A 57,671-nucleotide genomic window follows, 5' to 3' on the forward strand; every position below is an offset into this window, starting at 1 on the left:
TTGAGGCAATTAGAGAATGGAAACCTGATCGAATTGTTTTATCTCCTGGACCTGGCAGACCAGAAAATGCAGGCAGCCTCATTGCGATTATTCAGGAATTGCATCAAGAATTTCCGATATTGGGGATATGTTTAGGTCATCAAGGCATCGGATATGCATTTGGTAGTGAAGTGGTAAGAGCAGACAACATTATGCATGGAAAAACTTCACTTTTAAAGACGACAAAAACTTCCGTTTTTAAAACGTTAGAAGAACCAGTAGAAGTAATGAGATATCATTCTCTTGTAATTAAAAAAGATACAATATCAAAGGACTTTGATGTATTGGCTTATTCGACAGATGATGAAGAAATTATGGCAATCAAACATAAAAATTTTCCTTTGTATGGGTTTCAATTTCATCCAGAATCAGTTGGTACAGAAACAGGAAAACAGCTGTTAGCTAATTTTATTCAAGAAACAAAAAAGGAGGCTATAAAATGAAGCAATATTTACAAAAGCTGATGCAAAATGAATCGTTAACAAAAGAAGAAATGATTGCTGCTGCGAGACAATTGTTTTCTGAACAAACAAGCGATAGTGAAATTGCTGCTTTTATTACAAGTTTAAAAATAAAAGGGGAAAGTGCAGATGAAATTGTTGGGATCGTGCAAGCAGTAAGAGAACAAACACTTCCTTTTCAAAATGCTATTACTGGATGCATCGATAATTGCGGAACAGGGGGAGATGGATCACAAAGTTTTAACATTAGCAGTACATCTGCTTTTGTATTGGCTGGAGCCGGTGTGCCTGTTGCTAAACACGGTAATCGCAGCATTTCGAGTAAAACAGGGAGTGCGGATGTACTTGAACATCTTGGCATCAAATTGAATATTACACCAGAACAGAATGAAGAACAGTTAAAAGAAGTGGGCATTACCTTTTTATTCGCTCAGCATGTTCAGCCGAAAATGGGAAGAATTATGAAAGTGCGCAGAGAATTGGGTATTCCGACAATCTTTAATTTAATTGGTCCTTTAACGAATCCCATAAATTTGGAATCGCAAGTATTAGGGATTTATCGTAAAGATTTTACCGAATTATTTGCCGAAGTGTTGAAAAAGTTAGGCAGAAAAAGAGCAGTTGTATTAAATGGTGCAGGAAGCATGGATGAAGCTTCCTTGCAAGGAGAAAATGAACTTGTTATTTTAAATGAAGGCAAAATAAATAAAGTCATTTTGCATCCAAACGAGGTGAATCTTCCAGTTTATGATAATAAGGAAATTCGTGGTGGAGATGCAAAGGAAAATGCGGATATATTATTACGCGTTTTAAAAGGAGAAAAAGGGGCTTATTTGGACACAGTACTATTAAATGCCGGGATTGGCATTTTTGCAGCAGGCAAAGCAGATACCATAAAAAAAGGGGTAGAACTTGCCAGAGAAAGTATAAAATCAGGAGCTGCTTTAGATAAATTGCAGAAATTAGCAGAAAAAAGCAAAGGGCTTCAGAAGGCAGGGATATAATGGAGACGATTCTAGATAAGATAATTGCGGAAAAACATACTGTGATAGAGGATCTGCATAAAAGAAAAAATGAGTTGGAAAGGAAAACAGCAAATAAACAAGTTTCTTTTTTAAAACGTTTGGCAAATGCCGACACACTTTCTATTATTGCAGAGTTTAAAAGAGCTTCCCCTTCAAAAGGAGATATCAATATTCATCTCGATCCGGTTGAACAGACAACAAACTATGAACAATACGGAGCTGACACTATTTCTGTTTTAACAGATACTCCTTTTTTCAAAGGAACGTATGAAGATTTGCAAGCAGTCCGCTCAGCGGTAAACGTGCCTGTGCTTTGCAAAGATTTTATTATTGATTCTATTCAAATTGATTTTGCAAAGCAGTATGGAGCAAATTTGATTTTATTAATTGTTGCAGCTTTAGATGATCAGAAATTAAAAAGTTTATATGATTATGCGATAAAAAAAGACCTGGAAGTGCTTGTCGAAGTGCATAATGAAGAAGAAGCAGAGAGAGCAATTGCTTTAGGCGCTAAATTGATTGGAGTAAATAATCGCAATTTGAAAACATTTGAGGTATCGTTGGGAACAACCGAGCGTCTTGCTCCAATGATTAAAAAAAGCGGCAGCTATTTAGTCAGCGAAAGCGGAATTGCTACGATGGATGATATTAAAAGGGTAGTAGCGGCAGGAGCAAACGCCATCTTGGTTGGAGAAACGTTTATGAAAAGTGCCGATTTAAAAGAAACATTAACACAAATGAAAGTAACATTGTAAGGTGTGGGAAAATGAATGCTAAAATTTGCGGCATCACTAATAAGCAAGCAGCATTGTGCGCAGTAGAACATGGTGCAAAAGCAATTGGGTTTGTATTTGCTGAAAGTAAACGAAAAATAAGTCCAGAGGGTGCGAAAGAAATTATTTCTATATTGCCTGAAACGGTATGGAAAGTCGGCGTATTTGTAAATGAGTCCAAAGAAAAAATTGATGAAATAGTCAAACAATCTGGCATTAACGTTATTCAACTTCACGGAGATGAGTCGAAAGAATTTGCTTCTCAGTTTGCGTTGCCGGTTATAAAAGCTTTTAGTATACAAACAGAAGAAGATTTACTAATGGCTGCTGATTTTTCCAGTGATTATGTTCTACTAGACAGTCCAAGAGAAAAGTATTATGGCGGAAATGGAAAATCCTTCGATTGGAATATCGTCAAAAATTTTGATTTTCGTGGAAAAAAAGTAATTCTTGCAGGAGGACTTCATCAAGATAATGTGGAAGATGCACTTGAAATGGTAAATCCATATATGGTTGATGTTAGTAGTGGGGTTGAAACAGACGGAAAAAAAGATTTGCAGAAAATACAAGCATTTTTAACGAAATTAACGGTACATAATGAGCAATAGGAGGAATAACAAATGACAACAAACTATTCATTTCCTGATCAAAAAGGCCACTATGGTGTTTATGGCGGAAGATACGTTCCTGAAACATTGATGCGTGCAGTAGTCGAATTGGAAAATGCTTATGTAGAAGCAACGAAGGATCCAGTATTTCAATCAGAATTAGATTATTTATTAAAAGACTATGTTGGCAGAGAAACTCCTTTATACTACGCAGAAAACTTAACAAAATATGCAAAAGGTGCGAAAATTTATTTAAAAAGAGAAGATTTAAACCATACAGGGGCTCATAAAATCAACAATTCATTAGGGCAGGCATTGCTTGCTAAAAAAATGGGCAAAAAGAAAGTAGTTGCTGAAACTGGAGCAGGTCAGCATGGAGTAGCGACGGCAACAGCTTGCGCACTGCTTAAATTAGAATGCACCATCTTTATGGGCGAAGAAGACATCCGCAGACAAAAACTCAATGTGTTTCGTATGGAAATGCTTGGTGCAAAGGTAGTTGGCGTAACGTCTGGTAGTGCAACATTAAAGGATGCCTGTAATGAAGCGCTGCGCTATTGGGTGACAAATGTAGAAGATACACATTATGTGTTAGGCTCTGTACTTGGACCACATCCATTTCCTATGATGGTTAGAGATTTCCAAAGTGTTATCGGAAAAGAATCAAAGCAGCAATATAGACTGAAAGAGGATAAACTTCCGGATGCAGTTGTTGCCTGTATTGGCGGTGGAAGCAATGCAATGGGGATGTTTTATCCATTTATAGAGGACGCGGATGTAAAAATGTATGGTGTTGAAGCTTCTGGACATGGACTTCATACAGAAAAACACGCGGCTTCTTTAACAAAAGGAAAACCAGGGGTGCTGCATGGCTGCTTTATGTATTTATTGCAGGATGAGGATGGACAAATTCAAGAAGCACATTCCATTTCAGCAGGTTTGGATTATCCTGGAGTCGGACCAGAGCATAGTTATTTAAATGATATCGGCAGAGTCCAGTATGAGTCTGTTACAGATGATGAAGCATTTGAAGCATTGCAATTATTATGCAAACTAGAAGGGATTATCCCAGCATTAGAAAGCGCGCATGCGATTGCCTATGTCCTTAAATTAGCGCCAACGATGAAAGAAGAAGAAGGTATTATCGTTTGTTTATCTGGAAGAGGAGATAAGGATGTTAACACAGTAATGGAAAAAATGGGAGTGGATAAATAATGTTAACAATTGCTGAGGCGTTTGCAGAAGTGAAAAAAAATGGAGATAAAGCATTTGTACCATATATTATGGCAGGTGATGGCGGACTAGAAAGCTTAGAAGAAAAAATCAAGTTTTTAGAAAAAGCAGGAGCAACAGCAATTGAAATCGGCATACCATTTTCTGATCCTGTTGCAGATGGACCAATTATTCAAGCTGCTGGAATCCGTGCACTTCAAGCGGGAACAACGTTAAAAAAAGTATTTGAAGCCATTGTCTCATTTAGAGCTTCTACCACTATTCCACTTGTGATTATGACATATATCAATCCTATTTTATCATTTGGAATTGAAGCTTTTTTTCAAAGCTGTAAAAAAGCAAGCATTCAAGCCATTATTGTACCAGATTTGCCAATTGAAGAAGAAGACATGCTATTAACATATGCTGACAACTACCAAGTTGAAATTATCCGCTTAGTAACGTTGACAAGTCCAATTGACCGGATTGAAACAATTGCGAAAAAAGGAAATGGCTTTTTATATGCTGTAACGGTGACAGGAATTACAGGTTCAAGAGCTTCCTTTCAAGAACACTTAGGCACACATTTATTAAACGTGAAAGAAGTTAGTCCAATTCCCGTATTAGCAGGTTTTGGTATTTCAACACCAGATCATGTGAAAAACATGACCCAATATTGTGATGGTGTAATCGTCGGAAGCAAAATAGTAGACTTATTTGAAAAAAATGATTTAGAAGGCATACAGGAATTAATCAATGCCAGCAAAAAATCAGCAGTTGAACAAAATAATTAACAGTATTTTTTTAAAAACAGCCTAGCTTTTAATCGAAAAAGAATGGATCCGTTACAAGGTCCATTCTTTTTCGTTGTTTCTGATCAAATAATGATTCTTCTTAATAACGAAAACGCATCAAGCAATAGCAAGATGTTCAAAGTTAATGAAGGTGTAAGCCTAATGTCATCAACTTAATATTTCGTAAATTGTAATATAATGAAGATTAGTGGTTTGGAAAGCGAGCGGTAAGCCTCGGAAAACCTAACGTATACTCCTGTTTTTATTCATTTTCTAATACAAGTAACATAAATGCTTATTTCACCACTTTCAATAGAGAAGGTCAACCTTTTTCCATTATTTCTAATGTTTTTTCCTTTGTATTACTAGAATAAATAGGCAGAAAAGTCAATATGAATTAAATGTAAAATCGAGCAGGGAAAAAATCGATATGTATGGAATTTAAATGATAGAACTTAAAAAAATGTTTTTATAAGATAGTGAGAATGAGGATTAATCATCAAGATGAAGTGTGGTGAAAAGATGTATATAAGAGAGTTAACGGCAAAAGATGCAAAATCATACTGGCAATTACGATTAAAAACATTAAGGCAAAATCCAAATTCGTTTTTAGTAACAATTGAGGAAGAAGAAAACAAAGCACAGCCTATAAAAAAAGCAATCATGCAATTAAAAGATCCAACTCGTTTAACATTTGGAGCATTTTACAATAATCAATTAATCGGTGCTATCACATTGCAAAAAGAAGTCTTCATAAAAATTAAACATAAAGGAAGTGTTTTATCTTTTTTTGTGGAAAAAGACTTTAGAGGAAATGGGATAGGAAGAGGTTTATTGCAAAAAATCATCTCCACCGCGAATGAATACCAAATTGAGCAGCTTTTATTAAGCGTTGTTTCAACGAATGAGAGAGCGATTCAATTGTACCAATCAATAGGTTTTACCTCAATTGGCACAGAAAAAAGGGCATTGAAGGTAGATAATCAATATTTTGATGAACAGCATATGGTTCTATTTTTAAACGAAGTCGTAAAGGAGAGGGTAGAGAGTGAAACAAAGAACAGTAGGAATTTTATTATTTGAAGAGGTAGAAGTATTAGACTTTGCTGGTCCTTTTGAAGTATTGTCAATTGCGAGTTTTAAAGAAGATCATGAACGAAAACCCTTTAAAGTGACAACCGTTTCAGAAACGGGTGAAATCATTACAGCCAGAAATGGATTGCAAGTAAAGCCTACATACTCTTTTAACAATGCACCAAATTTTGATATTTTAATTGTGCCAGGTGGTCCTGGTGCTAGACAAACAGAAATACATAATGAAAAACTTATTGATTGGATAAACCAGCAAAACCGCTCAACGGAGTATACCACATCTGTATGCACTGGTGCGTTATTATTAGGAAAAGCAGGACTATTAGATGGAAAAAAAGCGACAACGCATTGGGCTTCCTATGAAAGACTGGAAAAAGAGTTTCCACAAGTGGACGTAATAAAACAAGTGAAATTTGTTGATGAAGGGAGAATTATTACATCTGGAGGAATTTCAGCAGGCATTATAATGGCATTTCACCTTGTAGAAAAATTAGTAGGCGAAGAGGAGAAAAAACAAACGGCAAAAAGAATGGAGTATGATTTAATCTAATCCTCGCTATTCTTAGTTAGTTAATAAGAAAACGCTTGTCACTAGCCGAAAAGACAAGCGTTTATTTCAACATAAACATAGATTTTTTGCTTTGAAATTATTTTATTGTTTTAATTAATGATAAATAAGTTCTTTTTCTATTGATTTTATTGCAGTTAATTTCTTAAGGAATAAATCGACAGCGCGTGGTCTGAAATCCGTTTTAGGAATAACATAAGAAAAGTTACGAATGATCGAATCATTTTTTATCCGCAATGGATGAATTGTATTTATTTGTATTTCCTTTTGAATAGAAAACATCGAGATAATAGAGATTCCTAAGCCAGACTCTACAGATTCTTTGATAATTTGTGTGCTGCCAAATGAACGTAGTACAGGAGGGGAAAATGCATATTTTTCAAAAAATTCATCAATCGTTTGTCTTGTTCCAGAACCCTCCTCTCGTAATATCCATGTTTCCTTATATAAATCCTCTAAGTCCACTTCCTGGTATTGAGATAAAGGATGATGCTTATCAACAATAATAACCATCTCGTCTTTCGCAAAGGGAGTAAAAAGTAAATTTGGATGTTCTTCAACTGTTCCATCTACTATACCGATATGAAGTTCTCCCCGCAATAATTGTGATATAACTTTACTGGAATTACCTATGGTTATCTTTGGATCAATAAGTCGGTTATCTTTTATAAATTCTGCAATATATCTAGGCAATAAGTATTCACCAAAGGTATAACTGGATCCAATCATAAAGGGACCACTGACAGCATCGGTCGTATCTTCGATTAATCTTTCTACCTTTTCGTATTGTGTTAAAATTTTTTTAGCATGCTGATACAAAATTTCACCTGCATTCGTTAATCGTACATATTTGTTCGTTCGGTCAAAAAATTTCACTTCATATTTTTTCTCTAATGCTTTGATAGAAAGAGTAACGGCAGATTGGGTAATATGGAGTACTTCAGCAGCCCTTGTAAAGTTTTGCTTCTCAGCAACTGTAACAAATGTTAACAAATGATAGTCCAATGAAACCACGCTCCCTTTTTTTAACGAACACGATATAAGTACACAAATAAATGTAAAATAATATACTAAGCTACTAAGTAACTACTATTTCTACGATATAAATAATTTCAATATCCGAATTAAAAAATCCTTTTGATAATTTGAAAAATTCAAATATTTATTTCACAATAGTATGTTGACTTTTTATACTCAACATGATTTCTTGTCGAAACCAAGTGAAATTAACTATTATTTCGTGTTTGCAAATATTTTGTCTTGAATAATAATTCACTGCCATCTATAATTAATAATGATTCTCAAGTAGTGGTTGGTATTAAAAACTACTAAGAAAGGAGTTGCATGTAATATTTTGATCTTCAGCAATAAAATATAAAGGAAAAACATATGCAATAAAGACGGTGAGAGGGAAGCGATATAAACTACGAATAAACAAAAAACAAGAACGTTTGTTTATTACCATAAAAATAGGCGTAGCTCCAACCTCTTTCCACAAAAAGGAGATAGTAGATGATTAAGCGTTTTTTTACATATTATTTACCACATAAAAAATTATTTATTTTGGATTTTAGCAGCGCAGTTATTGTCGCGATATTAGAGCTTGCTTTTCCATTAGCAGTTTCTTGGTTTATTGATGATTTACTTCCAGAAGGAAATTGGAGTTCTATTGTATCTGTCAGTGTTGGATTGTTTACTCTCTACTTAGTGAGTACATATCTTCAATATATTGTGAATTATTGGGGACATAAATTAGGAATTAATATTGAAACAGACATGCGTTCTCAACTATTTAATCATGTGCAAAAACAATCCTTTAAGTTTTTTGACAATACAAAAACAGGTCATATTATGAGTCGTATTACCAATGATTTATTTGATATTGGTGAATTAGCCCATCATGGACCAGAGGATTTATTTATTGCGATTATGACCTTTGTTGGTGCTTTTTGGATTATGGTTACAATTAATATAAAGCTTGCCCTTATTATTATTTTTATCGTTCCGATTCTAGTATGGCTTATTACGTATTGTAATCGAAGTATGCATAATGCTTGGAAAGATATGTATGGTGATATAGCGGATGTAAATGCACGAGTGGAAGATAGTGTATCCGGTGTACGAGTTGTGCAGTCCTTTACAAACGAAAACTATGAAATATCTCGTTTTTCCATCAATAACAAAAGGTTTAGAAAAGCAAAAGTCGGTGCTTATAAAGTAATGTCTTTAACATCTTCTTCTGTGTATATGCTGATGCGCTTTTTTACTTTAGTTGTATTGGTGTACGGAGCTTGGTTAACCTTTCATAATGATTTATCAAATGGACAATTAGTAATGTTTATTCTATATGTTAATATACTTCAAAAACCAATTGACAAAATAAGTACATTATTGGAGTTGTATCCAAAAGGAATGGCTGGGTTTAAACGGTTTATTGAATTATTAGACACCGAACCCGAAATTAAAGATAATGAAAATGCTTTGAATGTTGCATCCTTAAAAGGGAATATTGAATGGAAAGATGTTGTATTCAGCTATGATCAAAAACATCCTGTTTTAAATAATATAAATTTATCCATAAAAGCTGGAGAGACGATTGCATTTGTTGGTCCATCAGGTGCAGGAAAAACAACAATATGCTCGCTTATACCCCGATTTTATGACGTGAATAAAGGCAGCATCATGATAGACGGGATAGATATTCGTAATATGACAACATCCTCATTAAGATCACAAATTGGTATTGTTCAACAAGATGTCTTTTTATTTACAGGAACATTAAAAGAAAATATAGCGTACGGAAAATTGAATGCGACAGAAGAAGAAATTCAAGAAGCGGTCAAATATGCTCATTTAGAAGACTTAATTCGTAAACTTCCAGATGGATATGAAACACAAATTGGAGAAAGAGGCTTGAAGTTGTCAGGTGGTCAAAAACAAAGAATTGCGATTGCACGAATGTTCTTAAAAAATCCGCCAATTCTAATCTTGGACGAAGCCACATCAGCACTTGATACAGAGACAGAATTAATTATTCAAAACTCGTTAAATAAGTTAGCGCAAAATCGAACAACACTTGTGATTGCACATAGACTAGCAACAATCAGAAATGCAGATCGAATAGTAGTTGTTACGGAAAATGGAATCGAAGAGGAAGGTCGCCATGATGAACTAATAGAGAAAGATGGCGTTTTTGCAAACCTTCATCGCGTGCAATACCAGCAATAACAATAGTATTTATACCTTTTTAAAACCCGAAGCGAAAACACTAACCCGTTTTCGCTTTTTTAACATGACCAGGTTAAATTTCATTATTTTAATAGAATTAAAAAAAAAGCACGGAATAACCGTAGAAAAATATACAATAACCAAGCAGACTAGTTAGTTTTAATAGATAAAAGAACATAAAAAGCAAAGTGAATTCCGGCTACGGACTAATTGAGAGAGCCAAAGCTTTTTTCAGAGTAGACACCCCTGCAAACAATTTTGCACCATGACACATGAAAAGAAGTAGTTTCCTATTTTGTTTTATGACTTAAGTTTGAAGCAGGGAGAAGTCAGAATACACGAAGACTCCCGTGGGAAAGCGAGAAAGACGAGGCCCTGCAGGAGTGAGCGACGAAGCGGCTCGACGCTCGCCCACAGGAAAGCGAAGAGTATTCTGACTGCGGACTATTCGAGAAAGCTCAAATCCATTTTCAGGGTAGTCAAAAAAAGTTTGAATTTAATAAACAAGATAAGGTATAGTAGGGATAAATTACTGAATTTTTTAACATTTAATCTAAAGATAAACACTTTTAAGGAGAATTAACATATGCGTTCACTTATTTTAGGTGTACTAGCTGCATTTTTTTTCGCTTTTACATTTGTTTTAAACCAAGCGATGGAAATTGGCGGAGGCAGCTGGATATGGAGTGCATCACTTCGATACTTTTTTATGCTGCCACTACTAATCCTGCTCGTATTATTTAAGAGTAACATTCAGCCAGTTTGGAAGGAATTAAAAAGAAATCCACTTTCTTGGCTGATATGGAGTTCCATTGGATTTGGAATATTTTATGCATTTATTTGTTTTGCATCTGCATATGGACCTGGTTGGCTTGTTGCCGGCACTTGGCAGTTGACCATTATATCAGGAACCTTGCTGGCACCGTTTTTTTATGAAAAAGTAATCACAGCATCCGGGAATACGATACTCGTACGAAAAAAAATTCCATTTAAAAGCTTATCCTTCTCTACTTTAATTGTCGCAGGCATTGTATTGATGCAAGTAGAATACGCAATGGAATTATCTATAAGAAGTACTTTATTATGCTTTATTCCCATCGTTATCGCCTCATTTGCATATCCTTTAGGAAACAGAAAAATGATGGAAGTTTGCAACGGTCGGCTGGATGCGTATCAACGCGTATTAGGAATGACGATTGCAAGTCTACCATTCTGGATCGTGTTATCTTTTTACGGAGTTTTTACAGTTGGATTTCCTGCACAACAGCAAATTATCCATTCAAGTATTGTCGCTGTTTTTTCAGGAGTTTTCGCAACCGTTTTATTTTTCGCGGCAACAGATTTAGTAAGAAATGACATGCAAAAATTAGGAGCAGTAGAAGCTACGCAATCTTTTGAAGTGCTTTTCGCATTGCTTGGTGAAATTCTCTTTCTTCATGCAGATTTTCCATCCATAATTTCTTTAGCAGGCATGTCTTTCATTGTAGTAGGAATGATTTTTCACAGTATATTTGCAAAAAAACCAGCTGCAATAAAAAATTCTGTAAGTACATAATCGAAAAATCATAACCTGTATTAAACATTTTAAAAATTATGGGAATGCAAGAAAGACGAGAGCCCGCAGGAGCAAAAATCCGAGGAGGCTCGGCGCCAGCCCCATGGAAAGCGAAGTGTATTCTGACTGCGGAGTAATTGAGAGAGTAAAACCTCCTTTCAGGACAAATATTTAAAACCATTATTAAGAATAGGTAAATTAAACGGAATTTTTTACATATTTTAAATCAAAAGGTATACTATGAGAGTGAAAAGCAGAATAATGAAGATATGAATAAAAGGGAATATACCGAAGATGATCCACTATTCTTTTAAAAAAAATAAATAGTAGGAGGACCAATCGAATGAATGAAAATAAAAAGTTTCCAGAAATTAAATTAATCGCACTCGATATGGACGGAACCTTATTAAATGAAAAAGGAGAAATACCAAAAGAAAATCGAAAAGCAATCAAGGAAGCACAAGCGAACGGAATACATGTGGTACTAAGTACTGGCAGGTCAATTGCTACATGCAAAGACCACGCAGAGAGTTTACTTTTGAAAACGTATTTAGTTACAGTGAACGGCAGCGAAATATGGGATTGGCAAGGGAACTTGATCGAAAGGAACCTTGTGGAAGCGGAGAATATTCAGTGGATGTGGGATCTTTCGAAAAAGCATAAAGCAAAGACTTGGGCGATAAGCTGTAATCAAATTTGGAATGGTGACATGCCAGAAGATATCTCTACATTAGAGTGGCTGAAATTTGGATTTCATATGGAAGATAACAAAATACGAGCAAGTATTATGAAAGAATTACAAGACAAGGGTATATTTGAGATCAGTAATTCTTCTCCTGTTAACATAGAAGTGAATGCGCTCGGTATCAATAAAGCCAGAGGATTAAAGACGGTTTGCGAGAGATTAAATGTTACAATGGATCAAGTAATGGCTGTTGGTGACAGCCTCAATGACATAAGCATGATTAAAGAAGCAGGACTTGGCGTTGCTATGGGCAATGCTCAAGAAATCGTGAAACAAACAGCAGATGTAGTTACTTCAACAAATGAAGAAAATGGTGTCGCAAATGCAATTAGAACATGGGCATTAAAAAGCGAATATGTTGGAGAAAATTAAAGAAAACAGCATTTTTTAAAAAAAAGGGTTCTTTCATCAGAGGAAAGGACCCAAATTAGTATGTTGAACGGTAAAAAAACTAATTGAAACAATGAAGAAACCTGTTATAATAAAAAATAATATAAAAATTGATCGTAGAAAAAGGACTAGTATGCGGAATCTTACGTAATAGAGAGTGAAGTTTATAAGCTGAAAGACTTCATAACGGAACAGACGCAGAACCTGCCTTTAGAGTCCTATGTAAAGCATAGGCGTTATCTGACGTTATCAGACAAAGTGGAATAATTAGTTTATTAATTATTCAATTAAGGTGGTACCACGGAAAAGCCCTTTTCGTCCTTTGTTTTAGGATGAAAAGGGCTTTTTTATGTTTAAAGGTAAGAAAGTATAAAGTTTTCAAACTAGATTAGTGTCTAGCTCCAGCGCCTAGCCCCTGTGAAAGATAACCTCCTGCCTCTAAAAGTAAAGAACACTTTTTGAGTCAGGAGAACATTTTTCTTCGGGGCTAAGCAAGGGCGCTTGCGCTTTTCTTATATTGATTGAAGGAGGGGCCGTATTAATGGATAGAAAAAGGATTGTTGTGAAAATCGGTAGCAGTTCGTTGACGAATACAAAAGGAGAAATTGATCAGCAGAAGCTTTTTGATCATGTTGCTAGTATTGCAGCACTTAAAAGAGATGGACATGAGGTTATACTAGTTTCAAGTGGTGCTGTTGCAGCTGGTTTTACTAAATTAGGATATCCAGCAAGACCTGTCACATTAAAAGGAAAACAGGCAGCAGCTGCAGTTGGTCAAAGTCTGTTAATTCAAAGCTATATGGAGCAGCTTACCCAGTATCATATTACCCCTGCACAAATATTATTAACAAGAAATGATTTTTCCAAAAGGGAACGCTATCGCAATGCCTATTCTACGCTGATGGAATTACTTGAAAGAGGTATTTTACCAATTATTAATGAAAATGATACCGTATCTGTAGAAGAATTGACATTTGGTGATAATGATATGCTGTCAGCGCTTGTTAGTGGTCTTGTTCATGCAGAGCAATTAATTATTTTGACAGATATAAATGGACTGTATGACAGTAATCCTAAAGATAATCCAAATGCAATAAGATACGATAAGATTACTGAAATTACAGAACAATTTATGAAAGGAGCGGAGGGAACAGGTTCCAATGTAGGGACTGGAGGCATGAAGTCAAAATTAGTGGCAGCTGATACGGCGCTTTCTTTAGGTGTAAAGGTGTTTATTGGAAAAGGAAATGGACAAGATAAACTCCTTTCTATTTTGAAAGGAAATGGTGATGGTACTTATATTGGTTCAGATGATCTAACTGCCCTTAACAATAATAGACAATGGATTGCCTTACATTCCACTGTTTCTGGTAGTCTTTATGTCGATAAAGGTGCAGAAAAAGCATTGATGGAAAAGGGAAGCAGCTTGCTTCCGGCAGGTGTTCACAAAATCGAAGGTATTTTTGAAAAAGGCAATGTTGTAGAAGTAATCGGTAAGTCTGGAATAATTGGCAAAGGGGAAGTACTTTATTCTTCTATTGAACTACAACAAATTATCGGGAAAAAAAGCTTGGATTATATAGAATTGGATAGTTTTTCATCAAAAGAGGTAATTCATCGAAATAAATGGGTGAAAATATAAAAGAGGGGGAAATTAAAATGAGCGAAATTAAACAAAAGGGAAAAGCAGCAAAACTTGCAAGTTTACAAATGACAAGATTTTCTACGGAAGAAAAAAATGAAGCATTGCAGTTCATTAGTGAACAGTTAGTCACTGACCAAGAATATATAATTCGAGAAAACAAACGAGATTTAGAAAATGGACAGAAAATAGGTCTTTCAGCGTCTGTGCTAGACCGTATTATGTTGAATAAAAAAAGAATTGAAGATATGGCTCAAGCTATATTGCAACTGATGACACTAGAGGATCCTGTAGGGAATATATTAGAAGAAATAAACAAAGATAACGGCCTGAAAATAGTGAAAAAAACGGTCCCAATCGGAGTAATGGGGATGATATATGAAGCAAGACCAAATGTGACTGTTGATGCGGCTACTTTATCCATTAAAACAGGTAATGCCGTCTTATTACGCGGCAGTTCAACCGCTGCTTTTTCTAATCAAGCTATTGTTAAATCGATTCATACAGCATTGGAAAAATCGATTCTTCCGATAAATGCGGTTCAATTAATTGAAGATACAAGCAGAGATACAGCTAAAGAATTGTTTCACTTAAAAGAGTATTTAGATGTGTTGATTCCACGTGGTGGGAAGAATCTAATTGACACGGTTGTAAAGGAAGCAACAGTTCCAGTAATTGAAACAGGAGCAGGGAATTGTCATATCTATATTGATGATACAGCTACAAGCGAGATGAGTATTTCTATCTGTATAAATGGAAAAACACAGCGTCCTTCCGTCTGCAATGCTATTGAAACCATTTTGATTCATGAAAATTCGTTTCAAAAGTTCGGCAGTCAGCTACTTCAAGCCCTTACAGATAAAGACGTGGAAATATATGGAGATGAATTAGTCTGTTCTCTTTGGGAAAATGCTAAACAAGCCAAAGAAGAAGATTGGTATACGGAATATTCAGCACTAAAAGTTAGTGTGAAAGTCGTAAATAATGTGGAAGAAGCGATCAATCATATTAATCAATATGGAACAAAGCATTCAGAAGCAATTATTACAAATAATGAAGAGCATGCGGCTCATTTCTTAACACAAGTGGATGCAGCGGCTGTTTATCATAACGCAAGTACAAGATTTACTGATGGATTTGAATTTGGATATGGAGCAGAAATTGGCATCAGTACTCAGAAGTTACATGCAAGAGGTCCAATGGGATTAAAAGCATTAACATCAAGTAAATATATCATTTTTGGTAATGGTCAAGTGAGACAATAACACAACCTTCTCTCGTAAATGTGTTTGCAACTCACTACATCTAAGACTGGAGTATGGATATGGAATTTTACGCAGTATTATTGCCTATATTTTTTATTTTTGGAGTAGGGTATATAGGACAGAAAGTTTTACATATAGATACAAAAGCAATTTCAACAATGAGTGTCTATTTAATGAGTCCTATTTTAGCTTTTAGTGTGTTTTATGAAAACGAAATGAACAATGAATATCTAATGATGACAATTTTTGCCCTTGCCTTAGTATTTGGAATAATCGCCATTATATATGTTGTTGGAAGGATAAGAGGGTATAGCAGCAAAAAAGTCTGCGGATTGATTTTAGCATCTGCTTTTATGAATAATGGAAATTACGGAACTCCTCTTGTACTATTTGCATTTGGAGTTCCGGCCTTGCATTATGCAGTTATATTAATGGTTATTCAGCAAATGATTATGGCGACTGTAGGGATTTATTATGCTGCAAAAGGGGCTTCGGAAAATGCTTCAGGCAAAGAAACTTTAAAAAAAGTAGTAAGAGTTCCCATTATGTATGGAGCGATTTTAGGGATCATCTTTCATTTTATTCAAATTCCAATAAGTGATACGATGATGGAAGCAATAAAGTTAGTAGGAAATGCAGCAATTCCTACTGTTATGCTTGTGCTTGGCATGGAACTAGCAAAAATATCGGTAAAGAATATTCAAATAAAACCTCTCACATTCGCTTTATTGCTGCGTTTAGTTATATCGCCATTGATTGCTTGGCTGATGACAGTGATTCTTCCAGTAGATGGTTTAGTCCAACAGTTAATGATTGTCCTAGCTGCAATGCCCGCTGCGGCAAATACAACGATGTATGCACTGCAATATGGAACGGAGCCGGATTTTGTCTCTTCTGCTACTTTATTTAGTACGTTGGCAAGTTTAATAACACTGCCAATTATTTTATCTCTTGTATAAAGAAGGTTGTCTTGGTAGTACAACTCCAATCTATAGTTAAGCGAAATAGTTAGGAGTTGAAGCTATTTTGGACAGCCTCTAACAGGGAGTGCATGTTATTTTATTAGTGAATGGCAGATTTAAATCTTCCTCCATGTGCTTCTTGTGTATCCATTATGGTAATAAAGGCATTTGCATCAATTTCTTGGACAATGCTTTTAAATTTAGCTACTTCTAAACGAGTAAAAACAACATAAAGCACTTCTTTATCTTGATCCAAATAGCCGCCTTTTCCTTTTAGTTTCGTAACTCCTCTTCCAAGTCGATCAGAAAGCGCTTCTGCAATTTCTTCGTATTCATCAGAAATGACCATCGCAGCTTTCGTATCATCAAACCCTTGAATAACAGCATCAAGTGCTTTACTGGCAATATAATAGGTTAAAATCGAGTACATCGCTTGTTCCCATTTCAGAACAAACCCTGCCCATGCAAAAACAAAAATATTGACGAACATCACAAATTCACCAACTGAAAAAGGAATTTTTTTTGATAATAAAATCCCTAGTATTTCCGTTCCATCCAATGCTCCTGAGTTTCGAATAACTAAACCAACCCCACCACCTAAAAGCAATCCTCCAAAAACAGTAGCAAGCAAAGGTTGTGAAGTTAAAGCTGGAACATGATGAAGACTGGATTCCACAATTCCTAATACTATAATAGCAAAAAGGGAGGAAATGCAGAAATTTTTACCAATATATTTATAACCTGCAAACAGAAACGGGAGGTTAATAATGAACACTAGTATCCCAAAACTAAAATCGGTCATATAATTAATAATTAAGGAAACCCCAATAATTCCACCATCAATAATTGTGTTTGGCACTAAAAATAATTCAATTGCAACAGCAGCAAGGCTCGCACCAGCCATCAGCATAATATAGCGAATAATGAAATGTGTTTTAGATTCTTTTTTATGTAATTTTCCCATTTGTTTACACCTTTCCTTACTAAATTCAAGGTATATAAATAATTTGATTTTAATTATGATTCCTCTTTTAATAAAAATTATACGAATTCAAGTGGATAACTAGTAATAGTCGAATGTTACGATGCGCTTTTCACTTTTTCTTGCCATTTATCTGCAAACAAATTACAATAGGAGTACAGTACATTAATATTCTAGGTAGGTGAAAAAATGTTTAATCGGGAGCTGGTAAAAGGCAGCACATCGTTAATTTTACTTCAATTATTAGCGGAAAAAGAAATGTATGGATATGAACTCGTAAAAGAAATGGAAAGCAGAAGTGATTATTCTCTGCAAGTAAAAGAGGGGACTTTATATCCGGCATTGCATAAATTAGAAAAACAAGAATATGTAGAATCGTTTTGGCAGGAATCAGAAAAAGGGCCAGCAAGAAAATATTATCGCATTACAGAGACAGGAAAAGAAATATTGCTGCAAAAAACTAGTGAATGGAAAAATTTTGTGCAGACAATTGATAAAGTAATTGGGAGAAAAGGAATATGATTGCTTCGAAACAGGAGTACTTAGTTCTGCTTCACAAGAGGTTAAAACATAATGATAACCAAGATGAGATAGTGTTAGAGTATGATCTTCATTTATCCGAGCTTTTAGAAGATATATATATGGAAAAACAGTTAGAAGAAAAAGAAGCAATGGCCATTGTTTTGGAGAGGTTTGGGGAGCCGGAAGAAATCGCTCAGCTGTATGCGGAAGAACAAACGGTTACAGCAAACAAAACAAAATGGATCTTTTTTTTCGGAAACTTGGTCTTTTTTACAGGGGGAATTTGTTTAACGATCTTTTATCATTATCTTTCTTTTCCTCTAATAAGAAAATTATGGGCTTTTCTTGTAAGTATTCCTTTTTACCTAATTGTTCTGTATCTCTTTTTTTGGCTGCTGTTAGGATATGAGGTAGGCAAAGAATTTGGTCTTGGGGGAAAAAAGCTTTTGAAAAAAACATTTTACATATCATTGGCACCAAATTTGCTCTTAATGATGTTGGTTATTTTTCGAATTGTCCCATCTACTGTTTTTGATCCATTATTAACACCTGATTTTATTTTGATTTGTATTGTTGCTACCTTTTTCTTATATCCTATTTCTATATTAGGATTTCGCTTTGGAACAACAAGATCTATTTAAGTTGTTCTGTCTGTCTACTATGTAGAATTTCTATGCTGCGGTTTCTCGCTCTGCCAGTTTTGAAAAAACACTTTATCTTTTTCTATAAAATAATAACTACTTATTGTTAACTATGTAGAATAACTATGTAAAGAGGGATAATAAATGAGTAAAAAAAATATCATCTATTTATTTGTATGTTTGATTTTAGCAGTTCTTACAGAAGTGAGCTTGTTTAAGGGGCCAATTGGAATCTCCTTTAGTATTTTTATCGTGTCCTTTTATGGGGTATATTTTTATTTAATAAAAAGAAAACAAACAACCCACAAACTTTTAGCCATGTATTTGTTTATTTGTATTTGGGTTTTAGCTTTGAGTTATTTGTTTATTGCTAATCCTGTGTTTTATGGCTTGAATCTTTTCGTTGTGATCTGTTTATTGTTTATTCACACATCTTTATTAACGAGTCCTGCGTTTATTGATTGGAGTTCTAGTTTATTTCTTGTTTATTTGGGAAAAAAAATAAAACAGTTCAATATATTTGCAAAGAAAATAATCGTATTTTTATTAAGGAAAATCATAAAAAATCCGAACAGTCAAACATATAAAAAAATAAAAAAAGTAATGATAGGATTAATTATTACAGGCCCAATTTTTACAATATTATTGATTTTGTTGACCGCATCAGATGAAAAGTTCGGTTCCTTTATAGTCACAATCATTCAACATATACTATCCATAAACATAACAGAAATCTGGACACCCCTTAGAATAATTCTTTTGTTTATTATTTTTGTTGTTGGAATAAAAACAGTTGGCAAGAAATTAGTTGTTGTACCAGTAAAACAGACAATAAGAGGTGGTGCATGGGATCTTACTATTGTATTAACGATAGTAGTGTCGATTAATCTTTTATATGCCCTGTTTACGATTGTACAATTTAAGTATTTTTTTAATGATGTATTAATAAATGACTTTACATATGCGACCTATGCTAAAAAAGGCTTTTTTGAATTAATGTTTGTTACGGTTATTAACTTTGTCATGATTATATGTGTTCATACATATACTGCCGTAAAAACGAAAGTGTTAAAAGTGCTTTTGTCTATCATGATTTTATTTAGTTTTGTTATGTTAGTATCTTCTCACTTGCGCTTATCGTTATACGAAGAAGCATATGGATATACCTATTTGCGATTGTTTTCCCATTCTTTTTTAATTTTATTAGTGGTGATATTTGGATTTACCATCGTAAAAATTTGGATGGAAAAACTGAATCTTATTCGAATCTTTTTGCTGACTGCCTTATTATATTATTGCAGCTTAAATATGATCAATATGGATCGGGTAATTGTGAGCCAAAACATTCTTCGTTACGAAAAAACGGGAGATATTGATTTGCAGTATATGTCCCATCTATCTGATGCTTCTATCCCAGCATTAGTTGATCTATATAAAAAAGATCAGAACAATCCTTTATTAAAACAATTATTAGCCGAAAAAAAAGACCAGCTATTAGTAAGAAAATCATCTTGGCAATCGTATAATATACCAGAAGAAAAAGCGAAAAAATCATTAAAAACAATCGAATAAACGGATATTCTAATAGTATACAAAATAGGAGGATCCATTAGCCATGCTGTTATTTGTCGTATTATGTACAGTTTTCGGTATTAAGCAGTGGAAATTCAATAAATGTTTGGCTATTATATTCTTTCTTCCATGTATAATCACAATCTGGTACCGCGAATTGTTTATTTAATATAATAGATACTCAAACAACAGGAATCGAACGATGATACATAAAAGAGGAGCATTCCATTATTTATAATCGAAGTTTAAAACAGCAGGGAGCAGTCAGAATACACAAAGACTCCTATGGGAATTGCGGGACAGACGAAGCGCAGCGAGGAGGCTCGGCGCCCGCCCCATGGAAAGCGAAGTGTATTCTGACTGCGGACTATTCGAGAGAACTAAAACCATTTTTATTGAGATTTTAAAATGCATTAAAATATTATTCTACCCGTATCTTTTTTCCATGCTAAAACGTTAAGGTTATAGTAACAAAAAAGGAGGGATGAAGATGAACGTCCACCAAATAAAAAATAGCCACAAGGACACCGTTTTCGTAGCTCACTATCATAAATTGCAAAAATATTGTACATTTCTTGGGATGAACAAATGGGAAAGAGAAGATATTGTTCAAGAAACCTTTCTGAAAGTATTAGAAAAGTATGAAGAACAAGCAATTACAACATCCCTGCTAAAAAAAACGGCCTATAATTATTGGATTGATACCATTCGCAAAAATAGAAAATGGAAATTAAATCAAGTGGAGGAGTATCAAAAAAGCAAGGAAGTAGAAATTGACACGTTAATGGCACTTGCAGAACAGCTTATAAACCATCTTACAATTAAGCAAGCAATTGTGTTTTTATTAGCAGAAGGATTCAGTTATTCATTAAAAGAAGTAGCAGAGGTTGTTAATATTTCAGAAGGTGCCGTCAAATCAATTCTTTTTCGGGCAAGAAATACGATTAAACAAACTATCATAGCTAATAAAGAAAATCGGAAAGCAGTAAATCAAGAGATAGTTACGATTTTTTATGATGCACTAAAGGAAGAAGATCCATCTCGATTAATCAGATTAATCCATTCCAACCAAATTTGTTTACAAACAGCCACCGTACTGCTGAAAAAGCCAGTACAAAATTGGCATGCTGAATGTTCTATGGCTGCATAAGTATAAAAAATGTAAAGTGTCTCTCCCATTTTGCTGTTTTTGACAGAAAAAGGATGAAAGTAGTTTAAAAAAATAATTGTTAGCTAAAAGGAAAGGAAGATGTTTTGATGAATGCAATTCCATATGTTATTGAGCAGGCAAATGGCGGTGAACGATCTTATGATATTTATTCTCGGCTTTTAAAGGATCGTATTATTATGTTAGGTGATGAAATTAATGATCATATTGCCAATAATGTTGTTGCACAGCTGTTGTTTTTAGCTGCGGATGATCCTGATAAAGATATTTCCATCTATATTAATAGTCCTGGAGGGTCGACAACAGCAGGTTTTTCCATTTTTGATACCATGCAATATATTAAACCAGATGTTCGAACAATATGCACGGGAATGGCAGCATCCTTTGGAGCCTTGTTGTTGTTAGCAGGAACAAAAGGGAAAAGGTATGCACTTCCGAATAGTGAAATTATGATCCATCAACCATTAGGAGGAGCAAGAGGGCAGGCAACGGAAATTGAAATAACTGCAAAACGAATACTGAAACTAAAAGAACAAATTAATGGCATTATTGCAGAAAGAACAGGTCAGAATATCGAAAAGATAGCAGCAGATACAGAACGAGATTTTTTTATGAGTGCTGAGGAAGCAAAAAGTTACGGGATTATTGATCAAATTATTCTTCCAAAATAGAAATAAGTGGGGAGCTCCTTATTTTTCTGCATAGCAGATTGATTTGAGAGCTTTTTCATTTTAATATAATTAATACGAAAGATAGGTGAATTAGCTGTTTTTCTGTATAATAGATGAAAGAAATAGTAATAGGTTATTTTATAACAGAAAGTAAATAGGTGAGAAAATGAAATCAGTTGAAGTAATTGTTGATCCATTATTTGAAAAAGGAATAAAAAACGGGAATCCATTAGTACACAAGGATGCCCTTTTAGATGTGTCAAGATTAGAGGAAGGCCAAATAATTGATGTCAAAAATAAAGCCAATCAATTTCTTGGAAGAGGATATTTTGGCATCCAAAATAAAGGAATAGGCTGGATTTTAACATCAGATCCATATACAGAAATCAATCAACAATTTTTTGAAAGCAAGCTGCAGGCAGCGATGAAAAAAAGAAGTGTGTTAGAAGAAGAGGTAGAAACGACAGCATATCGTTTATTTAATGGGGAAGGAGATGGCATTGGCGGTTTTACCATTGATCGATTTAATGAATATCTTCTCATTCAATGGTATAGCAAAGGGATTTATACTTTTAAAGAGATGATTATAAAGGCCATTCAGAATTCCATGTCATTTGCTGCGATTTATGAAAAGAAAAGATTTGACCAAAAAGGAAGTTATGTAGAAGACGATGATTTTGTAACTGGAACAAGAGGGGAATTTCCGATTATTATCAAGGAAAATGGGATAAATTATTCTGTTGATTTAAATGACGGCGCAATGGTTGGTATTTTTTTAGATCAAAGAGAAGTTCGTAAAACAATTCGGGATAAGTATGCGAAGGGAAAAGATGTGCTTAATACTTTTTCTTATACCGGTGCGTTTTCTGTTGCTGCTGCAATGGGAGGAAGTAAATCGACAACCAGTGTTGACTTAGCCAATCGAAGCAGGGCAAAAACTACTGAAAATTTTCAACTTAATTCCATTGATCTTGAAGCACAAAAAATTATTGTAGAAGATGTTTTTCATTATTTTAAATATGCGGTAAAGAAAAAATTATCATTCGATATGGTTATATTAGATCCACCAAGCTTTGCTCGCTCAAAAAAACACACTTTTCGTGCAGCTAAGGATTACGCTAGTTTATTAAAAGAAGCAATTGCTATAACCAAAACGAATGGCATTATTGTTGCATCGACAAACTGCAGCACGTTTGATATGAAAAAATTTAAAAGCTTTATTTTTGATGCTTTTAATAAACAAGCAAATAATTATGACCTGATAGAAGAATTTCAGCTGCCAACAGATTTCCGTTCCTTAAAAAACTTAAAGGAAAGCAATTATTTAAAAGTTGTTTTTCTAAGAAAACGAAAATAGTAAGTTGCGATGTAAAAGTTTCTTTGGAAAATCAACGACAGCAACTGCTTAAAAGAAGTTAGTATTTACATCTATATCATTACCTTGTAATCTATTATGTAAAGGACAACATCTAATACATAATGGATTGGGGCAAAACAAAATGATTAAAGCAATATTCTTTGATTTAGATGATACATTATTATGGGACAAAAAAAGTGTAAAAGAAGCATTTGTGAAAACATGCAAATTAGCAGAAGAAAAATATGGCGTTGCTGTAGAAAAAATAGAAGAAGCAGTGCGTAAAGAAGCTAGATCCTTATATGAAAGCTATGAAACATATTCCTTTACACAAATGATTGGAATTAACCCATTTGAAGGTTTATGGGGAGAATTTTTAGATGACCATGATTCTTTTCGTAAAATGAAGGAAATTGTTCCTTTATACCGGAAAGAAGCTTGGACAAACGGGTTAGCAGCTGTTGGAATTGATGATAAAGAATTGGGAGAGATTTTAGCAGAGGCATTTCCGCAGTTCAGAAAAGAATCTCCTTTTGTTTATGAAGAAACATTTGCTGTATTGGATCAATTAAAAGATAAATACAAGCTGGTGCTAATAACCAATGGTTCGCCACATTTACAAAATACAAAATTAACAATAACTCCCGAAATTGCGCCTTATTTTGATGAAATTGTTATTTCTGGTGCTTTTGGAAAAGGAAAACCAGATCCGTCCATTTTTGATCATGCCTTATCATTAGTACAGCTAGACAAAGAGGATGTATTAATGGTAGGCGATAATTTAATGACTGATATTCTTGGTGCAACAAGAGCAGGAATCAAATCTGTTTGGATCAACCGTGAAAATGCAAGCCATACAGATGTTGTTCCTACATATGAAATTACCAATTTGCACGATTTATTTGAAGTGGTTAAATCAATTACGGTACCGTCTAAATAGATCATTAATGAAAGCAGGAAAAGAGGCAACCCTCTTTTCCTGCTTTTTTTAGAGAAATCAGTTAATCTTTTTGATTCTCCTCATCCTTTTCAAAAGGCAATAAATGCCTATATGGAACAGGAGAAGCCAAAATGACAGATGTATTAATGGTTCCATATGGTATTAAACGGTCAACAAGCTGTCTCATCCCATTAATTCCAGAAACAGCTGCTTTTATCGTATAGCTAATTGGTCCTGTTACACGGTGGCATTCAATGACATCTTCTTCTGTTTGAATAAATTCTTCAAAAGCCTGTGCTTCTGCTTTTAATTCACTTATTTGAATAAAAAGCAAAGTTTCTCTCCCCAGTTTAGCAGGTGAAACCCTTGCACTGAATTCTAAGATTATTCCTTTTTCTTGCAATCTTAGTAATCTTTCTGAAACGCTTGGACGACTTAATGCTAATTTTTTTGATAAGTCGCTAACTGTTATTCTTCCATCTTCTTGCAAAATCTTTAATAAATGTATATCTACCTTATCCATTTTACGCTCCTTTTACAAAATGAATTGAGAACGGCTTGAATTTATTCGAAGTTTAGGGATTTAAGTGAAATTCCTTACTTTTTGTTATGTAAAAAGCTTCGATTTATTCTATCATTAAAATTACAATAATTCCACTTAATAACGAACAATTCTTTTTAGCATTCACAGAAATAATAAATTTGCTTAATGAGTGTTCAAGCAGAAAATTTATATTATATAAAAGCCGCATGCTCCATGATAACTGTTGGACTGGTATCATGCTTGTCCTATTTTCTTCTTCCACAGCCTTTCCTCTTCTAGTCACCATTAACTTTGTTTTCCTTTCATATTAGTAGCTCATAATCACATTTTGTATGTTAATGGAAGAGCTGGGCAGTATGGTTTCCATATTTTAAAAAGTGATTACAAAAATAAAAAAAGCAATCCATATCATTGTGTAAAGCTGTTCTCGTATTTTTTATCAGCAAATAAGAAAATATCTTTTTATTTAGAAAAATAAGTTGACATTGATAATCATTTTCATTTAAAATAAAAGAAATAAAACGAATATTTATTTTTTCTATATAGTATATAAAATAAATAAAAGCAGGAAGGTGTCGGGGGAAATGAAGAATAATTATATTGTCGCAAGCTCATTTCAATATATGATTGAATGTACTTGTCCTAGTCCAGATCATGTTTTCTCAATTAATTTACATAAAGGTGATATGATCACAGTAACGGAAGAGAAGAAATATATTGATTCACTCGGCTGGTTAGTGCTTGTTCTAATAAATGATTATCAAGTTTATATGTATATACAGGAATTAGAAGATTTTGTTGCGGAGCGAAAGATTTATTCCGTTATGGATCTTGATTTAAAAATAAACTACTTGCAATTTAAAGTAAATGAAACATTGGATAGTTTGGATAAAAATAATTTTTCAGTATTTGCAAAAGAACTGGTTCAGTTAAGGGAAATTCAAGATAGTGTAGCGGTTTGCTAAAAAAAGATAATTCGGATATTAGCAATTATTCAACGAAAAAACCAGGAAGCGGGTCTTCCTGGTTTTTTTGTTGAATAATTGTTCAGCATAATAATTTCGAATATTTGCAAACTATATTTTGGAAGATTACAATAGATGAGAAGCAATCATTTAATGTTTAAATTTTTTAGGAGGATTTATCATGAAAGTTAAAATCAATAGACATGCAGAAAAAGTGATGAAACAAATGTTGGCTAATGCAAAAGAGGAAGAAAAATTGCGAGTATACATTACCGAGCATCATGGCAATCATGCTCATTATGATTTAAAACTGGACAAGCAAACAGAATATGATGAAGTAGTGAAAACAGATAAAGAGGTGGAGGTATTGCTTGATACGCGAGAAGCAGACTTTTTAGATGGAGTTTGGGTTCAATATTTCCATGTGCCAGAGCCTGGGTTTGTGATTTATAATCCACATAAAGAAGTACATCATCATTAAATAAAAATTCTGTCACCTTTCATTTTAAGGTGACAGAATTTTTATATAAACCCATAATTTTGATCCTTCGAGAGAGAAAAATATACATATATTACCTAATGAGAACGATTTAATATCAATAATAGATTAATCATCGCCAACTTATCTTTTCTATCTATTAATAAACGTGAATAATTGATGAATTTTTCTAAAAATAGTGATACGATAAAAAAGTGTTAATAAGGTTTGAAATAATATTTAGATTAAGGGATGGTAATCTAATGACAACAAGACTAAAAGTAAACGAAAGCAGTCTCCCACTACGTAATGATGTAAAGCAGCTTGGTTATATATTAGGGGAAGTTTTAGTTCATCACGGTGGTCAGGAGCTTTTAGAGAAAGTAGAAACAATACGTAAAATTTCGAAAGAGCTGCGTCAAAATTATAGTGAATCTACATATAACGCACTCAAAGAAGAAATGGGGAAATTGGAAAGACCTATGCGAAGACAGGTCATTCGCGCTTTTTCTAAGTATTTTCATTTAGTGAATGTAGCAGAACAAAATCATCGAATTAGACGGAGAAGAGACTATCAGCTTCAAGATGAAAAAGGCATTCAGCCTGATTCTATTGAAAGTGCAATTCAAACATTTAAAAAGAAAAATTTATCAGAAACTGAGATTCAAAATGTACTAAATACGCTTTCATTAGAATTAATTATTACAGCACATCCAACAGAGTCTACTAAACGTTCTATTTTAGAGATTCAAAAACGAATTGCCTTATTACTGAAGCAACTTGAAAATCCTCGATTAACAGACAAAGAGCAAAAACAAATAGAAGAGGACTTATTTAATGAAATTACGGTAATGTGGCAAACAGATGAGTTAAGACTTCATAAACCTTCTGTGATGGATGAAGTTAGAAATGGTTTATATTATTTTGACCAAACGTTATTTGATGTTTTGCCGGAGATTCACCAAGAAGTTCAAAATGCACTTCATGAAAATTATCCTGATTTTAGCTGGAAGGTACCAAACTTTTTATCTTTTGGTTCATGGATTGGCGGAGACCGAGATGGGAATCCTAATGTAACACCAGAGATTACATGGCAGACACTGCATAAACAAAATCAATTAGTAATAAAAAAATACACAACAGCAGTTGTAGAATTAATGAAACGATTCAGTCATTCTACCAATAGAGTCACTGTTAGTCCGACATTAATGCAAACAATTGAAGAAGAAGAGCAGCTATATTTATCGGATGAGAAAAAATGGCCAATCGATAAAGAAGTGTATCGTAGAAAATTTGCTGTTATGATTGAAAGACTTAAACAAGTTGGCGTTTCTGACAAAGGGTATCAAAATGCGGATGAATTATTGCAGGATTTACTTATAATTAAAGAAAGCGTCAAAAGTCATCAGCCGAAAGATCATGAACAAAAGCAGCTGCAAAAATTAATACGCCAAGTTCAGCTTTTTGGATTTCATTTGGCAACTTTAGATATTCGTAATCACAGCGGCGAACATGAATCTGCTATTTCCGAAATATTAAGAAAAGTTCGCATCACTGATGATTACAGTAATTTGAATGAAGAAGAAAAAGTAAAGGTGTTAGAATCAGTATTAAATGATCCAAGACCCATTCTCTTATTAAATGAAGATTATTCAAAAGAGACACAGGAAATGATAAAAGTCTTTACTATGATTCGCGATGCACATAAAAAGTTTGGGAAACGTGCTATTACTGTATACTTAATTAGTATGGCCGAATCACCAAGTGATGTTTTAGAGGTTCTTGTATTAGCAAAAGAAGCAGGCATATATCGCTTGCATGCGGATGGAACGGTGGAAAGTCATTTAAATGTTGCACCATTGCTTGAAACAATTGATGACCTTATCGCGGGACCACAAATAATGGAAAAATTATTTACATTACCTGTTTATAAAGAACATCTTAAGCAGCATCGAAATCAGCAGGAAATAATGTTAGGATATTCTGATGGAAGCAAAGATGGAGGAACGCTTACTGCTAACTGGAAATTGTATAAAGCTCAGCGTGAAATCCATGAAATGGCCAGCGGTTATCAGATTGGCTTGAAGTTTTTCCATGGTCGTGGTGGTTCATTGGGTCGTGGCGGCGGTCCTCTAAACAAAAGCATTTTATCTCAACCTATCGAAACATTGGGGGATGGAGTGAAAATAACGGAGCAAGGTGAAGTATTGTCTTCAAGATATTTATTAGAAGATATTGCATTTAGAAGCCTTGAACAAGCAACATCAACTTTGTTATCTGCTTTTGCTAATATTTCTGAAGAAGTTAATAAATATAATGATAAAAAAGCAGTGTGGGAATCAACGATGGAAGAAATTTCAAGTGTTGCATTGCAAAAATATCAATCATTGGTATTTAATGATCCTGACTTTATGACATATTTTAAAGAAGCAACACCATTAAATGAAATCGGTAATTTAAAAATCGGTTCTAGACCAATGGCTAGAAAAAATAAAACCCGATTCGAAGATCTTCGTGCCATTCCATGGGTGTTTGCATGGACTCAAAGCAGACAATTATTACCTGCGTGGTATGCAGCTGGTACTGGTCTTGCAGAATTCACAAATAGAGGAGATAATCATTTAGCGATACTGCAAGATATGTATGAAAAATGGTCGTTTTTCCGTTCGACAATTGATAATCTCCAAATGGCATTAATGAAAGCTGATTTGCCTACTGCAAGAGAGTATTCTTCTTTAGTAGAAGATGAAGCAATCGGCAAAAGAATTTATGAGAATATTAAAGAAGAATATAATAAAACAAAGACTGTTTTACTGCAAATTACAGGAAAAGAAGAACTATTGGATCATACACCGTCTATTCAAGAATCTGTCTATAGACGAAACCCATATGTTGATCCTTTAAACTTTTTCCAAGTAGAATTAATTAAACAGCTTCGTGAACAAGAAAATCCTGATCCAGAGTTAATGAATCAAGTTCTATTGACAATTAACGGAATTGCTGCAGGTTTACGCAATACTGGTTGATTTTTTAAAAGCAAAAAGAAGAGAAAGGGTGAATTACAGCCCCTTTACTCTTCTTTTTTTATGAATAGTTGAAAAGAAACTATCACCTTTTTACTGCATTATTAGCCTAGCCTAACTCGTCCGACTAAAAGATAAAACACCTTTTTTATTGGTCTGAACATTTTCATCTCGGCTAGGACAGCAGGTAATTTTGCTTTTTTATTTATATGATTGTAAAAATTCTTCTACTTGTTCTGGTGTTTTAGCATTAGCACTATGTAAATGGCCAATTTTTTCGCCATTTTTAAAAACTAATAAACTTGGAATGCCCATTACATCAAATTTTTCAGCTAAACTTGGTAATTCGTCTTTATTTAAGCTGAACCATTTTTTATCGGTATTTACAGCGATGATTTCCTCAATAAAAAGATCCATTCTTGTGCAATCAGGGCACCATGTGGTAAAAAACTTAATAATAGTTGTTTCTTCTTGTTGAATGATTTGATCAAATTCTTCTACAGTTTGTATCTGTTTCATTTTGCACCTCAATAAAAATTTATTTATGATTCTCTTCTAAACAAAGAAGAGAACAGTATAATTATACACATAATAACATGATTTATCTTGTTTTATGATTAATTATAAAGATAGTCTTGATATATTCTTTGTTTTTATACTATGATATAAAAATGCTGTAAAGAAACTGCCTTAACTCTTTCAAATTAATTTATTCAATCATAAAACGAAGGAAATTGCTTTTTTGTTATATTAACATTCACTCCAGAATATAATAAGAGGTAGCAGTAAAGGTAGTGTTCTAGTTAGAGGAGGATATAGATGAGCGCAACGAAAATAAATATTTCGCCAGTAGAAAATAAGTACATAAAATTAATTTTAACTATTCAAGATATGGACAAAGAAAAACTAGAGGACTTAGGGGATTCTTTTTTGCTAAAGATTAATAAAAAAAGCAAAAGCGGCAATGAACTGAATTTTTCTATTTTCTTTAATAAAAAAATAATGAACAAGCCTGCTAGAACATCTAATCCGATTGTCAATATTACGAAAAATAAAAACCTTGTTTCATTTGAAGTTATCATGATGCTGGAATTAAATGAATTAAAAACAGAAGAAGATTTTTATTGGATCAGAAAAGAATATGCAACGACTCCACCATTTGAGCTTTCTTATAAAATGAACGAAGCATACTATGAGAAAAAGATAGGTCAGTACCTAACAACAGAGACAAATGCTGACAATGTCGATTAACTATATACATTGAGGGATCTAAAGGATGGTTATCACTGTCCTTTAGATCCCTTTTCATTAATAAAAGAAGCTTATGCAACTGCTATCCGCCGTTCATCTATACTTTTATTTTGGCATAAGTCCCAATGATTTTAATCCATTATATATACCTGAATCAGTTACAGAAGTTGTTTTATGTTTTGCATAAGCAAATAATTTTTCATTCGCATTTCCCATCGCAAAACCTTCTCCAACAGTGCTCAGCATTTCTTTATCATTTAATCCGTCTCCAAAGGCGATTGCTTCTTCTCTTTTTATTTGAAGTCGATCCAAAATCATCGAAACAGCCATTCCTTTGTTTACTTTGTCGCTTATTACATCATAAGCATGTCTAAATCCTTCAATATTTACTTGTGATAAATGAACATTCGCAAAACTTTCATATAGGTGAATGTCTTCTTCCTTTAAATTAACAATGGTAATGCCTAATATATTAAGCATTTCTTCTTCTGTAAAAGCTCTATTTTGCTTTAAATGGAATTTCTTAGCGAATTCATTTGTGATGGTGCTTTCTGGATTTGATAATAAATTATGAGTGTTGGTATATAAAATTAATTCATTATCTTTTTGTTGTGCGATTTGCATGTAAGTTTTTACAAGCTCTGCACTCATTGGTTCTCGTAACACATCTGCTCCATTATAAATGGCATAAGCACCATTGTATCCGATAAATGAATTAATACCGAGTGTTTCACCAATATCTGCAATTTCATGAAGCGGCCTTCCTGTGGCAAGAAACACTTCTATCCCTTGTTCTTGCACTAATTGAACAGCCTTTTTAGTTGATTCTTCTATTGTGTCATCTGGACGCAAAATCGTTCCGTCTATATCAAGAAACAATATTTTATATGTACTCATCTTGTCCTCCATTCCATCCATCAAAATTTTAATATCTGATTATTATAAGAGCTATACTATTATTTATTTTACCATATAATTGTCGAAATCAAAAAACAGAGCAAAAAATGCTCTAGCCACCTCAGGAGTACAAAATTTAAAATGGATGAAAAACATTTATTACAAAAAAAACTATCTTTAGAAAGCTGCCTCTGTTAATCGAATTCACGAAATGTCAAAAAATAACTGATCATGTCTATTATATAAATTAAATTTGCACATGGAACAAGAAGAGAAGCAGTTTTCTTAAGTTTTATAAGCAGGTAGCAGGTTTGAATACACGTGGGGATTACGGCGAATCGTGAGACAGATGAGGCCTCGAAGGAACAAGCGTAGCACCACGTAAAGCGAAGTGGACTTCATGGAGGGAGCCCTTTTTTTGGGGTAGGTATCCATGCAACCAAAAAGTTTGCACCATGGGGCATGAAAAAAAGCAGTATTCCATTTTTTTAAGATCTAAGTTTAATGCAGCCGGAATATACGAAGCCTCCCATGGAAAACGAAGTATATACCGGCTGCGGACTTATTAAGAGCGCCTATTTTCAGTGGAGATTAAGAAAAATAAAAATACCTCCAGCACTTTGTAAGTTTACCAAATATGCCACCAATGCTTTTTCTGCTCAATAGCTCCAGCAGGCTTTCGGAAACTTTGTACTAAGTCTTGAAAAGTTTGTTCTCTTTCTTTGATTTCTTGATGAAACTGCTCACGTTCTAATTGTAATGTTTCCATTATGTACTGATCATTGTGCTGCAAAAGTTCTACTGATTTATTTATTTCATTATTTGATTTAGAAAGTTGTTCAATCATCGTTTTTATTTCTTTTGAAGAATTAGTAGACGTTGTCCATTGCTTGGAATATGTCTTTCGTTCTGCTTTGGAAAGTTTAGATAATCGATGGATGTTTGTGCGAATTTCTTCATAATCAGCATTTTTTTTGTTTTCGTTGTTATGTATAGTTGTCGTTAAATCACCGATATCTTCTTTTATCTCTTCATTGGATTGTTGTATAGAAGCAGAAATTGCATTGGCTGCTTCCGTTTGACTTGTTCTGATTTCTTGCTTAATAGGCTCAAGCAAGTCATTACGCAGTCCATTCCGTATTTCCTCTTTTACTTCTTGAAGAAAATCTTGTTTATATGTTTCTAAAGAGGATAGGAACATTTTCATATTATTATGCTCCGTGTTAAGAGTTTTCTCAACGGTTGCAGGATTAGAAAGCGGTTTTTCAACCAACTCTACTGCAGTGCTATTGCTCGGTATTTCTGTTTGTTGTTCCTGTTTTGGATGAATTAGAAAAGTAATTCTTTCTTTTACTTTCGACTTAGGTAAATTATCTGCAAATAGTTGTTTAGCTTCAACTAATAAAGACAGCTCTTTATCTGTATAATAACGTGCTCCATTTTTATGACGAGGAATAAATAATACATCTTTTAAATCTTTTTCCCATTTTTTTATTTTATTTGGAGAGGTTGTAAGTCTTTTTGATACTTCATAAATACTATATGATTTCATTTTTCTCGCTCCTTATTGGGGTATTTTAGAAAATAAATAGGTTATAAAATAATCGTATGTATATATATTTTATATGCTGCGCTGCTTTTCCTGCGACATGACAAAAGGTATCAAAACTTCTAATAAGTAGACATTTTTCATCATTTTCTTTATTAGCCTGTTTTTAAATGGAAAGAATATCACGGTGTAGTTTTTTAAAGAGTGTGGACAATAAAGGATATTGGCACTATCATCTCACTTTGTCCTTTTTTCGAATGCAACTATTCCGATTAGATGAGTGTTTAGTTTTAAAGTACATGATGTGCAAAAGGATATTTGTACTTTTCTTATAATGGAGTTGATGAAAAATATGAAAAAAAATCTTTTCTTTCTTTTTATTTTGTTCTTTTTATTACCTATAAACAATGCGAACGGGGAGGAGTTGAATAAGCATTCCCGCGTGTCGCTGCGTATTTTAGAAACGACTGATATTCATTCCCATATTCTTGACTATGATTACGAAAAAAATAAAAGAACGATTGAATTTGGCTTAAATAGAACAGTAAGCCTTATTCAGCAGGCAAAAAAGGATCAAGATAATACATTATTATTTGACGTTGGAGATGTAATAAAGGGGAATGCATTAGCGGATTATGTAGCTTCCAGCAATGTTCTTTATTATTCCGATATTCATCCAGCATACAAAAGTATGAATCTGCTGAAGTATGATGCGGCTACTGTAGGGAATCATGAATTTAATTATGGCTTAGATTTTTTGTTAAAAAGTATTCAAGGAGCAGATTTCCCTTTTGTTAATGCGAATATTTATGTGGATGATCAAAATGATTATGAACAGGATGATATCCACTTTTTCTCTCCATATATTATCTTAAATAAGGAAGTTACGACCATTGATGGAAAAAAGAAAATGCTTAAAGTAGGGGTACTTGGCTTAATCACACCGATAACAGCTGAATGGGATAAAGAGCATTTAGCAAATAAAGTAAAAATAAAAAATATGCAAGAAACTGCAAAAGAGGTAGTCCCTAAAATGAAGGAAGATGGAGCAGATATAATTATTGCTCTTGTTCACGCAGGGCTTCATACGGATAATGACTTAAAAGATAAAAAGGGAAATAACGTAAAAGATGTTAGCAAAGTAGCTGGTATTGATGTTATTTTATATGGTCATTCACATAGTTTGTTTCCAAAAAAAGGAGAAAAAAGCACATCTCAAGTACAGCATCATAGTGGAAAAATAAATGGAAAACCAGCAGTACAAGCAGGTTATTGGGGAAATCATTTAGGAATTATTGATTTAACATTAGAGCAAAAAGGAGGGAATTGGACATTAATTGATAGCAAATCTTTAGCGAAACCAATTATTCGCATTATTAAAGGAAAAAAAGTTCCGATTGTATCTCCGTATCAGCCAATTGAATATATGATGCGCCAATATCATCAAGACACAATCGATTTTACAGAAAAAAATAAGAAGCAAAAAGAGCATCGATAATAGAAGGCAGTTCAATATATTTGAAAAATGAAGAGATTCGGTTATATAGTTAAAGAGAGGTTGAATTGAAGGAGGAACAGAAATGGAAAGAGATTTACAAAAAGTTAAATTTTCTGTTCTTGATTTATCACCAATTACAGAAGGAAGTACAGCAGCTGTTGCTTTTAAAAATAGTTTGGATTTAGCACAAAATGCTGAAAAATGGGGATATAATCGTTATTGGGTAGCAGAACACCATAATATGCCGGGAATAGCCAGTAGTGCTACTTCTGTTCTAATCGGTTATATAGCTGGAGGAACAAAACGCATTCGTGTAGGATCCGGTGGAATTATGCTTCCAAATCATGCACCGTTGGTTATTGCGGAACAATTTGGTACATTAGAGTCCTTGTATCCAAACAGAATTGATTTAGGGTTAGGGCGAGCTCCTGGAAGTGATCAGATTACTGCACATGCCCTTAGAAGAAGCACACGAAGAGATGGGGATGATTTTCCAGACCAATTAAATGAATTAAGAAATTATTTTCTGCCATATGAATTGGCTGAACTGCCTGTTAGAGCTATTCCTGGAGAAGGATTAAATATACCAATTTGGTTGCTAGGGTCAAGTGGATTTAGTGCAAAATTAGCTGGTGAATTGGGGCTTCCATTTGCTTTCGCCAGCCACTTTTCCCCGGATTATACATTGCCAGCATTAGAAATTTACCGAAAGAATTTTTGTCCCTCAACTAGCTTAGAGCGACCTTATGTGATGGTCGGGGCAAATGTAATAGTTGCGGAAACAGAGAAAAAAGCAACGTTTTTAGCTAGTTCATCTCAACAGCAATTTTTAAGTTTAATAAGGGGCAAACCATCCCAATTAAAGGCGCCGATTGAAAGGATGGATGATATATGGAGCTTTAACGAACAAGCGATTGTGAAACAGCAATTAAAAACCTCCATTGTAGGGACGCCAAAAACGGTCGAAAATAAATTGAGGCATTTTCTTCATGAAACGGGTGCAGACGAAATAATCGTGAACTCCCAAATATTTAATCATTCAGATCGACTAGAATCTTATCGAATGCTAAGTGAAATTGTAAATTAAGAGCGGGAAAAACGGCGAGGAAACGCGGGAAAACTGGTGAGGAACGCGGGAAAACCCCGAGAAACAGTGAAAAAATTTCGTGGATTCTTCTTTACATCAAAAGCAGTAGGTTTTGTTGAAACTCTACTATAAAAACAAGTGGTTTTTGAAAGAGATGGAGGTTTTCGTTGTGCAAACAACAAAAAAGTTACTTAACGAGGAAGAAGTAAAAGAGATATTGAAAAATATGGTGAATGTTGCGTATGAACAAATTAAAGAGGAGGCGATTCTTTTATGCATGGAATGCTGTGATGTAGATTTATTTGTCGCAGCGGATTCTCATCCTGAATTAGAAGAAGCGCTCAAAGTGAATTTTCAATTAGATGAATATGGGGATATTGCAGATCAAGAAGGCTACATAGAATTAATTAGGGATTTAGATGAATATTATGTGAAATTGCATATCCAATCCGGCTATTTTGATTATTTTCCAGCGGGAAATTATATCGTAAATGGCAAAGAAATTGAATCAGAAACCGATATGTTAGCACCAAAAGGTATCTTTTATGCGCCTTTTGAAGAAGCTGTAAAAAGATAAAATGAGTAGGAAAAAGGAGAATAGTTTCCTTTTTCCTATTTTTAAAAAGAGCGCTGTTTTCCATTAAACAAACGTTTGATTTACTTTTCACGTCCAAACTTAGCTGCTTCTGTCCAATTTAAGACACCATCATCTTTATCAAATTCGATAATAACGTCTGAAACTCCATTTTCCTTTAAAATTTGATTTTCAATGCGATGACGGATTTTATCTGCTTGTTCCACTGTTAATTTACTGTCAATTTCGATGCTAATTTCAACATGGAAATCTTCCCCTTCTTTATATACGATTAAATCTTGAATATCACGCACATCTGGATCTTTCATCGTGATGACACCGATTTTTCCTTGCATTTCTGCATCCGCTTCGCCAATAGCTCCAGCCGCATTGTCTAAAAAAACTCTGCCAACAACGATAAACATAAAGATACCAATAATGATAGAGGCAATACCTTCTGCTTGATAAAAAGGAGTGAATTCAGCGATGATAACAGCAATCATTGCTAACAATCCACCGCCTGTAGCAACAATATCTTCTAAAAAAACTAATTTAGTTGCAGGTTTAGCTCTTTTTAAATAAAGAAAGCTATGGGTAAATAACTTCCATCCTTTTACTTCTAATTCTAGGCCATTGACTATTTCTTTCATCGCTTTAATCAGCACAAAGAATTCAAGACAAACAGCGGCAGCTAAAACAATAAGATTTAAATAAAAACCAGTGCTCTTCGTTGGATGAAAAAGATGCTGAAAACCTTCTCGAATAGTCTCGTAAGACATAATACCAACAATTAGAACGGCACCTAAAAGCACTAAATTAACGAGTCTTCCAAATCCTCCTGGAAATCTTTTCGTTGGCTGTTTTTTGCTAAGTGCTGAACCAATAAACACAAAAAACTGATTGGCTGCATCTCCTAATGAATGCATCGTTTCAGCAAACATTGCCACATTGCCTGTTAGTATATAAGCAGCGCCCTTAATAATGGCAATGACGGTATTAACAGTAGCCGCTAATAGAGCAGACTTGTTTCCATTGCGCAAAAGTAAAAAGAAATCTTTCATATCGAACCCTCATTCCTAAATCATTCTTTCTATTATAAGCAAACTACAAATAAACATACTAGGCTGTCCGAAAAACGTTCATTCACTTCGCCACTCCCTATTTTCTGCGGTACTCCTAACTTAATAAGAAGGAGGAGCTATTAAAACTAAATACGCTATCCTTTTGTTTTCGTCGATAGATTCGCATCCTTGCAGTTTGAAATTTGCCCGCATACTTTCTCCATACGATGATACTTTAGATTGGAAATAATACAAAATATGGAAAGGTAAAAACCCATAGACGGAAATAATTCTAAGGGTTTTTATCTTCCTTGCTAATTTTTTATCTGGTAATTAAGACAGGATTTTCACTTCGATAAATGTAATTTTATGTATAGTAAGTCTTGGAAGTAAGTAAAAAAAGAAATTGGCGCTAAGCAATGGATTATGCTAAATCACTTTTGGCAACAGCGCTATTCCAATCAGGAAAATAATGAAGAGCATGTCTCATCAAATCAGGATGGCTTTGCTTCACCTTTTTCTTTGTTAAATTTTCTCCATGTGAGTGTAGTTGCTGAATAGCATTCATTACTTCCGTTGCAGTCATATTTACTTCCATTTCTTTACCTCCTTGCGTATTTGTATTCATTTTTGCCGGGAATAAAAAACAATATACCAATTTCCCTTCTTTTTTTACAATCGGTTAAGTAGGAAAGTAGGCAATTATTGCTTGGGAAAGCGCATGAAATGACAATTTAATACAAGTTGAAAAATCTGTTTGTTTTACGGGTAGCAAACAATGCATTATAATAATGCTTGATTGTTTAAAGATTTATTACAGATTACATAGACGATATTAAGATATACAGGTGGTGTGACAAGGAAATGAAAAGAAAAAGTTTTGGATATACAATGGTTTTGTTTATGATTGCATTCTTCCTATTTCAAGGGACTGTATCAGCACATGCATACATAACGAAAGCGAGTCCAGCAGAAGGGGAAAGTGTGGAATCTCCACCAAAAGAGGTGACAATTGAATTTAATGAAAAGATTCAATCAGGTTTTACGAATATAACTGTCCTTAATTCTTCTGGAAAAAGGGTAGACAAAAAGAATGTGGCAATTGATAAACAAACAGGGAAGATTGTTTCGGTGGAATTGGAAAATGATTTGCCTAATGATGTGTATAGCATCGAATGGAGAGTATTGTCAGCAGATGGTCATTCGGTATCAGGAATAATACCTTTTAGCATTGGTGATCCTCCAAAAGGTGTGACTCTTTCTTCCAAACAATATACGGTTGATAAAAGTACAACCATTTCTGTAGCAATCAATAAAGTTCTTCTTTATACTGGTTTTTGTTTATATATGGGGATTTTATTATTTTATACGGTCTGGTTCCGAGGGAGAATATCGGAAAAATTACGCGCTAAAACGCAAAAAACAACTCTTTTTGCATTAGGTTGTATGATTATTAGCATTGGCTCTTTTCTTATTATTCAAACGGAAACGAATGCAGGAATTAGTTTTTTTCAAAGCATGCGTCCAGTTTATTGGATGGAAACATTAAAAAATACAAAAGAAGGTTTCATTTGGATTATTCAAGTTGTCCTTCTAATTATCGTCTTAGGTGCACAGCATATACTGCATACTAAAAATCTTTATACGAAAAAGGTTGCCTGGATTCTCCCCGCAGCTGCTTTTTTAGGCTTAATGGCTGGAAAAGCATTTATTGGTCATCCATCAAGCTCACCATATAATACGGCTGCTATTCTATTGGACTTTTTGCATCTAGTTGGTGCATCAGTTTGGCTAGGTGGAATAATGGTCATTGTTCTCCTGCTGCCCAGCGGGGTGTTCGCAAAGCAAGGGGAAAAACATGATATATATTGGCGTACTGTTCAAAATTATTCCCATTGGGCACTGTTTTCAGTTGCGCTATTAGCATTGTCAGGAGCTATTAATGCATCGTTATTAATACCTGACTTCCATTCATTGGTTTCAACAAGCTATGGAATCATTTTATTAGTTAAACTAGCTCTTGTTTTGTTTATGCTATTATTTGGTTGTTATCATCTTATTAGCAGAACGTTATTGTCCAGGAAAAAATTCTATAAAAAATCGGTCATAATAGAAATGAGCTTGGGCCTTCTTATTTTATTATTAACAGGTTTTTTTACACAAATTCAAACACCCGTTTTACCAATAGATAAACCATTTTATGGAGAAGAAGAGGCCTTTTATAATGTTCATGTAAGTCTTGCTGTTACACCTAAAAAAACGGGAGTACAAAACGAGTTTGAAGTTCTTGTTTTTAATGATGATCATAACCCTGTTGATCAAGTAGAGCAGCTGTCCATCAACTTAACGCAATCTGGTCAAGTTCATATATTTACATTAAATAAAACAGAAGAAGGCAAATATACAGCAGAAAATCTTTTGCTAAACCAGCCAGGAAAATGGGAGGCAGTTGTTCATCTTTTAACGAAAGATCTAGATAGTTATGATATTCCGTTTTCGTTCCAAGTCAGGTAATAATCTAATGAATAAAATGAATAATAAATAGTTTTTAATCCTTTCATAGGGCGTTTGAATCACCTTATGAAAGGAGAATTTTTAAAGATTACGTGAAATTATTCCGTTTTTATGGTAAAGTAACAAAAGAAATAGTGGAGAAAGAAAATAAATATTTCTCGGGAAAGCGCAGGATTAGACATTTTTATTTCCTTAACAGTCGTTAATTGTCTGAATTTATAAAAAATAATCGAAAAATGTTGAATAAACGATATAGCACTTGCTAATAAAGGGTGGAATGAACAGTATTTGCTGTGATTTCCCCCTTTTTTAATGAAAAAGAAGAGGCCAGAACTTATTGTTTAATGTGTGTAGTATGGGAAATGCAAAGAAATATGCTATACATAATTTTTTTGAAGCTGCTTATACTACAAAGGAAGAAAGGAGATGAGCGGATTGAACAAACAAAAAAAGTCTTTTATCAGTATCGTTCTTTTAAGTTTTTTCCTCCTATCGAGCGCAATACCTGCCTCAGCAACGAATAATGGTTTTCCTTCTTATGTAAAATGGGGAAAAATCGCAATGACTAAAACAAAAGAAAAATATCCTGGCAGTGAAATAATTGATTATTTGCATGTCGGCAAAGAACAAAAAAATAATACTTCTATTGAAAAATTTAAATTAATTGTTAAAAATGAAAACAAAGAAATAGGGGTACTGGTTAATTTAACATTTGATACTAGAACAGAACGATTATTGTCTGTGAATATGACTGAAGCAAAACCGTAAAATGGCGCTATTGCCATCATATATGGAAGGAAAGACTGAAAAATTTCGGGTCTTTCCTTTTTTATTTCCTATTATAAAGTGAATAGATTGGTATTTAATGTTAAAATAAAGACGTTGTTAGCTAATAGCCTGGCTCCACGTAGACTCCTACGGAAATGCGAGAAAGTCGAGGAGAAAGCAGGAGCTATGCCAAAAACGGCAAAACAAATTATCGAGGTGAACAAATTGAAAATTGGAGAGATTAAAAAATTGGTACGTCATCCCGTTAAATCTTTTACAGGAGAAAGTGTATCTTCTGCACAAATAATGAGATATGGATTGTATGGAGATAGAAGTCATGGTTTTAAAGATAAAAGCAACAAAAATAAATATTTGACGATTACCCAATATCCAAAGATGGTGACATATAGTGCCAAATTTTTGGGAGAGGATAATTTGCAGAAGTATCCACCCATGAAATTACGAATGCAAAAGGGGAGAAATTTCAATGGGGAGATGCAAGGCTGCTGGAAGAATTGGAATTTCATACAAAAAGGAAATTAGAAATAAATCAACATACCCCGGAGTTTGTGCCTATTCCAGCAATAGAAATAGATCATGTTTTACTGATAACAGAGAATTCATTGCAGGAATTGGAAGAAATTTGGGGAGAAACGATTGATGAAAGAAGATTTAGAGGAAATATCGTTTTTACAATCGCTGATGATGTCCCTTTTACAGAAGAAATGCTGATTGGCCAAAAATTAAAGATAGGAAATAACGTTGTTTTACAAGTGAATGAGTATTGCAAAAGATGCATGATCATTACTGTTAATCCAAAAACAGGAGAAAAACAGCCTTCTTTATTAAAAAAAATAGCAAAAGAACGGAATAATCATTTTGGAATATATGCATCAGTTGTAAAAACGGGAAAAATCAATGTGGGAGATTCAATTGAAATAGAAAGTAATAAAGAATGAATAGTGACTGAACGCAAAGAGGAGGAAAGATTGCATGTTTCCTAGTATAGAGACAGAAAGATTAGTATTAAGGAAACTAACAAAAGCAGATGCAGAAGGGATTTTTGCTTGTTTTTCCAATGAAGAAGTTATTCGTTATTATGGGCAACAACCATTGGAAATGCTAGAACAAGCGGAAGGGTTTGTCGATTTTTTCACAAAAAACTATCACGAAAAAAGAGGCATACGTTGGGGAATAGAACAAAAAGGGAAAAAAGGTATCATTGGCACAATTGGTTTTCATTCGTGGCTGCCCAAACATCAACGAGCAGAAATTGGCTATGAACTGCATCCAGACTATTGGAGAAAAGGGTATGCGGTAGAAGCGATAACAAGAATAATTTCCTATGGTTTTAAGGAAATGGATTTAACTCGCATCGGTGCGGTTGTATTCTTAGAAAACAAAGCTTCAAATCAACTACTAGCAAAGCTTGGCTTTCAGCAAGAAGGTATTTTAAGAGAATATATGTACCAAAACGGTGTAGCATATGATACAAATATTTATTCTCTTCTCAAAGATGACAAAAAAGCAAATGATTTAAGCGTTCATTTATAGGAAGATACTAAAAAAATTTATAGATTAATAGCTGAAAATTATTTCCAGGAGGAAAGATGGAAACACAATATTTTAAAAATATAAAAATAAGGTGGCTAGTAGTTTGGTTGCTTTTTTCGTTTTTTGCATTATGCAGCTTTGCGATTGTAAATGGGGAAAGAATAAATGAACATATTCTTGATAGCATTATTGCAATCGGATTATATGTAACCATCTTCGTTTGGCTTTTTGTGTCCTTTCGAAATAAAGGAATCAATTTAAAAAGATTATTAATAGGTAAAGCGAAAAATAATATTACGTGGGCATACTTTATATTTTTATAGTTCTTGTTATTGACCGTGTCAATTGGGATTTTATTATTATTAATTTCAAGTGTATTTCTATTAAACAGCCAGTTGTTGGATGAATTTTTGAAATTTTCCGAAGGTCCTGAAGTAAAACTAACATTCATTCCGATTACATTATTTGTCTCTATTATAGTAGCACCGATTGTAGAAGAGTTATTATTTCGAGGCTACTTATTGAATAAATGGGGAGAAAGATTAGGTGCCAAAAAATCTATATTCCTTACATCCTTCCTATTTGCGGTTCTACATATAGGCAGTACATTTATCGTTCAATTTGTATTTGGAATCTTATGTTGTTTAGTTTATATGAAAACAAAAAATCTCCTTGTTCCTATTGTATTACATATGTTAAATAATTGTATTAGTAGAGTAGGCGCCTATATAATCGAATCGAAAAATAAAGGAAGCTTAGCTAACATAGATGTTCAAACGGTGATGGAACAAACGAAAATAATGGGATTTATAGGACTAGCAGTGTCAATTATTTTGTTACCTCTTCTTATTATGCTGCTTTGCAGGCTTTATCAAAAAACAGATAAACAAGTTCCATATCTTTCAAATACTTGATCGTAATTACATAACAGTGGTGATTTAAGTGAAAGAAACTCCAAATAAAATTCATATAATTGGTTCAGTCGGCAGCGGAAAGACAACATTAGCTAAATTATTATCTATTAAGTTGAACATTCCTTATTATGAATTGGATAATATTGTTTGGAAACGACATCCAGCGGGTGATACCAGAAGAACGGAAGAAGAGAGAGAACAATGTCTTTATCCGATACTACAAAATGAAAAATGGATTATAGAAGGCGCACATTATCAAGAATGGATAACGAGCAGTTTACATCAGGCAGAATGCATCATTTTCTTAGATCCAAATTATGCAGTGAGAACCTACCGAATAATCAAACGATTTATTTGGCAAAAGATAGGCTGGGAAAAATCCCACTATAAACCTACCGTACCTATCTTTCTAAAAATGTTTGTATGGAATAGAAACTTTGAAGAAGCAGGGAAACCAATGCTTTTTGATACATATGGAAAGCTGTATGAAAACAAATTAGTAGTTATAAAAAATAAACGGGAAATGAAAAAACTACTGCAATAACTTAAAGGAAACAAACTATCTAAAGGGGAAATTATATGGCGATAGCAGTGATTTTTGATATGGACGGTACAATATTTCAAACGGACAAAATTTTAGAATTATCTCTACAACTACGTGTTTAAAAAGGAGGATAAAAAGGACCGAGAAGTTCGAGGCGGCTTCACTTTGAGCATCGGAACGTATGGTAGTAATACGTGAGAAGCGGAAAAGTAAGTCAACGAAGAAATTCGATGTGTCATTTTTACCGGACTTTTTGAACAACCTTTACAAGAAACATTTCATTATTTAAGAACGATCAATTTATGGAAAAAGAAACACCGATTGAACAATATCGTGAAATTATGGGTGTTCCCTTATCAGTAGTATGGGAAACATTATTGCCAAATCATTCAGAAGCTATTAGACATGAAGCGAATCAAAGATTTCACGAACATTTGATTGGTAATATTCAAGCAGGCAATGGAGCATTATATCCATATGTGAAAGAATTATTTCATTACTTAAAAGAGAATAATGTTCCCATCTTTATTGCAAGTAATGGCCAAATAGAATATCTACAAGCGATTGTAAATTATTATCATTTGGAACGCTGGGTGACAGAGACATTCAGTATTCAACAAATTCAAACGCAAAATAAAGCAGATCTAGTACATAAAATCTCAACAAAATACAGGATAAAGAAAGGAGCTGTTATTGGCGACAGACTATCAGATATTAACGCAGCTAAAAATAATGGTTTAATGGCTATCGGCTGCAATTTTGATTTTGCACAAGAAGAAGAACTTTCACAAGCAGATATCGTCATAAATAGCTTTAGGGAATTGCAAAATATTCTAGTTGAAATGAAAAATAGCAATGGTGAAGTTAACTCTTTTCTGTAAAGATAAACGGCTGGGAATGAGCAAAGGGGAGAGAAATGTTAACGATTTATTTAATTAGACATGGGGAAACAACTAAAGCTTAGTTTTAAAAATAGGAAAAACAACAGAAAAATGAAGAGTATTCTCCTTTGATGAGGAATTGCTTTCCGTTCCGGGTTGCTTCGCTTTCCGCGGGGCGGGCGGTGAGCCTCCTGATATGAACGAAACTGTCAAGTCTCCCACTCTCCACTACTAGATAGGTTATTTTTGGGTAACTTTAAGAAGAGAAGCGATTTTAGGCTTCTTGACTGTTCGTGTATCGATGAGCCTTAGTGGCTACAAGTTTCCTTTTTTAGCTTACCAACCGAACTTCCTATCTTAGAATGGCTGTCAAGTGCTTTCCTTGACTGCCATTCTAAGATAGGAGATACTTTTTTAAGCTAAAGAAGAAATCGTGATATACTTATACTTCCTCCTTTCTGATTGATTAGAATAGATAGTAAGGACACGGCACGAAGGCAAAAATTTCATCCTGCGGTTAGCATTCTGATATTCGTGGGTTTTCACATTTTATCTTTCCGTATAAAGGTCTTTCCACTAACTCGGGACGTGCGTTAATCAACGAATGATATAGCACAGAGGAGGCACGTGGGTTATCCTTTCCGGTATTTCTCTTTGCCTTCGAGCCCTATTCTCATGTATCTATTTTTCTTTCTCTTCCTCTACTTTCTTTCGTTTGGTAACATTAATGTTTTGGAATTTCTTCTACTTCTTGCGTAATAGCCCAGATAAAGCCAGCTAATTCTCTAGCAACGGCAACAATTGCTTTATTACTTTCTTTTCCTCTAGATACTAATCGATAATATTTTTTATGCAGACGATTTTGCGCTTTCCAGGATATTGCTTGAATAGACGGTGATAAAGGTTCTAGTCGTTTTTTTAAATTTCCTTTTACGGCCGGCTGACGAAGATAACTCCAAGCCGACTCGATTAACAATCGGCGAACGTGACGATTTCCTGATTTGGTAATAGCTCCTTGTCGACGTCTTTCTCCACTTGAGAATTCACTTGGAATCAATCCTACATAAGCCATCATTTGCTTAGGATTTGGGAAACGTTTAAACGATCCAATTTCCGCCGCAAGACTTGTCGCTGTAACCAGTGCAACGCCTCTTAGTCCTTGTAAAGTTTGAATAATAGGGGCATGAACTCCTTCCAATGCCTGTATTTGCATTTCCTCTTCGAATCTTTTTACCCGCTGTTCCAACTCCTTTAATTGATGATAATATTCTTGAAAAACTAATTGTAAATTGGAATTGGAAAACTTTAACGTATCTAGCCAATCTCGATATTTTCTTGTCCATTTATTCACTCCAACAGGTGGATAAATATTATTCCGTAATAAAAACTTACTTAAACGATGCTTGGTTCTCAGCTCGTCTTCTTTCGCATCTTCTCGTGCTCGCACTAGATCTCGAAGTGCTTCATCTTCTGGAGTCGGAACATAAACAGAAGTTAATTCTCCTGCACGATATAACTGGGCAAGACGAATAGAGTCTCTACGGTCTGTTTTAATACGTTCTCCCGGTCTTTGTGGTATTAAAGATGGAGCAATCACTTCACAATGAATACCTAAAGCAGTTAGTAATCGATATAATGGATATCCCGTTGGACCCGCTTCATAACAAACTCTTAAAGTACTTGGCTCTCCTAGTTTTTTCATTAACTTTTTAATCGCTTCAGGTGTATGAACAATCATTCCATAATATCTTGGTTCTTCTCTACCTTCTTCTGCAATAGCAACGGCAATTTTTTCTTTTGATACGTCTAAACCTACAAATTTTGTGGTATCCTTCATAATAGAACTAGCTCCTTCCGTAATGTAGCACTGATTTGGTTTTTTTGTTTTTAGTTCATAAACATTATTGCCAAATTAACCTACGAAATTACGAGTATGGGGCTAGTTTCGTTCATTATAACTCGACGCAAGCGTCTGCGGGGTCTCACCTGTCCCGCTATCTCCCGCAGGAGTCTTCGCACCCTCCACTACAAGCAACTTGTTTCATGAGCAACGTATATGCTGACTGAGGACTAATTAGAGAAGTAGAACTTTTCTAATTAGCATTATTTAAACAGTCCGTCTAAAAAAAATACAAATCTGTATTTGCTATATTCGAATCTATGTGTTATGATGAAGTTAATTATTTTTGTTCGTTGTAACGTTGAGAGAAGAGAAATTCATCTTAAGATAGTATAGTTGGGCAGGGGTAGTAATATAAGTGGAGTAATCCACACAGGAGGCAACACAAATGGAACAAGGTACAGTAAAATGGTTTAACGCAGACAAAGGTTTTGGTTTTATCGAAGTTGAAGGTGGAGAAGATGTATTCGTACATTTCAGCTCAATTCAAGGTGAAGGCTTTAAATCTTTAGAAGAAGGTCAAAAAGTGACTTTTGATATCGAACAAGGTCAACGTGGAGCACAAGCTGCTAACGTTAACAAAGTAGCATAATTGAAATGATAAAAAAAGACTCCACATCGGAGTCTTTTTTTACTCATGCTTCCATTAGTCAGCAAAATATATATTATATCTAATAAGCGAAGATTGGGAATTTAGAATGAGTTGTTTTAATAATCACTCATTCCAAGATGTTGTTGTTAAAGTTTACTTGAAAATAGAAACGCCCCTTCACATAAAGGACCCCCATTGAACCCCTTGTTATCGATATAATAGAAAAATCAGACAAAAAAGTCTGTTTTTTTTTGGATAAAACGAACGCTACAAGGTTTAAACTATTAACATACTCAGGAAATATGTGAATAAACAAAACATCTTCCATATCGGAAAGATGTCTCCTTTGTAACAATAAGAAAAACGAAACGGTCGAATATTTCTGAAACTAGAGAGGAAGAGCGCTATGGCCCAAAATGTTTTCATTAATGGTGAAGTAGTAAATATAAAAGAATCGAATGAAGTAGTGACGATTTTAAAGTATCAATATGTAAAAAATATGAAAAGATACTCTTATACAGTCGATAAATATCCAAATACTTTTTTCTTTGAGGAAGAATTAAAGAAATCAGAATAATAATTATTTATGCATAAGTGTACGAAGATATGAACTGAATTTGTCGCTTCTTATCAGAGGGGACGAAGTACATAGTATAAATGGTTCTACGTTGAACAAAGAGCAGGATCGAAACGATCCTGCTCTTTGTTTTACGTGTACAAGCATTATACTCTTCTAAAAAGAGTCGAATAAACAGCATAAACACAATATCCTAGTCCACCGCCGATAGCATTTAGAAGTGTATCATTAATATCACAAACTCCTATATAAAAAAACAACTGGAGAAGTTCAATAGAACAAGATAAGAGAAAAGAAAGGATAACGATTTTAATAAATGATTGTTTTTTTGATAGAAATGGAATAAAAAATCCCATTGGCATAAATGCAAGAATATTCCCAAATAAATTATTTGTTAACACGCTTAAATGGAATGCGTCTATTGAATTCCATTCATCAACTAGTTCTTTAAAAGGAATAAAATTATAGGATAATTGTCCATGTACTGTTTGTCGATAAGCTGAAAAAAACAATAAATAAATCAGCAGAAAAAGATACAAGGAAAACATGATCCAAATACTTGATTTTTTAAGCATAAAGTTACGTTCACTCCATTTTTTTACATAATTCTAGCTAAATAGATCAAACTTCGCATCTTCAAATTCGTTTGTACATCTTGATAGGACTCGGGTTTAGAAGAACAAAATGTGAAGCTAGTCTAGCGCAAGCAGCTAGCTCTTGTGAGTATTGCCTCATGCCTCTAAAAGTAAAAAGTACTTTCCAGAGTCATGTGAACGTTTTTCTTCGGAGCTGAGCAAGGCGCCCTGGGATTTGCTCAATGCTCTAAACCAAGTTACAGCAATACATGAAGAGGCATTTATAACTGCGAAGTTTGATAAATAACAAAAAAATAGTTTCTATTATCATAGTATATTTTTTTCAAAAAGAGAAATGGAAAGATGGTGATTGGCATTCGAAAATAATTAGACCTTGCGAATGGAGCATTTTATCTGATATAGTTACTTAGGTAATTAATTATCGTGCGACCGTAATTAATAGTACTAAACATTTTTTTAGTTACCTAGATAACTAATGTTAATGCAGGCTGATAAAAACAGAGGTGCATAAAATGGAGGATTTACATAGTTTGTTTCATGGTTTACACCAACTTTCTCGTGAGCTGACAAAAGGGTTGAATGAAGTACTGCTTCCTTTTGAATTGTATAGTTCACAATGGTCGGTTATTTATGTCTTAAAAAAGAATGGCCCACTTACACAAAAGGAATTGGCTGATTATTTAGCAATAGAAGCGCCTCCTATGACAAGAACGATTCAAAAACTAGTAACAAATGGTTATGTTTCGCAAGTGAAAGGAGAAGATAAACGAACAAAATATATTATGTTAACAGAAAAAGCTTTCGTATTATACCCGCAATGGGAAGCGGCAGTTTTACAAATGAATCAGCAATTGCTTAACGGTTTTCCAAAATCCTCACAAGATAAACTAACTAGTTTAATAAAAGAGTGGAAGGCGCAATTGGCAAATAGGGGGAAAGAAATTGAGTAAGGAAGCTTTATGGACAAAAGATTTTATCGGCATCTGGATTAGCAACTTTTTTTTATTTTTAACATTTTATTATTTATTAGTATCATTGCCTATTTATGCAATTCAGCATTTACATGGACAGCAGGCTAGTGCAGGATTAATTGTTACTGTCTTTTTGATCTCTGCAATTATCATAAGGCCATTAGCAGGAAACATGATGCAAAGGTTCGGAAAGAAATTTCTTTTTCTTTTGTCGCTTAGTATTTTTTTAGGTGTGTCCTTCTTTTATTTTATCCCACATTCCACAGGAGAGTTATTGATCGTTCGAGCTTTTCATGGAATTGGCTTTGGAATGGCAACAACTGCGACTGGAACGATTGTGGCAGATTTAATCCCAAACTCTAGAAGAGGAGAGGGAATGGGTTATTATTCGATGTCTTTAAATTTAGCCATGGTAATTGGTCCGTTTTTAGGATTAACAGCAGTCCACTCTTGGAGCATTAGCAGGATGTTTTTATTAGCAAGTATATTTGCGCTGCTTTCTTTAATAATGGGAATAGGCATCAAACTCCCAGCTTCTCAAAACAAGCCATTATCACCTTTAACAAAACGAAAGAAAACCTTTCAATGGTCCAATATTTTAGAGCCATCAGCTATCCGCATCAGTATCGTTGCTGCTTTTTTTGGGATTGTTTATTCAACGATTTTATCATTTGTGTCCGTTTTTGCGAATGAACAGGGGCTGTCTTCTGTTTCTGGCTATTTTTTCGTTGTATATGCAGTTATTATGCTGCTTGCCCGTCCGTTTGCAGGACAATGGTTTGATCGATATGGAGCTAATATTATTATTTATCCATGTATTTTGCTTTTTTCAATAGGTATGTTTGTACTAAGTGGTATGCATACAGCCGTTATCTTTTTATTCGCAGCAGGATTGATTGGTTTAGGATATGGAAGTCTTTTTCCAAGTTTTCAAACGATTGCTGTGCAGTCAGCACAACCAGAGCGAAGAGGATTGGCAACTGCTACTTTTTTATCTTTGTTTGATACAGGGATTGGCCTTGGATCCTTTTTTGCTGGGGTTATCGGTGAACTAATTGGTTTTCGTGCTCTTTATTTATATAGCAGCTTGTATATTTTAATCTGCTTAGCCATTTATTATTTTTTGCATGGAAAATCAGCAAAAGGAATGTTTGGGAAAGCTTAAACATAGTTAAGTGATAATAGAAAAGCTATGTTCCGTATAAATGGTTGTAAAAAACGAAATGTAAGAAAATAACAATCGAAAAAAGGGGCTATCCGCTATTGGATGCCCCTTTTATGTTATGAATAATGTTAAATCCACATGCTTGATTTTTAACAGATTGGTCCTTTAGGAGAAGCAACCTTTTCTAGAGAAATCATTTCGCTTTTGTTACGGTTTTGTCTGTTTTATTGCTTGTATTTCCTGCTTTATCTTTGGCGGTAATAGAAAGTACTGTTTTTGCTTGTTGTTTTTTAATTTTTACAGAAAAAGTACCTTTGCTGTTTGCTTTTCCTGTTGCAATGGTTTTGCCATTTACTTTAATTGTTATGGCGGCATTTGCTTCTGTACTTCCTTTTACAGCAGTAGTTTTTGTCGTAATTGTATTTACTTTAGGTGCTGCAGGAGCTGTTTTATCCAGAACGGTCACTTCTTTTGCTTTACTACTATTTCCCGCTTTATCTTTAGCGGTAACCGTAAGTTTTGTTCCTGCTTGTTGTTTTTTTACTTTTATAGAGTAGACGCCTTTACTGCTGCTTTTTCCGCTTGCAACAGTAGTTTTGCCGTTATTAATGGTTATTGTAGAGTTTGCTTCTGCTTTTCCAGTAATAGTTACTGTTTGGTCACTAATGGAGCCACTGATAGAAGGTGCTGCAGGAGCTGTTCTATCTAAAACGGTAACAGTAGCAGTTTTACTCGTATTTTTGGCATTATCTGTCGCTGTTACAGATAACTTAACGCCTGCTTTTTGCTTGCTAATGTTAACAGCATAGACGCCATTAATAGTTGCAGTCGCTTTTCCAATTGACTTTCCATTCACTTTTACTGTTATAGCAGAAAATTCTTCTGCTTTACCCGTAACTTTTGCATCTTTATCAGATACTGCGTTTACTTTTGGAGCGCTTGGTGCTTTTGTATCCTTTTTAACTGTCATTCGAAGTGTTGCATTTGCCTCTACTCCGTTTATAGTGTTTTTAAAGTTTGCATAAAAAATACTGTCTACTTTTTGCAAAGGAATTTCTATTCTAAAGTTTCCATTCTTGTCAGCAATGCCTGTATACGTTTTGTTATTGATCGTAATGGCAACTTCTGTACCGCTGAGTGCAGTCCCCTTAATCAATTTGGAACTATTATAGACTGTGTTTATTTTTGCCTGCAATTCTAATAGACTTACGGCACTAAAAGCATTCAATCTTCCCCAGCCTGAGACAAGATCATAACCAGGTGCTAATTTTTTTGGTAAAAGCTCCGGATATTCCTCTTTTAATTCATCTGGATATTCTTCAACTACCGTATTATCTGTTTCAGTAAATGCGATATTTTTTGTAGTTTCGGTTAATACTTTTTCCACTTCCACTGGTTTAAGGCTTGGATTAAGTGATAATAATAATCCTGCAACTGCTGCAACATGTGGTGCCGCCATAGATGTTCCGCTCATATAGGTGACATTTCCGTTAGGTACTAAACTTGGAATATTCGTTCCTGGAGCCACTAAATCAAGGCCTTCTCCATAATTAGAGTAATCAGAAACAAGATCCAGGTCGTTGGATGCCCCTACAGAAGTGGTATATTTTGATGATGCTGGATACGAGAGAATCTCAGAGCCGTCATTGCCGCTTGCTGCGATAACCGTAACATTTTTGCTGTATGCATATTGAAGCATATATTCTAAAGTTCTGCTGTATGAACCGCCTAGGCTTAAATTGATTACTTTTGCCCCTTGATCAACAGCATATTTAATGCCTTTTGCTATTTGTTCTGTATCACCAGAACCAGAAGCATCTAATACTTTCACAGGAAGGATTTTTGCCGAACCGTTTATCCCTGCCATTGAATAATGATTATCTATCCCAGATGCAATGATACCTGAAACATGGGTTCCATGACCATTATCATCTGTTGCATCTGTTGAACTATCCACATAATTTTTTCCAATATCTGCTCTTACACTATCTTTTAAATCGGCTAAGCTGCTATCTACACCTGTATCAACTACTGCAATAAGTGTTTCTTGCGGCTTATTTGCCTTCATTAGTTGGTGCAGTGATTCAAATTGAATATCGGAGCCGGGTGTTCCTTCTGTTTGACCACTATTGCTTAAAGACCATTGGTAGTTATTAGAAACGTCATTTGTACTATTTAATATTTTATATTCTTGTATTTGCTCCACAAATTCAACATCAGAAGCAGATTGGATACTTGTTAACAAACTGCTTTTTTGTTTTGTTGAAAATTTATTTACATCATGTTGTAAATCGACAATAAATAAATTATCTGCAATTTTATCTGTTTGATCCAGTGTTTCGATGCCTTCAACATTTAATGCTTTTGTATTCTTCTTAAAACTAGCTAAACTTTTAGAAGATTTAAGCTTAACGATATATTTGCTGTCATCGTCTTTATTTGAAATTGCAGAGGTAGATGCACCCAATTTAGTGAAAACGGATGCAAGTGTTTTATCTTCCAGGTTGGCAATATTCACTTTTGCTTCAATGCTTTTTATTTGCTCTTGAAGAAAAATTGGTGCTGCATCCATTGTGTATTGATACAAATTTGCAATAGCAGATACATCAGCAGCTGTAAAAGTGTATGTACTGTTTGTTCCGTTCGTTATAAGTTCTTTAAAAATCGGCTTCAGTTGTCTTAAGTCTTTTAATACATTATTTCTAAGCTCTTTGTTCCAAACCATTTTAGCACTTAAAAAAGGTGCTGCTTTGTAATAAAGAGAAGACAATTCTTTACCATTATTTGTTTGAGACAATAAAGAGTCCCGAATTGTACGCAAGTCTTTTAAAATGGATTGACCATCTTTTTTATCATTTGTACTTAGTTCAACTGGACATTCTTCCGCTGATTCTGTTGATGGTGCTAATACGACGCCAGCTGTTTCAATGGTGTAAGAAGTGTTTACTTCTTTGCCAGTTGTCTCTGTATCAGGAAGTGTGCTTGTTCCGTCCGTTACTTCTTCTTCAATCGGATAGTATTCCACTTTTATATAGTACGTATCATTCCATGCTAATGGAAAACTAATAACAGCAGGAGAATCATCATAGCTGTAACGATAGTACTGATCAAATGTTGTTCCAGATTTTGCATTCTCTAAATTAGAATAAACAGATATATTCATTTCTTGTTGTGATCGTAAAGTAAACTGTAAATGCGTGAAGTTTTCAAAGTCTAATGAAGATGGTGTTATTTTATACCAATGAACATTTTCTCCATCTGCAAATTGATTATTTGTTACTTCGCCATTTGCCAGCTCGGCTTTCGTTTCGATTATGTTGTCTGCTGCAAAAACATTTAAGATCCCTATATTGCTAACGATTAAAGCAATCGTTAATAGGACAGTAATAAATGTTCTTATTTTTGTTATTCTCATATTTTTCCCCCTTTATTTATTGAAGAATACAAATCTATTAAAACATAAATTTACAATAAGTGTTAATAATTTCATGTTGAAAATGAAGAAATTCTTCAAATGATCTATTAATTTACAATTAAATAGGTAAAAAGACATATAAAAAAACACTATTATCCTTCTATTTGCTCACTCTTGAAAAAATAAGCATAATTTAGTAAAAAAATCCTTTTTTTTAAAAGTAATTTTCGTTATAATATTAACTGTATTACGAATCATAGTACACTTAATACAGATTGGAGGCTATCAATGTTTGAGCTAGATTTGAGAAGCAGAACCCCTATCTACGAACAGTTAGTGGAAAAATTAATTCAGTTGATTGTTTCTGGATTGCTAATTGCGGATGAACAGCTTCCATCTGTTCGAACACTAGCTGCTCAATTAACGATAAATCCAAATACAATCCAAAAAGCTTATCGAGAATTAGAAAGTCAAGGCTATATTTATTCGATAAAAGGAAAAGGAAGCTTTGTTAACAGCTCGACACAGATGGTAAATGAAAGCAAAAAAATAGAAGCTTTTCGCAAATTAGAGAAGCAGATGAAGGAAGCAATTTATTTAGGGATTACTACAAATGAAATCATGGGGATGCTGCAGAAGCTAACGGAACAGAAAGGGGGAATGGTCTAAATGATTATGTTCCATCAAGTGAATAAAAAAATAGAAAAAGCCACTATTCTTGATGATATTTCGATGACGGTGAATAAGGGTTCTATTTATGGACTTCTTGGTTCGAACGGAGCAGGAAAAACGACTATCTTAAAACTATTGGCAGGCATTTTAAAACAAGACAGTGGCGAGATAACGGTTAATGGAAAAGAAGTTTTTGAGCATATCGACACAAAAAAACAATTATTTTTTCTGCCTGATTACCCTACTTTTTTTCCGCAATACAGTATAAAACAGATGGCGAAGTTTTATAAAGTAACCTATCCAAGCTGGGACGATTCTCTTTATGAAAAACTAGCAGAGATTTTTACACTGGACCCCAATAAAAAAATACATACTTATTCAAAAGGACTCCAGCGCCAGGCCGCCTTTTGGTTTGCATTTGCAGCTTGTCCAGAAGTGCTGATTCTAGATGAGCCTTTTGATGGATTGGATCCTGTCATTCGAACAAAAGTAAAAAATCTCCTTGTGCAGGTGGTAGCAGAGAGGGAAATGACAGTAATTATTTCTTCCCATAACTTACGAGAAGTAGAAGATTTATGCGATCATGTGAGCATTATTCATCAAGGAAAATGTTTGTTAGAGAAAGATATTGATGATTTGAAAGCGGATATACATAAAATTCAAATCGCTTTTAAAAATGGAGCGGAAAAAGTCGCCTTTAATAAGCTGGATGTTTTATCTATAGAACAACGCGGAAGTGTACACACCATGATCATAAAAGGAAATAAAAAGAAAATACTTTCTGTCTTAGAAGAACACCAGCCCATTCTTTTGGATATTCTTCCACTAACATTAGAAGAAATATTTATTTACGAAATGGAGGATCAAAATTATGCAATCGAATCGCTTCTTTTATCATAAGCAATTATCACTGCTTATTTTCCGAAGTGTGGGATGGGTAAGTATTTTATCCTTTTTCATTATCTTTTTTTCGGTTCCTATGCAATTATTGCTTATTAATAAAAAGTTAGAAGAAGATACCTATTATTTTGATCTATATCAGTATTTATTTTCTATTAACAATCCTTTTCAAATGGCCGTGATTATTCTGTTGCCAATATTGCTTGCTATTTTTTTGTTTCGATTTATACAGAATAAGGCATATAGTGATTTAGTACATAGTTTGCCTTTAAGCAGGAAATTTTTATTTCATTATTATAGTATAAACGGACTTATTTTACTTCTTTTTCCTGTCCTGTTAAATGGGCTCTTTTTAAGAATTATTTATCCAATTATTCATTTGGAAAGACTCTTTCCTGTCAGTGAGATTTATTATTGGACAGCAATATTTTGTCTTTTTAGCATTTTATTGTTTGTATCTTGTGTTTTTATTGGCATGTTAACAGGATTATCGATTTTACAAGGAGTCTTTACTTGCTTGTTTTTATTATTTCCAACCTGCATTTTTTTCCTTGTGTGCTACAACTTTCATGATTGGATATATGGGTTTCCAATCGATGATTTGCTTACAAATAAGGCATTGTTTTTATCGCCTATTCTAGTCCCCGCAATAATAGAACATAGGGATGCAGGCTACATTCATTATATTGTTTATAGTATATGCGCAGTTATTCTTTATTTTGGTGCATTTTTTCTCTATCAAAAAAGAAAAGCAGAGTCCATTTCTCAAAGCTTAGCTTTCTTTCAGTTAAAAGGAATATTTAAATATATCTTTACATTTTCTTGTATGCTGATTGGCAGCTTATATGGAGAAGTTGCGGAAATCGGAAAAATAGGTAACGTTATAGGAAGCTTTTTTGGTGCTTTGTTCGGATACTTAGTTGCAGAAATGTTAATTCATAAACAATGGAGAGTATTTTTTACAATAAGAAAGTTTCCTATTTTTATAGGAAGTATCCTACTGCTTATTGCTATTATGATTCCCTTTGTGAAAATGTATGAAGATTCTATACCAAACACTAATGCTGTTCAAAGTGTTTCGGTTTTTGACAATTATATAACACAAGATGTGAGTAATGAACGGATGATGGATTCAAAAGAGAATATTAAGGAAGTAATTCTATTGCATAAGGAATTGGTTGCTCAAAAAAAACAGCAGAGACATAACAATCAGAATTCCTTAATTCGCATTCATTATAAATTAAACAACGGCAAAAAAATATATCGAAATTATCCAGTGAATAGAGATGCCTATGAAAAAAGTTTTAAAGCAATCTATGAATCAAAGGAATTTAAAACACTTAATTCGAAAATTTTTGCCACGAGAAGTGACGAAGTGAATGATATACTTCTTACTTCTATTTATAAAAATGAGTATGTCCGGCTTGGAAATAATCAAGAAATAAAAGAGTTTCTTGCAGCGTTACAACAAGATAAATTGGCAGAAAGCTATGAGAGTATGACAACCTCTTATGCAATGGCATCAAATATTGCGATTTCTTTTAAAAGGAAAAAAGAAGATGATGAAGCTTATACGATTCAGTTAAGCCCTATGTATAAAGAAAGCAGAAAATGGTTAAAGGATAGAGGCTTACTGGAAAAAAGCACAGCGACCTTCCATGATATAAAAGAAATAAAAATAGCAAAAACAAAGGATTTAAAATTAACAGAAAGAACGGAATATGACACGGAGTATGTAGAAAAAATGATGCAGGAAATAGGTCATACTGTAGTTGCGTCAGATAATCAAGATATCCAAAAGATAGTCGATTATACCGCTTATAGAAAAGAAAAATATGCTGTATTAATCACATATAATTTTGCAAAACAGACAGATGTTGCTTATATTTCGGAAAAGAATATCCCTAAAGCATTAAAAAAGAAATTAGAAAAAAATTAAACGTGATGGAAAGGTGGATGTGTAGTGACAAAAGAACAACAATATAAGCAAATCATTACAAGTTACTCACAAAAGCTTTTTCATCTATCTTACTGCATTGTAAAAGATCAGGAATTAGCAGAAATTATCGTTGAAAAATCATTTATCACTGCCTATAAAACGTTTGAAACCACCGAGTTCTCACATTGGGAAAACTATTTATTAAAACTAACAACGAAATCGGCGCTATTATGTAAAAAATCTACAACAGAAGAAAAGAAAAAGCTTTTGGAAAAAAAGAAAGGGAAAAGGGCTGTGTAATATGCCAATATAAAAGAAGAAAAAATGATTATATAAGGAAAGAAAAAATGATAAGAGTGACATAGGGACTTCTTCCTGTTTTTTCTTCATAAAAAATAAACTCGTCTGAGATGGACGAGTTTTTATATTGGAGAATGATAGGTATATTATCGAGGTTAATTAAATTAATCGATTAAGCATTAATTATTTAGAAGGTCTTCCTCAATAAGGAACCTTCATTAAATAATAAATAGGCTAGAGAAAAATCGATCACAAAGCCTTTCAGAATAATCTTTCAGAAAATGAAAATCCTTACAATTGAAAATGGACTTATGGTAGAATGGTAGTATC

56 protein-coding genes, 1 pseudogene and 1 other annotated feature (1 of these 58 cut by a window edge) are annotated in these 57,671 nt (G+C 33.9%); of the genes and pseudogenes, 45 read left to right on the top strand and 12 right to left on the bottom strand.

The window, feature by feature from the left end:
- The 8 genes from AC5LWL_RS12170 to AC5LWL_RS12205 form a co-directional block, all read left to right on the top strand.
- Positions 1-482, top strand: the 3' portion of a protein-coding gene (locus AC5LWL_RS12170) for an anthranilate synthase component II (protein WP_493434538.1). Its footprint begins 106 nt before the window's first position; only the last 482 of its 588 coding nucleotides appear in the window; the start codon falls outside the window, past its left edge; its stop codon occupies positions 480-482.
- Positions 479-1,504, top strand: coding sequence for an anthranilate phosphoribosyltransferase (gene trpD / locus AC5LWL_RS12175; RefSeq protein WP_493434539.1), 1,026 nt, complete (start codon positions 479-481; stop codon positions 1,502-1,504). Before AC5LWL_RS12170 ends, trpD begins: the two co-directional genes overlap by 4 nt.
- Positions 1,504-2,280: an indole-3-glycerol phosphate synthase TrpC gene (gene trpC, locus AC5LWL_RS12180; RefSeq protein WP_493434540.1), complete on the top strand. Its 777-nt coding sequence runs from the start codon at positions 1,504-1,506 to the stop codon at positions 2,278-2,280. Before trpD ends, trpC begins: the two co-directional genes overlap by 1 nt.
- Before the next feature lie 11 nt (positions 2,281-2,291).
- Positions 2,292-2,906 (top strand): phosphoribosylanthranilate isomerase, encoded by a 615-nt coding sequence (locus tag AC5LWL_RS12185; RefSeq protein WP_493434541.1) that lies wholly within the window; start codon positions 2,292-2,294, stop codon positions 2,904-2,906.
- 12 nt (positions 2,907-2,918) lie between these two features.
- Entirely contained in the window at positions 2,919-4,121 is a 1,203-nt protein-coding gene (gene trpB, locus AC5LWL_RS12190) for a tryptophan synthase subunit beta (protein WP_493434542.1), read from the top strand.
- A complete protein-coding gene (trpA, locus tag AC5LWL_RS12195; RefSeq protein WP_493434543.1) occupies positions 4,121-4,912 on the top strand; it encodes a tryptophan synthase subunit alpha in 792 nt (263 codons plus the stop codon). The genes trpB and trpA overlap by 1 nt, the downstream gene beginning before the upstream one ends.
- Before the next feature lie 504 nt (positions 4,913-5,416).
- Positions 5,417-5,995, top strand: a complete 579-nt coding sequence (locus tag AC5LWL_RS12200; protein WP_493434544.1) for a GNAT family N-acetyltransferase — start codon at positions 5,417-5,419, stop codon at positions 5,993-5,995.
- Positions 5,961-6,554: a DJ-1/PfpI family protein gene (locus AC5LWL_RS12205; protein WP_493434545.1), complete on the top strand. Its 594-nt coding sequence runs from the start codon at positions 5,961-5,963 to the stop codon at positions 6,552-6,554. Before AC5LWL_RS12200 ends, AC5LWL_RS12205 begins: the two co-directional genes overlap by 35 nt.
- A gap of 114 nt (positions 6,555-6,668) precedes the next feature.
- On the opposite strand, the gene AC5LWL_RS12210 is transcribed toward AC5LWL_RS12205, so the two are convergent.
- Complete coding sequence (locus tag AC5LWL_RS12210; RefSeq protein ID WP_493434546.1) at positions 6,669-7,577, bottom strand: LysR family transcriptional regulator; 909 nt, start codon at positions 7,575-7,577, stop codon at positions 6,669-6,671.
- Positions 7,578-8,084: 507 nt separating this feature from the next.
- Here AC5LWL_RS12210 and AC5LWL_RS12215 point away from each other — a divergent pair.
- The 6 genes from AC5LWL_RS12215 to AC5LWL_RS12240 all read left to right on the top strand — a co-directional run bounded on the left by AC5LWL_RS12215 (position 8,085) and on the right by AC5LWL_RS12240 (position 16,356).
- Entirely contained in the window at positions 8,085-9,800 is a 1,716-nt protein-coding gene (locus AC5LWL_RS12215; RefSeq protein ID WP_493434547.1) for an ABC transporter ATP-binding protein, read from the top strand.
- A gap of 586 nt (positions 9,801-10,386) precedes the next feature.
- A complete protein-coding gene (locus AC5LWL_RS12220; RefSeq protein WP_493434548.1) occupies positions 10,387-11,355 on the top strand; it encodes a DMT family transporter in 969 nt (322 codons plus the stop codon).
- 343 nt (positions 11,356-11,698) lie between these two features.
- Positions 11,699-12,472, top strand: coding sequence for a Cof-type HAD-IIB family hydrolase (locus AC5LWL_RS12225; RefSeq protein WP_493434549.1), 774 nt, complete (start codon positions 11,699-11,701; stop codon positions 12,470-12,472).
- Positions 12,473-12,598: 126 nt separating this feature from the next.
- Positions 12,599-12,816: a binding site (T-box leader), on the top strand.
- A 215-nt stretch (positions 12,817-13,031) separates the two neighbouring features.
- Positions 13,032-14,132, top strand: coding sequence for a glutamate 5-kinase (gene proB, locus AC5LWL_RS12230; RefSeq protein ID WP_493434550.1), 1,101 nt, complete (start codon positions 13,032-13,034; stop codon positions 14,130-14,132).
- A 17-nt stretch (positions 14,133-14,149) separates the two neighbouring features.
- Entirely contained in the window at positions 14,150-15,397 is a 1,248-nt protein-coding gene (locus AC5LWL_RS12235; protein ID WP_493434551.1) for a glutamate-5-semialdehyde dehydrogenase, read from the top strand.
- Positions 15,398-15,456: 59 nt separating this feature from the next.
- Positions 15,457-16,356 (top strand): AEC family transporter, encoded by a 900-nt coding sequence (locus AC5LWL_RS12240; RefSeq protein ID WP_493434552.1) that lies wholly within the window; start codon positions 15,457-15,459, stop codon positions 16,354-16,356.
- 103 nt (positions 16,357-16,459) lie between these two features.
- Here the strand turns inward: AC5LWL_RS12240 and AC5LWL_RS12245 are convergent, their stop codons facing one another.
- Entirely contained in the window at positions 16,460-17,323 is an 864-nt protein-coding gene (locus tag AC5LWL_RS12245; protein ID WP_493434553.1) for a YitT family protein, read from the bottom strand.
- Between the two features lie 207 nt (positions 17,324-17,530).
- Here AC5LWL_RS12245 and AC5LWL_RS12250 point away from each other — a divergent pair, with 207 nt between their 5' ends.
- From AC5LWL_RS12250 to AC5LWL_RS12280, 7 genes are all read left to right on the top strand, one after another.
- Positions 17,531-17,863, top strand: a complete 333-nt coding sequence (locus tag AC5LWL_RS12250) for a PadR family transcriptional regulator (RefSeq protein ID WP_493434554.1) — start codon at positions 17,531-17,533, stop codon at positions 17,861-17,863.
- On the top strand, positions 17,860-18,504 hold the full coding sequence (locus AC5LWL_RS12255; protein WP_493434555.1) for a hypothetical protein: 645 nt from the start codon (positions 17,860-17,862) through the stop codon (positions 18,502-18,504). The genes AC5LWL_RS12250 and AC5LWL_RS12255 overlap by 4 nt, the downstream gene beginning before the upstream one ends.
- 144 nt (positions 18,505-18,648) lie before the next feature.
- The gene (locus AC5LWL_RS12260) at positions 18,649-20,076 is read left to right on the top strand and encodes a DUF4153 domain-containing protein (protein ID WP_493434556.1); all 1,428 of its coding nucleotides are present in this window, start codon (positions 18,649-18,651) and stop codon (positions 20,074-20,076) included.
- Between the two features lie 490 nt (positions 20,077-20,566).
- Complete coding sequence (locus AC5LWL_RS12265; protein ID WP_493434557.1) at positions 20,567-21,226, top strand: sigma-70 family RNA polymerase sigma factor; 660 nt, start codon at positions 20,567-20,569, stop codon at positions 21,224-21,226.
- 107 nt (positions 21,227-21,333) lie between these two features.
- Complete coding sequence (clpP, locus tag AC5LWL_RS12270; RefSeq protein WP_493434558.1) at positions 21,334-21,915, top strand: ATP-dependent Clp endopeptidase proteolytic subunit ClpP; 582 nt, start codon at positions 21,334-21,336, stop codon at positions 21,913-21,915.
- 166 nt (positions 21,916-22,081) lie between these two features.
- The gene (locus AC5LWL_RS12275) at positions 22,082-23,272 is read left to right on the top strand and encodes a class I SAM-dependent rRNA methyltransferase (RefSeq protein WP_493434559.1); all 1,191 of its coding nucleotides are present in this window, start codon (positions 22,082-22,084) and stop codon (positions 23,270-23,272) included.
- Positions 23,273-23,414: 142 nt separating this feature from the next.
- A complete protein-coding gene (locus tag AC5LWL_RS12280) occupies positions 23,415-24,212 on the top strand; it encodes an HAD family hydrolase (protein ID WP_493434560.1) in 798 nt (265 codons plus the stop codon).
- 61 nt (positions 24,213-24,273) lie between these two features.
- Here AC5LWL_RS12280 and AC5LWL_RS12285 read toward each other — a convergent pair whose 3' ends face one another.
- Together AC5LWL_RS12285 and AC5LWL_RS12290 are read right to left on the bottom strand one after the other, a co-directional pair.
- Positions 24,274-24,735 (bottom strand): Lrp/AsnC family transcriptional regulator, encoded by a 462-nt coding sequence (locus tag AC5LWL_RS12285; RefSeq protein ID WP_493434561.1) that lies wholly within the window; start codon positions 24,733-24,735, stop codon positions 24,274-24,276.
- Positions 24,736-24,838: 103 nt separating this feature from the next.
- Positions 24,839-25,042 (bottom strand): hypothetical protein, encoded by a 204-nt coding sequence (locus AC5LWL_RS12290; RefSeq protein ID WP_493434562.1) that lies wholly within the window; start codon positions 25,040-25,042, stop codon positions 24,839-24,841.
- Between the two features lie 298 nt (positions 25,043-25,340).
- Between AC5LWL_RS12290 and AC5LWL_RS12295 the strand changes: the two genes are divergently transcribed.
- The 3 genes from AC5LWL_RS12295 (at position 25,341) to ppc (ending at position 29,225) form a co-directional block, all read left to right on the top strand.
- Positions 25,341-25,721 carry a hypothetical protein gene (locus tag AC5LWL_RS12295; RefSeq protein ID WP_493434563.1) on the top strand — a complete coding sequence of 127 codons (381 nt, stop codon included), beginning with the start codon at positions 25,341-25,343 and terminating at the stop codon, positions 25,719-25,721.
- A gap of 181 nt (positions 25,722-25,902) precedes the next feature.
- Complete coding sequence (locus tag AC5LWL_RS12300; protein ID WP_493434564.1) at positions 25,903-26,202, top strand: iron-sulfur cluster assembly accessory protein; 300 nt, start codon at positions 25,903-25,905, stop codon at positions 26,200-26,202.
- 260 nt (positions 26,203-26,462) lie between these two features.
- Positions 26,463-29,225: a phosphoenolpyruvate carboxylase gene (gene ppc, locus AC5LWL_RS12305; protein ID WP_493434565.1), complete on the top strand. Its 2,763-nt coding sequence runs from the start codon at positions 26,463-26,465 to the stop codon at positions 29,223-29,225.
- Positions 29,226-29,423: 198 nt separating this feature from the next.
- Here ppc and AC5LWL_RS12310 read toward each other — a convergent pair whose 3' ends face one another.
- Complete coding sequence (locus tag AC5LWL_RS12310; RefSeq protein ID WP_493434566.1) at positions 29,424-29,741, bottom strand: thioredoxin family protein; 318 nt, start codon at positions 29,739-29,741, stop codon at positions 29,424-29,426.
- 300 nt (positions 29,742-30,041) lie between these two features.
- Between AC5LWL_RS12310 and AC5LWL_RS12315 the strand changes: the two genes are divergently transcribed.
- Positions 30,042-30,473 (top strand): hypothetical protein, encoded by a 432-nt coding sequence (locus AC5LWL_RS12315; RefSeq protein ID WP_493434567.1) that lies wholly within the window; start codon positions 30,042-30,044, stop codon positions 30,471-30,473.
- A gap of 105 nt (positions 30,474-30,578) precedes the next feature.
- On the opposite strand, the gene AC5LWL_RS12320 is transcribed toward AC5LWL_RS12315, so the two are convergent.
- Together AC5LWL_RS12320 and AC5LWL_RS12325 are read right to left on the bottom strand one after the other, a co-directional pair.
- Positions 30,579-31,370, bottom strand: a complete 792-nt coding sequence (locus AC5LWL_RS12320; RefSeq protein WP_493434568.1) for an HAD family hydrolase — start codon at positions 31,368-31,370, stop codon at positions 30,579-30,581.
- Positions 31,371-31,998: 628 nt separating this feature from the next.
- A complete protein-coding gene (locus AC5LWL_RS12325; RefSeq protein ID WP_493434569.1) occupies positions 31,999-32,922 on the bottom strand; it encodes a MerR family transcriptional regulator in 924 nt (307 codons plus the stop codon).
- A 349-nt stretch (positions 32,923-33,271) separates the two neighbouring features.
- On the opposite strand from AC5LWL_RS12325, the gene AC5LWL_RS12330 reads away from it, so the two are divergent.
- The 3 genes from AC5LWL_RS12330 to AC5LWL_RS12340 all read left to right on the top strand — a co-directional run bounded on the left by AC5LWL_RS12330 (position 33,272) and on the right by AC5LWL_RS12340 (position 36,081).
- On the top strand, positions 33,272-34,417 hold the full coding sequence (locus AC5LWL_RS12330; protein ID WP_493434570.1) for a metallophosphoesterase: 1,146 nt from the start codon (positions 33,272-33,274) through the stop codon (positions 34,415-34,417).
- A gap of 82 nt (positions 34,418-34,499) precedes the next feature.
- Positions 34,500-35,504, top strand: a complete 1,005-nt coding sequence (locus tag AC5LWL_RS12335; protein WP_493434571.1) for an LLM class flavin-dependent oxidoreductase — start codon at positions 34,500-34,502, stop codon at positions 35,502-35,504.
- 169 nt (positions 35,505-35,673) lie between these two features.
- Positions 35,674-36,081 carry a hypothetical protein gene (locus AC5LWL_RS12340; RefSeq protein WP_493434572.1) on the top strand — a complete coding sequence of 136 codons (408 nt, stop codon included), beginning with the start codon at positions 35,674-35,676 and terminating at the stop codon, positions 36,079-36,081.
- An 80-nt stretch (positions 36,082-36,161) separates the two neighbouring features.
- Here the strand turns inward: AC5LWL_RS12340 and AC5LWL_RS12345 are convergent, their stop codons facing one another.
- Both AC5LWL_RS12345 and AC5LWL_RS12350 read right to left on the bottom strand, forming a co-directional pair.
- Complete coding sequence (locus tag AC5LWL_RS12345) at positions 36,162-37,139, bottom strand: cation diffusion facilitator family transporter (RefSeq protein ID WP_493434573.1); 978 nt, start codon at positions 37,137-37,139, stop codon at positions 36,162-36,164.
- A 424-nt stretch (positions 37,140-37,563) separates the two neighbouring features.
- Entirely contained in the window at positions 37,564-37,737 is a 174-nt protein-coding gene (locus AC5LWL_RS12350; RefSeq protein WP_493434574.1) for a hypothetical protein, read from the bottom strand.
- Between the two features lie 266 nt (positions 37,738-38,003).
- On the opposite strand from AC5LWL_RS12350, the gene AC5LWL_RS12355 reads away from it, so the two are divergent.
- From AC5LWL_RS12355 to AC5LWL_RS12395, 9 genes and pseudogenes are all read left to right on the top strand, one after another.
- Entirely contained in the window at positions 38,004-39,653 is a 1,650-nt protein-coding gene (locus AC5LWL_RS12355; RefSeq protein WP_493434575.1) for a copper resistance CopC/CopD family protein, read from the top strand.
- A gap of 426 nt (positions 39,654-40,079) precedes the next feature.
- Positions 40,080-40,421, top strand: a complete 342-nt coding sequence (locus tag AC5LWL_RS12360; protein WP_493434576.1) for a DUF3889 domain-containing protein — start codon at positions 40,080-40,082, stop codon at positions 40,419-40,421.
- A gap of 186 nt (positions 40,422-40,607) precedes the next feature.
- On the top strand, positions 40,608-40,964 hold the full coding sequence (locus tag AC5LWL_RS12365; RefSeq protein WP_493434577.1) for an MOSC N-terminal beta barrel domain-containing protein: 357 nt from the start codon (positions 40,608-40,610) through the stop codon (positions 40,962-40,964).
- Entirely contained in the window at positions 40,937-41,380 is a 444-nt protein-coding gene (locus AC5LWL_RS12370) for an MOSC domain-containing protein (RefSeq protein ID WP_493434578.1), read from the top strand. The genes AC5LWL_RS12365 and AC5LWL_RS12370 overlap by 28 nt, the downstream gene beginning before the upstream one ends.
- A 34-nt stretch (positions 41,381-41,414) precedes the next feature.
- Positions 41,415-41,975 carry a GNAT family N-acetyltransferase gene (locus AC5LWL_RS12375; RefSeq protein ID WP_493434579.1) on the top strand — a complete coding sequence of 187 codons (561 nt, stop codon included), beginning with the start codon at positions 41,415-41,417 and terminating at the stop codon, positions 41,973-41,975.
- 56 nt (positions 41,976-42,031) lie between these two features.
- On the top strand, positions 42,032-42,298 hold the full coding sequence (locus AC5LWL_RS12380) for a hypothetical protein (protein WP_493434580.1): 267 nt from the start codon (positions 42,032-42,034) through the stop codon (positions 42,296-42,298).
- Positions 42,299-42,385: 87 nt separating this feature from the next.
- Positions 42,386-42,889: a CPBP family intramembrane glutamic endopeptidase gene (locus AC5LWL_RS12385; RefSeq protein ID WP_493434581.1), complete on the top strand. Its 504-nt coding sequence runs from the start codon at positions 42,386-42,388 to the stop codon at positions 42,887-42,889.
- 28 nt (positions 42,890-42,917) lie between these two features.
- Entirely contained in the window at positions 42,918-43,433 is a 516-nt protein-coding gene (locus AC5LWL_RS12390; protein WP_493434582.1) for a P-loop NTPase family protein, read from the top strand.
- A 225-nt stretch (positions 43,434-43,658) separates the two neighbouring features.
- Positions 43,659-44,314: pseudogene (locus AC5LWL_RS12395) on the top strand (HAD hydrolase-like protein).
- Positions 44,315-45,038: 724 nt separating this feature from the next.
- On the opposite strand, the gene AC5LWL_RS12400 reads toward AC5LWL_RS12395, so the two are convergent.
- Positions 45,039-46,151: an IS110 family RNA-guided transposase gene (locus AC5LWL_RS12400; protein ID WP_493432749.1), complete on the bottom strand. Its 1,113-nt coding sequence runs from the start codon at positions 46,149-46,151 to the stop codon at positions 45,039-45,041.
- 451 nt (positions 46,152-46,602) lie between these two features.
- Between AC5LWL_RS12400 and AC5LWL_RS12405 the strand changes: the two genes are divergently transcribed.
- Complete coding sequence (locus AC5LWL_RS12405; protein ID WP_493434583.1) at positions 46,603-46,806, top strand: cold-shock protein; 204 nt, start codon at positions 46,603-46,605, stop codon at positions 46,804-46,806.
- A gap of 406 nt (positions 46,807-47,212) precedes the next feature.
- Complete coding sequence (locus AC5LWL_RS12410) at positions 47,213-47,383, top strand: hypothetical protein (RefSeq protein WP_493434584.1); 171 nt, start codon at positions 47,213-47,215, stop codon at positions 47,381-47,383.
- A gap of 146 nt (positions 47,384-47,529) precedes the next feature.
- Here AC5LWL_RS12410 and AC5LWL_RS12415 read toward each other — a convergent pair whose 3' ends face one another.
- The gene (locus tag AC5LWL_RS12415) at positions 47,530-47,958 is read right to left on the bottom strand and encodes a VanZ family protein (RefSeq protein WP_493434585.1); all 429 of its coding nucleotides are present in this window, start codon (positions 47,956-47,958) and stop codon (positions 47,530-47,532) included.
- 533 nt (positions 47,959-48,491) lie between these two features.
- On the opposite strand from AC5LWL_RS12415, the gene AC5LWL_RS12420 reads away from it, so the two are divergent.
- Together AC5LWL_RS12420 and AC5LWL_RS12425 are read left to right on the top strand one after the other, a co-directional pair.
- The gene (locus tag AC5LWL_RS12420; protein ID WP_493434586.1) at positions 48,492-48,929 is read left to right on the top strand and encodes a MarR family winged helix-turn-helix transcriptional regulator; all 438 of its coding nucleotides are present in this window, start codon (positions 48,492-48,494) and stop codon (positions 48,927-48,929) included.
- Positions 48,922-50,115, top strand: a complete 1,194-nt coding sequence (locus tag AC5LWL_RS12425; protein ID WP_493434587.1) for an MFS transporter — start codon at positions 48,922-48,924, stop codon at positions 50,113-50,115. The genes AC5LWL_RS12420 and AC5LWL_RS12425 overlap by 8 nt, the downstream gene beginning before the upstream one ends.
- A 193-nt stretch (positions 50,116-50,308) precedes the next feature.
- On the opposite strand, the gene AC5LWL_RS12430 is transcribed toward AC5LWL_RS12425, so the two are convergent.
- Entirely contained in the window at positions 50,309-53,530 is a 3,222-nt protein-coding gene (locus AC5LWL_RS12430; protein ID WP_493434588.1) for a S8 family peptidase, read from the bottom strand.
- A gap of 288 nt (positions 53,531-53,818) precedes the next feature.
- On the opposite strand from AC5LWL_RS12430, the gene AC5LWL_RS12435 reads away from it, so the two are divergent.
- The 4 genes from AC5LWL_RS12435 to AC5LWL_RS12450 are packed head-to-tail and all read left to right on the top strand — an operon-like array spanning position 53,819 to position 57,341.
- Positions 53,819-54,199 (top strand): GntR family transcriptional regulator, encoded by a 381-nt coding sequence (locus AC5LWL_RS12435; protein WP_493434589.1) that lies wholly within the window; start codon positions 53,819-53,821, stop codon positions 54,197-54,199.
- Positions 54,200-55,102, top strand: coding sequence for an ABC transporter ATP-binding protein (locus AC5LWL_RS12440; protein ID WP_493434590.1), 903 nt, complete (start codon positions 54,200-54,202; stop codon positions 55,100-55,102).
- On the top strand, positions 55,074-57,041 hold the full coding sequence (locus AC5LWL_RS12445) for a DUF6449 domain-containing protein (protein WP_493434591.1): 1,968 nt from the start codon (positions 55,074-55,076) through the stop codon (positions 57,039-57,041). The genes AC5LWL_RS12440 and AC5LWL_RS12445 overlap by 29 nt, the downstream gene beginning before the upstream one ends.
- A gap of 24 nt (positions 57,042-57,065) precedes the next feature.
- The gene (locus tag AC5LWL_RS12450) at positions 57,066-57,341 is read left to right on the top strand and encodes a hypothetical protein (RefSeq protein WP_493434592.1); all 276 of its coding nucleotides are present in this window, start codon (positions 57,066-57,068) and stop codon (positions 57,339-57,341) included.
- The last annotated feature ends 330 nt before the right edge of the window (positions 57,342-57,671 follow it).

Source organism: Niallia sp. WK069_GA_01 (assembly GCF_983173855.1).

What these genes read in the sequence shown, in the direction of transcription:
- AC5LWL_RS12435 (WP_493434589.1), top strand. Translation starts at nt 53,819, where the DNA reads ATGTTTGAGCTAGATTTGAGAAGCAGAACCCCTATCTACGAACAGTTA.
- AC5LWL_RS12325 (WP_493434569.1), bottom strand. Translation starts at nt 32,922, where the DNA reads ATGAAATCATATAGTATTTATGAAGTATCAAAAAGACTTACAACCTCT.
- AC5LWL_RS12200 (WP_493434544.1), top strand. Translation starts at nt 5,417, where the DNA reads ATGAAGTGTGGTGAAAAGATGTATATAAGAGAGTTAACGGCAAAAGAT.
- AC5LWL_RS12250 (WP_493434554.1), top strand. Translation starts at nt 17,531, where the DNA reads ATGTTTAATCGGGAGCTGGTAAAAGGCAGCACATCGTTAATTTTACTT.
- AC5LWL_RS12380 (WP_493434580.1), top strand. Translation starts at nt 42,032, where the DNA reads ATGGAAACACAATATTTTAAAAATATAAAAATAAGGTGGCTAGTAGTT.
- AC5LWL_RS12290 (WP_493434562.1), bottom strand. Translation starts at nt 25,042, where the DNA reads ATGGTGACTAGAAGAGGAAAGGCTGTGGAAGAAGAAAATAGGACAAGC.
- AC5LWL_RS12320 (WP_493434568.1), bottom strand. Translation starts at nt 31,370, where the DNA reads ATGAGTACATATAAAATATTGTTTCTTGATATAGACGGAACGATTTTG.
- AC5LWL_RS12185 (WP_493434541.1), top strand. Translation starts at nt 2,292, where the DNA reads ATGAATGCTAAAATTTGCGGCATCACTAATAAGCAAGCAGCATTGTGC.
- ppc (WP_493434565.1), top strand. Translation starts at nt 26,463, where the DNA reads ATGACAACAAGACTAAAAGTAAACGAAAGCAGTCTCCCACTACGTAAT.
- AC5LWL_RS12415 (WP_493434585.1), bottom strand. Translation starts at nt 47,958, where the DNA reads ATGCTTAAAAAATCAAGTATTTGGATCATGTTTTCCTTGTATCTTTTT.
- AC5LWL_RS12275 (WP_493434559.1), top strand. Translation starts at nt 22,082, where the DNA reads ATGAAATCAGTTGAAGTAATTGTTGATCCATTATTTGAAAAAGGAATA.
- AC5LWL_RS12245 (WP_493434553.1), bottom strand. Translation starts at nt 17,323, where the DNA reads ATGGGAAAATTACATAAAAAAGAATCTAAAACACATTTCATTATTCGC.
- AC5LWL_RS12265 (WP_493434557.1), top strand. Translation starts at nt 20,567, where the DNA reads ATGAACGTCCACCAAATAAAAAATAGCCACAAGGACACCGTTTTCGTA.
- AC5LWL_RS12330 (WP_493434570.1), top strand. Translation starts at nt 33,272, where the DNA reads ATGAAAAAAAATCTTTTCTTTCTTTTTATTTTGTTCTTTTTATTACCT.
- AC5LWL_RS12285 (WP_493434561.1), bottom strand. Translation starts at nt 24,735, where the DNA reads ATGGATAAGGTAGATATACATTTATTAAAGATTTTGCAAGAAGATGGA.
- AC5LWL_RS12345 (WP_493434573.1), bottom strand. Translation starts at nt 37,139, where the DNA reads ATGAAAGATTTCTTTTTACTTTTGCGCAATGGAAACAAGTCTGCTCTA.
- AC5LWL_RS12235 (WP_493434551.1), top strand. Translation starts at nt 14,150, where the DNA reads ATGAGCGAAATTAAACAAAAGGGAAAAGCAGCAAAACTTGCAAGTTTA.
- AC5LWL_RS12280 (WP_493434560.1), top strand. Translation starts at nt 23,415, where the DNA reads ATGATTAAAGCAATATTCTTTGATTTAGATGATACATTATTATGGGAC.
- AC5LWL_RS12405 (WP_493434583.1), top strand. Translation starts at nt 46,603, where the DNA reads ATGGAACAAGGTACAGTAAAATGGTTTAACGCAGACAAAGGTTTTGGT.
- AC5LWL_RS12350 (WP_493434574.1), bottom strand. Translation starts at nt 37,737, where the DNA reads ATGGAAGTAAATATGACTGCAACGGAAGTAATGAATGCTATTCAGCAA.
- AC5LWL_RS12375 (WP_493434579.1), top strand. Translation starts at nt 41,415, where the DNA reads ATGTTTCCTAGTATAGAGACAGAAAGATTAGTATTAAGGAAACTAACA.
- AC5LWL_RS12410 (WP_493434584.1), top strand. Translation starts at nt 47,213, where the DNA reads ATGGCCCAAAATGTTTTCATTAATGGTGAAGTAGTAAATATAAAAGAA.
- AC5LWL_RS12225 (WP_493434549.1), top strand. Translation starts at nt 11,699, where the DNA reads ATGAATGAAAATAAAAAGTTTCCAGAAATTAAATTAATCGCACTCGAT.
- AC5LWL_RS12360 (WP_493434576.1), top strand. Translation starts at nt 40,080, where the DNA reads ATGAGCGGATTGAACAAACAAAAAAAGTCTTTTATCAGTATCGTTCTT.
- trpD (WP_493434539.1), top strand. Translation starts at nt 479, where the DNA reads ATGAAGCAATATTTACAAAAGCTGATGCAAAATGAATCGTTAACAAAA.
- AC5LWL_RS12420 (WP_493434586.1), top strand. Translation starts at nt 48,492, where the DNA reads ATGGAGGATTTACATAGTTTGTTTCATGGTTTACACCAACTTTCTCGT.
- trpC (WP_493434540.1), top strand. Translation starts at nt 1,504, where the DNA reads ATGGAGACGATTCTAGATAAGATAATTGCGGAAAAACATACTGTGATA.
- AC5LWL_RS12445 (WP_493434591.1), top strand. Translation starts at nt 55,074, where the DNA reads ATGCAATCGAATCGCTTCTTTTATCATAAGCAATTATCACTGCTTATT.
- AC5LWL_RS12400 (WP_493432749.1), bottom strand. Translation starts at nt 46,151, where the DNA reads ATGAAGGATACCACAAAATTTGTAGGTTTAGACGTATCAAAAGAAAAA.
- AC5LWL_RS12335 (WP_493434571.1), top strand. Translation starts at nt 34,500, where the DNA reads ATGGAAAGAGATTTACAAAAAGTTAAATTTTCTGTTCTTGATTTATCA.
- AC5LWL_RS12300 (WP_493434564.1), top strand. Translation starts at nt 25,903, where the DNA reads ATGAAAGTTAAAATCAATAGACATGCAGAAAAAGTGATGAAACAAATG.
- AC5LWL_RS12260 (WP_493434556.1), top strand. Translation starts at nt 18,649, where the DNA reads ATGAGTAAAAAAAATATCATCTATTTATTTGTATGTTTGATTTTAGCA.
- AC5LWL_RS12255 (WP_493434555.1), top strand. Translation starts at nt 17,860, where the DNA reads ATGATTGCTTCGAAACAGGAGTACTTAGTTCTGCTTCACAAGAGGTTA.
- trpB (WP_493434542.1), top strand. Translation starts at nt 2,919, where the DNA reads ATGACAACAAACTATTCATTTCCTGATCAAAAAGGCCACTATGGTGTT.
- AC5LWL_RS12430 (WP_493434588.1), bottom strand. Translation starts at nt 53,530, where the DNA reads ATGAGAATAACAAAAATAAGAACATTTATTACTGTCCTATTAACGATT.
- AC5LWL_RS12295 (WP_493434563.1), top strand. Translation starts at nt 25,341, where the DNA reads ATGAAGAATAATTATATTGTCGCAAGCTCATTTCAATATATGATTGAA.
- proB (WP_493434550.1), top strand. Translation starts at nt 13,032, where the DNA reads ATGGATAGAAAAAGGATTGTTGTGAAAATCGGTAGCAGTTCGTTGACG.
- AC5LWL_RS12440 (WP_493434590.1), top strand. Translation starts at nt 54,200, where the DNA reads ATGATTATGTTCCATCAAGTGAATAAAAAAATAGAAAAAGCCACTATT.
- AC5LWL_RS12220 (WP_493434548.1), top strand. Translation starts at nt 10,387, where the DNA reads ATGCGTTCACTTATTTTAGGTGTACTAGCTGCATTTTTTTTCGCTTTT.
- AC5LWL_RS12240 (WP_493434552.1), top strand. Translation starts at nt 15,457, where the DNA reads ATGGAATTTTACGCAGTATTATTGCCTATATTTTTTATTTTTGGAGTA.
- clpP (WP_493434558.1), top strand. Translation starts at nt 21,334, where the DNA reads ATGAATGCAATTCCATATGTTATTGAGCAGGCAAATGGCGGTGAACGA.
- AC5LWL_RS12315 (WP_493434567.1), top strand. Translation starts at nt 30,042, where the DNA reads ATGAGCGCAACGAAAATAAATATTTCGCCAGTAGAAAATAAGTACATA.
- AC5LWL_RS12365 (WP_493434577.1), top strand. Translation starts at nt 40,608, where the DNA reads ATGCCAAAAACGGCAAAACAAATTATCGAGGTGAACAAATTGAAAATT.
- trpA (WP_493434543.1), top strand. Translation starts at nt 4,121, where the DNA reads ATGTTAACAATTGCTGAGGCGTTTGCAGAAGTGAAAAAAAATGGAGAT.
- AC5LWL_RS12355 (WP_493434575.1), top strand. Translation starts at nt 38,004, where the DNA reads ATGAAAAGAAAAAGTTTTGGATATACAATGGTTTTGTTTATGATTGCA.
- AC5LWL_RS12310 (WP_493434566.1), bottom strand. Translation starts at nt 29,741, where the DNA reads ATGAAACAGATACAAACTGTAGAAGAATTTGATCAAATCATTCAACAA.
- AC5LWL_RS12215 (WP_493434547.1), top strand. Translation starts at nt 8,085, where the DNA reads ATGATTAAGCGTTTTTTTACATATTATTTACCACATAAAAAATTATTT.